Annotated in this window: 53 protein-coding genes and 1 pseudogene (1 of these 54 cut by a window edge); 31 read left to right on the forward strand and 23 right to left on the reverse strand. The window is 74.6% G+C overall.

The genetic code is table 11. The annotated features are described in order from the left end of the window. Positions 1 to 83 precede the first annotated feature (83 nt). Positions 84 to 503, reverse strand: a complete 420-nt coding sequence (locus tag ABZY13_RS23505; protein ID WP_356633832.1) for an ATP-binding protein — start codon at positions 501 to 503, stop codon at positions 84 to 86. A gap of 220 nt (positions 504 to 723) precedes the next feature. Between ABZY13_RS23505 and ABZY13_RS23510 the strand changes: the two genes are divergently transcribed. Further along, positions 724 to 1110 carry an STAS domain-containing protein gene (locus tag ABZY13_RS23510; protein ID WP_356633834.1) on the forward strand — a complete coding sequence of 129 codons (387 nt, stop codon included), beginning with the start codon at positions 724 to 726 and terminating at the stop codon, positions 1108 to 1110. Positions 1111 to 1455: 345 nt separating this feature from the next. On the opposite strand, the gene ABZY13_RS23515 is transcribed toward ABZY13_RS23510, so the two are convergent. Further along, entirely contained in the window at positions 1456 to 2412 is a 957-nt protein-coding gene (locus tag ABZY13_RS23515) for a MerR family transcriptional regulator (RefSeq protein ID WP_356633836.1), read from the reverse strand. 94 nt (positions 2413 to 2506) lie between these two features. Here ABZY13_RS23515 and ABZY13_RS23520 point away from each other — a divergent pair, with 94 nt between their 5' ends. From ABZY13_RS23520 to ABZY13_RS23530, 3 genes are all read left to right on the forward strand, one after another. Continuing rightward, on the forward strand, positions 2507 to 4021 hold the full coding sequence (locus tag ABZY13_RS23520; RefSeq protein ID WP_356633838.1) for an alpha/beta fold hydrolase: 1515 nt from the start codon (positions 2507 to 2509) through the stop codon (positions 4019 to 4021). 344 nt (positions 4022 to 4365) lie between these two features. Continuing rightward, on the forward strand, positions 4366 to 4695 hold the full coding sequence (locus ABZY13_RS23525) for an antibiotic biosynthesis monooxygenase (RefSeq protein WP_356633840.1): 330 nt from the start codon (positions 4366 to 4368) through the stop codon (positions 4693 to 4695). 96 nt (positions 4696 to 4791) lie between these two features. Continuing rightward, entirely contained in the window at positions 4792 to 4980 is a 189-nt protein-coding gene (locus tag ABZY13_RS23530; protein WP_356633996.1) for a hypothetical protein, read from the forward strand. A gap of 3 nt (positions 4981 to 4983) precedes the next feature. Here ABZY13_RS23530 and ABZY13_RS23535 read toward each other — a convergent pair whose 3' ends face one another. Next, on the reverse strand, positions 4984 to 5607 hold the full coding sequence (locus ABZY13_RS23535) for a hypothetical protein (RefSeq protein WP_356633842.1): 624 nt from the start codon (positions 5605 to 5607) through the stop codon (positions 4984 to 4986). Positions 5608 to 5797: 190 nt separating this feature from the next. Here ABZY13_RS23535 and ABZY13_RS23540 point away from each other — a divergent pair, with 190 nt between their 5' ends. From ABZY13_RS23540 to ABZY13_RS23550, 3 genes are all read left to right on the forward strand, one after another. Continuing rightward, positions 5798 to 6118, forward strand: coding sequence for a hypothetical protein (locus ABZY13_RS23540; RefSeq protein ID WP_356633844.1), 321 nt, complete (start codon positions 5798 to 5800; stop codon positions 6116 to 6118). A gap of 126 nt (positions 6119 to 6244) precedes the next feature. Beyond that, positions 6245 to 6643, forward strand: coding sequence for an SRPBCC family protein (locus tag ABZY13_RS23545; protein WP_356633846.1), 399 nt, complete (start codon positions 6245 to 6247; stop codon positions 6641 to 6643). Positions 6644 to 6710: 67 nt separating this feature from the next. Then, a complete protein-coding gene (locus ABZY13_RS23550; protein ID WP_356633848.1) occupies positions 6711 to 7970 on the forward strand; it encodes a cytochrome P450 in 1260 nt (419 codons plus the stop codon). Between the two features lie 32 nt (positions 7971 to 8002). On the opposite strand, the gene ABZY13_RS23555 is transcribed toward ABZY13_RS23550, so the two are convergent. Continuing rightward, entirely contained in the window at positions 8003 to 9082 is a 1080-nt protein-coding gene (locus ABZY13_RS23555; RefSeq protein ID WP_356633850.1) for an ABC transporter substrate-binding protein, read from the reverse strand. 40 nt (positions 9083 to 9122) lie between these two features. Continuing rightward, positions 9123 to 10136 (reverse strand): polyphosphate kinase 2, encoded by a 1014-nt coding sequence (gene ppk2 / locus ABZY13_RS23560; RefSeq protein WP_356633852.1) that lies wholly within the window; start codon positions 10134 to 10136, stop codon positions 9123 to 9125. A 183-nt stretch (positions 10137 to 10319) separates the two neighbouring features. Between ppk2 and ABZY13_RS23565 the strand changes: the two genes are divergently transcribed. After that, entirely contained in the window at positions 10320 to 10742 is a 423-nt protein-coding gene (locus ABZY13_RS23565) for a DUF350 domain-containing protein (protein ID WP_356633854.1), read from the forward strand. 45 nt (positions 10743 to 10787) lie between these two features. On the opposite strand, the gene ABZY13_RS23570 is transcribed toward ABZY13_RS23565, so the two are convergent. From ABZY13_RS23570 to ABZY13_RS23585, 4 genes are all read right to left on the reverse strand, one after another. Beyond that, positions 10788 to 12221 carry a WGR domain-containing protein gene (locus ABZY13_RS23570; RefSeq protein ID WP_356633856.1) on the reverse strand — a complete coding sequence of 478 codons (1434 nt, stop codon included), beginning with the start codon at positions 12219 to 12221 and terminating at the stop codon, positions 10788 to 10790. 165 nt (positions 12222 to 12386) lie between these two features. After that, complete coding sequence (locus ABZY13_RS23575; RefSeq protein WP_356633858.1) at positions 12387 to 13871, reverse strand: FG-GAP repeat protein; 1485 nt, start codon at positions 13869 to 13871, stop codon at positions 12387 to 12389. 166 nt (positions 13872 to 14037) lie between these two features. Then, a complete protein-coding gene (locus tag ABZY13_RS23580) occupies positions 14038 to 16314 on the reverse strand; it encodes a catalase (RefSeq protein WP_356633860.1) in 2277 nt (758 codons plus the stop codon). A 188-nt stretch (positions 16315 to 16502) separates the two neighbouring features. Continuing rightward, complete coding sequence (locus ABZY13_RS23585; RefSeq protein WP_356633862.1) at positions 16503 to 17312, reverse strand: SDR family NAD(P)-dependent oxidoreductase; 810 nt, start codon at positions 17310 to 17312, stop codon at positions 16503 to 16505. 256 nt (positions 17313 to 17568) lie between these two features. Between ABZY13_RS23585 and ABZY13_RS23590 the strand changes: the two genes are divergently transcribed. The 5 genes and pseudogenes from ABZY13_RS23590 (at position 17569) to ABZY13_RS23610 (ending at position 23516) form a co-directional block, all read left to right on the forward strand. After that, positions 17569 to 18276, forward strand: coding sequence for a DUF4328 domain-containing protein (locus ABZY13_RS23590; protein WP_356633864.1), 708 nt, complete (start codon positions 17569 to 17571; stop codon positions 18274 to 18276). A 120-nt stretch (positions 18277 to 18396) separates the two neighbouring features. Continuing rightward, positions 18397 to 18951 (forward strand): 2Fe-2S iron-sulfur cluster-binding protein, encoded by a 555-nt coding sequence (locus ABZY13_RS23595; RefSeq protein ID WP_356633866.1) that lies wholly within the window; start codon positions 18397 to 18399, stop codon positions 18949 to 18951. After that, positions 18948 to 19946 (forward strand): xanthine dehydrogenase family protein subunit M, encoded by a 999-nt coding sequence (locus tag ABZY13_RS23600; RefSeq protein WP_356633868.1) that lies wholly within the window; start codon positions 18948 to 18950, stop codon positions 19944 to 19946. Before ABZY13_RS23595 ends, ABZY13_RS23600 begins: the two co-directional genes overlap by 4 nt. Before the next feature lie 16 nt (positions 19947 to 19962). Then, positions 19963 to 22100: pseudogene (locus ABZY13_RS23605) on the forward strand (xanthine dehydrogenase family protein molybdopterin-binding subunit). Positions 22101 to 22349: 249 nt separating this feature from the next. Beyond that, complete coding sequence (locus tag ABZY13_RS23610; RefSeq protein ID WP_356633870.1) at positions 22350 to 23516, forward strand: S1 family peptidase; 1167 nt, start codon at positions 22350 to 22352, stop codon at positions 23514 to 23516. 161 nt (positions 23517 to 23677) lie between these two features. Here ABZY13_RS23610 and ABZY13_RS23615 read toward each other — a convergent pair whose 3' ends face one another. After that, positions 23678 to 24310, reverse strand: coding sequence for a GNAT family N-acetyltransferase (locus tag ABZY13_RS23615; RefSeq protein WP_356633872.1), 633 nt, complete (start codon positions 24308 to 24310; stop codon positions 23678 to 23680). 99 nt (positions 24311 to 24409) lie between these two features. On the opposite strand from ABZY13_RS23615, the gene ABZY13_RS23620 reads away from it, so the two are divergent. After that, entirely contained in the window at positions 24410 to 25612 is a 1203-nt protein-coding gene (locus ABZY13_RS23620; protein ID WP_356633874.1) for a cysteine desulfurase-like protein, read from the forward strand. Positions 25613 to 25696: 84 nt separating this feature from the next. Here the strand turns inward: ABZY13_RS23620 and ABZY13_RS23625 are convergent, their stop codons facing one another. The 5 genes from ABZY13_RS23625 to ABZY13_RS23645 all read right to left on the reverse strand — a co-directional run bounded on the left by ABZY13_RS23625 (position 25697) and on the right by ABZY13_RS23645 (position 29684). Beyond that, complete coding sequence (locus tag ABZY13_RS23625) at positions 25697 to 26008, reverse strand: alpha-amylase (protein WP_356633876.1); 312 nt, start codon at positions 26006 to 26008, stop codon at positions 25697 to 25699. Between the two features lie 161 nt (positions 26009 to 26169). Beyond that, positions 26170 to 26691 (reverse strand): NlpC/P60 family protein, encoded by a 522-nt coding sequence (locus ABZY13_RS23630; RefSeq protein WP_356633878.1) that lies wholly within the window; start codon positions 26689 to 26691, stop codon positions 26170 to 26172. 73 nt (positions 26692 to 26764) lie between these two features. Continuing rightward, positions 26765 to 27529, reverse strand: a complete 765-nt coding sequence (locus ABZY13_RS23635; RefSeq protein ID WP_356633880.1) for a glucose 1-dehydrogenase — start codon at positions 27527 to 27529, stop codon at positions 26765 to 26767. 102 nt (positions 27530 to 27631) lie between these two features. Next, positions 27632 to 29002, reverse strand: coding sequence for an MFS transporter (locus ABZY13_RS23640; RefSeq protein WP_356633882.1), 1371 nt, complete (start codon positions 29000 to 29002; stop codon positions 27632 to 27634). Positions 29003 to 29099: 97 nt separating this feature from the next. Further along, positions 29100 to 29684 carry a helix-turn-helix domain-containing protein gene (locus ABZY13_RS23645; RefSeq protein WP_356633884.1) on the reverse strand — a complete coding sequence of 195 codons (585 nt, stop codon included), beginning with the start codon at positions 29682 to 29684 and terminating at the stop codon, positions 29100 to 29102. Positions 29685 to 29945: 261 nt separating this feature from the next. Between ABZY13_RS23645 and ABZY13_RS23650 the strand changes: the two genes are divergently transcribed. Continuing rightward, on the forward strand, positions 29946 to 31019 hold the full coding sequence (locus ABZY13_RS23650) for an acyltransferase family protein (protein WP_356633998.1): 1074 nt from the start codon (positions 29946 to 29948) through the stop codon (positions 31017 to 31019). A 68-nt stretch (positions 31020 to 31087) separates the two neighbouring features. Beyond that, positions 31088 to 31375 carry a zinc-ribbon domain-containing protein gene (locus ABZY13_RS23655; protein WP_356633886.1) on the forward strand — a complete coding sequence of 96 codons (288 nt, stop codon included), beginning with the start codon at positions 31088 to 31090 and terminating at the stop codon, positions 31373 to 31375. Between the two features lie 21 nt (positions 31376 to 31396). Here the strand turns inward: ABZY13_RS23655 and ABZY13_RS23660 are convergent, their stop codons facing one another. After that, positions 31397 to 31747 (reverse strand): hypothetical protein, encoded by a 351-nt coding sequence (locus ABZY13_RS23660; RefSeq protein ID WP_356633888.1) that lies wholly within the window; start codon positions 31745 to 31747, stop codon positions 31397 to 31399. Positions 31748 to 32146: 399 nt separating this feature from the next. On the opposite strand from ABZY13_RS23660, the gene ABZY13_RS23665 reads away from it, so the two are divergent. After that, positions 32147 to 32641, forward strand: a complete 495-nt coding sequence (locus tag ABZY13_RS23665; RefSeq protein ID WP_356633890.1) for a lamin tail domain-containing protein — start codon at positions 32147 to 32149, stop codon at positions 32639 to 32641. Positions 32642 to 32684: 43 nt separating this feature from the next. On the opposite strand, the gene ABZY13_RS23670 is transcribed toward ABZY13_RS23665, so the two are convergent. From ABZY13_RS23670 to ABZY13_RS23680, 3 genes are all read right to left on the reverse strand, one after another. Continuing rightward, complete coding sequence (locus ABZY13_RS23670; RefSeq protein WP_356633892.1) at positions 32685 to 36152, reverse strand: substrate-binding domain-containing protein; 3468 nt, start codon at positions 36150 to 36152, stop codon at positions 32685 to 32687. Positions 36153 to 36301: 149 nt separating this feature from the next. Continuing rightward, complete coding sequence (locus ABZY13_RS23675) at positions 36302 to 37267, reverse strand: right-handed parallel beta-helix repeat-containing protein (RefSeq protein WP_356633894.1); 966 nt, start codon at positions 37265 to 37267, stop codon at positions 36302 to 36304. A 383-nt stretch (positions 37268 to 37650) separates the two neighbouring features. Further along, the gene (locus ABZY13_RS23680) at positions 37651 to 38019 is read right to left on the reverse strand and encodes a transglycosylase family protein (RefSeq protein ID WP_356633896.1); all 369 of its coding nucleotides are present in this window, start codon (positions 38017 to 38019) and stop codon (positions 37651 to 37653) included. A gap of 102 nt (positions 38020 to 38121) precedes the next feature. Between ABZY13_RS23680 and ABZY13_RS23685 the strand changes: the two genes are divergently transcribed. The 4 genes from ABZY13_RS23685 to ABZY13_RS23700 all read left to right on the forward strand — a co-directional run bounded on the left by ABZY13_RS23685 (position 38122) and on the right by ABZY13_RS23700 (position 42063). Continuing rightward, positions 38122 to 39021, forward strand: coding sequence for an SDR family oxidoreductase (locus ABZY13_RS23685; protein WP_356633898.1), 900 nt, complete (start codon positions 38122 to 38124; stop codon positions 39019 to 39021). A 10-nt stretch (positions 39022 to 39031) separates the two neighbouring features. After that, on the forward strand, positions 39032 to 39877 hold the full coding sequence (locus tag ABZY13_RS23690) for a class I SAM-dependent methyltransferase (protein ID WP_356633900.1): 846 nt from the start codon (positions 39032 to 39034) through the stop codon (positions 39875 to 39877). Positions 39878 to 39968: 91 nt separating this feature from the next. Continuing rightward, positions 39969 to 40451 carry an SRPBCC family protein gene (locus tag ABZY13_RS23695; RefSeq protein WP_356633902.1) on the forward strand — a complete coding sequence of 161 codons (483 nt, stop codon included), beginning with the start codon at positions 39969 to 39971 and terminating at the stop codon, positions 40449 to 40451. Next, on the forward strand, positions 40444 to 42063 hold the full coding sequence (locus tag ABZY13_RS23700; protein WP_356633904.1) for an NAD(P)/FAD-dependent oxidoreductase: 1620 nt from the start codon (positions 40444 to 40446) through the stop codon (positions 42061 to 42063). The genes ABZY13_RS23695 and ABZY13_RS23700 overlap by 8 nt, the downstream gene beginning before the upstream one ends. A 65-nt stretch (positions 42064 to 42128) precedes the next feature. Here the strand turns inward: ABZY13_RS23700 and ABZY13_RS23705 are convergent, their stop codons facing one another. Continuing rightward, positions 42129 to 42662, reverse strand: coding sequence for a hypothetical protein (locus ABZY13_RS23705; RefSeq protein WP_356633906.1), 534 nt, complete (start codon positions 42660 to 42662; stop codon positions 42129 to 42131). A 207-nt stretch (positions 42663 to 42869) separates the two neighbouring features. On the opposite strand from ABZY13_RS23705, the gene ABZY13_RS23710 reads away from it, so the two are divergent. Further along, a complete protein-coding gene (locus ABZY13_RS23710) occupies positions 42870 to 43298 on the forward strand; it encodes a hypothetical protein (protein WP_356633908.1) in 429 nt (142 codons plus the stop codon). Positions 43299 to 43419: 121 nt separating this feature from the next. On the opposite strand, the gene ABZY13_RS23715 is transcribed toward ABZY13_RS23710, so the two are convergent. Beyond that, entirely contained in the window at positions 43420 to 43830 is a 411-nt protein-coding gene (locus tag ABZY13_RS23715; protein ID WP_356633910.1) for an ATP-binding protein, read from the reverse strand. Positions 43831 to 43993: 163 nt separating this feature from the next. Between ABZY13_RS23715 and ABZY13_RS23720 the strand changes: the two genes are divergently transcribed. The 5 genes from ABZY13_RS23720 (at position 43994) to ABZY13_RS23740 (ending at position 49284) form a co-directional block, all read left to right on the forward strand. Continuing rightward, complete coding sequence (locus ABZY13_RS23720) at positions 43994 to 44878, forward strand: oxygenase MpaB family protein (protein WP_356633912.1); 885 nt, start codon at positions 43994 to 43996, stop codon at positions 44876 to 44878. A 61-nt stretch (positions 44879 to 44939) separates the two neighbouring features. Next, positions 44940 to 46448: a CYTH and CHAD domain-containing protein gene (locus tag ABZY13_RS23725; protein WP_356633914.1), complete on the forward strand. Its 1509-nt coding sequence runs from the start codon at positions 44940 to 44942 to the stop codon at positions 46446 to 46448. 53 nt (positions 46449 to 46501) lie between these two features. Continuing rightward, positions 46502 to 47767 carry a glycosyltransferase gene (locus tag ABZY13_RS23730; protein ID WP_356633916.1) on the forward strand — a complete coding sequence of 422 codons (1266 nt, stop codon included), beginning with the start codon at positions 46502 to 46504 and terminating at the stop codon, positions 47765 to 47767. Then, positions 47764 to 48624: a transferase gene (locus tag ABZY13_RS23735; RefSeq protein ID WP_356633918.1), complete on the forward strand. Its 861-nt coding sequence runs from the start codon at positions 47764 to 47766 to the stop codon at positions 48622 to 48624. Before ABZY13_RS23730 ends, ABZY13_RS23735 begins: the two co-directional genes overlap by 4 nt. 96 nt (positions 48625 to 48720) lie before the next feature. Further along, positions 48721 to 49284, forward strand: a complete 564-nt coding sequence (locus ABZY13_RS23740) for a hypothetical protein (protein ID WP_356633920.1) — start codon at positions 48721 to 48723, stop codon at positions 49282 to 49284. A 16-nt stretch (positions 49285 to 49300) separates the two neighbouring features. Here ABZY13_RS23740 and ABZY13_RS23745 read toward each other — a convergent pair whose 3' ends face one another. After that, entirely contained in the window at positions 49301 to 50974 is a 1674-nt protein-coding gene (locus ABZY13_RS23745) for a hypothetical protein (protein ID WP_356634000.1), read from the reverse strand. A 172-nt stretch (positions 50975 to 51146) separates the two neighbouring features. Here ABZY13_RS23745 and ABZY13_RS23750 point away from each other — a divergent pair, with 172 nt between their 5' ends. From ABZY13_RS23750 to ABZY13_RS23765, 4 genes are all read left to right on the forward strand, one after another. Continuing rightward, positions 51147 to 51827, forward strand: a complete 681-nt coding sequence (locus tag ABZY13_RS23750; protein ID WP_356633922.1) for a nucleotidyltransferase family protein — start codon at positions 51147 to 51149, stop codon at positions 51825 to 51827. Then, a complete protein-coding gene (locus tag ABZY13_RS23755; protein ID WP_356633924.1) occupies positions 51824 to 52114 on the forward strand; it encodes a BON domain-containing protein in 291 nt (96 codons plus the stop codon). Before ABZY13_RS23750 ends, ABZY13_RS23755 begins: the two co-directional genes overlap by 4 nt. Further along, on the forward strand, positions 52111 to 52848 hold the full coding sequence (locus ABZY13_RS23760; RefSeq protein ID WP_356633926.1) for a metallophosphoesterase: 738 nt from the start codon (positions 52111 to 52113) through the stop codon (positions 52846 to 52848). The genes ABZY13_RS23755 and ABZY13_RS23760 overlap by 4 nt, the downstream gene beginning before the upstream one ends. Positions 52849 to 52990: 142 nt before the next feature. After that, a complete protein-coding gene (locus ABZY13_RS23765) occupies positions 52991 to 54385 on the forward strand; it encodes an alpha-lytic protease prodomain-containing protein (protein ID WP_356633928.1) in 1395 nt (464 codons plus the stop codon). Positions 54386 to 54400: 15 nt separating this feature from the next. On the opposite strand, the gene ABZY13_RS23770 is transcribed toward ABZY13_RS23765, so the two are convergent. Beyond that, positions 54401 to 54739, reverse strand: partial view of a serine hydrolase domain-containing protein gene (locus tag ABZY13_RS23770; RefSeq protein ID WP_356633930.1) — the 3' portion only. Its footprint extends 723 nt past the window's final position; 339 of the gene's 1062 nt are visible here — the last part of the coding sequence; the start codon falls outside the window, past its right edge; the stop codon is at positions 54401 to 54403.

The following is a 54739-nucleotide window of genomic DNA, read 5'->3' on the forward strand; positions in this document are numbered from 1 at the left end:
ACGTGAAGGAGACCAAGGGCAAGCGCCTGGAGGAGATGGGCTGACCTCCGCCTCCTCCCCACGGCTCGGGGAGAAGGGGGGTCCTACCCACCGACGCGCTCGGCCTCCGTCCCGTCCTGGAGGGCGATGCGGGCCGTGATGCGTTTGCCGACCGGCTCGCGCTGGGCCTCGAAGCCCTGGGCGACCGCCATCACGATCTCCAGGCCGTGCTGGCCCACCCGGCCGGGATCGGCGGCGCGGGCCACCGGCAGGGCGGGATCGCTGTCCCAGACGGTGATCTCCACGACGGCGCCGTTGACGCGCAGCTCCATGAGCACGGGACCCGGCGCGTACTTGCGGGCGTTGGTGACCAGTTCGCTGACCACCAGCTGGGTCAGGTCCATCGCCCGGTCGGAGACCGGAAGGCCATGGGTCGCCCGGATGCGGGCGAGGAAGGCCGTGGCGCACCGTCTGGCACGGGCGATGCAGCTGCTGTCGCCGTCGAGGGCGACGACGTCCTCCATCGGTGCGGCCCCTCGCGGGGCGCCGTCGTCGTCAGGTCCTGTTTCCGCCGGTTCCATCTTCGTTCCCCCGTTCACGGGCCTGCGTATACCCGGTACCCCGCCTCACAATCCGCCCGCGCCGCAGTTGAGGACCTGCGGGAGGCATCCCGCCGTACGATCGGGGCAGGCTGGCTACGCACGTTCCGATTCGAGTCCGCTACGGCGAACAGTCGAGGATGCTGTGAGAGAGATTCAGGGGGCAGCGCGGCCCGACCGGTTGTCGGTCGACACCCGGGCCGTCGACGGGGTGCGGGTCGTCGTCCTGCGCGGCGAGATCGACCACACCGTGCGCGACCGCTTCCGGCAGGCGCTGCTTCCGCCGCCGGGCACGGCTGGGCCGCGGACCGTGGCCGACTTCGGCGGCGTGACGTTCATGGACTCCAGCGGGATCAACGTGCTCATCGCCGCCCACCACGCCGCCCGGGACGCGGGCGGGTGGCTGCGCGTGGCAGGGGCGCAGGAGTCGGTGCTGCGGGTGATGCGGCTGGTGGGCGTGGACACGCTGGTCCCCTGCTACCCGGACGCGGGCGAGGCCGTGGACGGCTCGGGCGAGGCCCCGGGCGGCTGACGGATCACGGGGGCGGTTCACGGGGCGTGGCGGTCAGGGCCACGCCGTGGGCGGGCGGTTCGACGCGGAGGGCGCGCGGCCCTCGTGGGGCGTGTCCGTTGCGTCCGCGCGTCGGGCACGTCGTGGCCGCCTGCCGTCACACCGGCGGGACGGTGACCTCGCTCGGGCGGCGGGCGACTGACACACGGCGGCGTACCGGGACCGGCCGTCGGTGTCCTCGGCCGCCCGCAGGACCGGGTCGGCGTTCGCGCAGGACCTCGCGGCCGGCGGCGCTCGGGCAGGGGCGGGCGGTCGGGGCCGCGCAGGCCCCCTCCTCGTCGTCGACGGGTGCGCCTCGTGCGGGGTTCACGCCGGGTCCCGCGCCGTCTGCGCGTCGAGCGCGGCGAGCAGCCAGTCGTGCGCCGAACCGGGGGTCGGCTCGGGGCGGCGGCCCGGTGGGGTGGTCATCTCGGACACCAGCTCCCAGTAGCCGTCCAGCCGCGGATCGCCGGCGAGTCGGACGGCGAGCCCGCGGCGGAAGTCCGGGCCGTCGCGCACGCCGTACGCGCGGGCGTACGCGGCGACGAACCCGTCCAGCGCGTCACCGGCGTACGGCGCGCGGTCCCGGCGCATCTGCACGGCCGCCAGTTCGTACGCCTCGGCGAGCCCCTCGTACAGTACGGCCGCCCCGCGCGCGCCCACGGCGCGGTGGGCCTCGGGCTGGGGCTGCCGGGCGCCCTGGCAGGGGGCCGACGTGACGGCGGTCAGCCGGGCGAAGGCGAGGACCTGGGCGGGGCGGGGGTCGTCGGGCGGGTGCGGGACGGCGACGTCGAGGAAGGCGGCGGTGGACCGGGCAGGCATACGGGCCGGAAGCCAGGCGCGCCAGAAGCGGGCGAGGGGGGCGGTGCTCGGCGGGGTGGTCAGGGCGCCGATCAGCCGCAGGCGTTCGGCGCGCTGCGCGGGCGGGCTCTCCTGGACCAGGCGCAGGGCCGCCTCGCGCCAGCGCAGCGCCGTGAGCCGGGATCCGAGGGAGCGCAACTGACCGGCTACGGCGTCCTCCAGCGCACTGCCCGCCGCCTGCGCCGCGTCCTCCTCGTCGAGGATGCGGCGCACCTCGGGCAGGGGCAGGTCGAGGGCGCGCAGGGAGCGGATCAGACGCAGCCGGTCCAGCGCGTCGGGGCCGTAACGGCGGTGCCCGCCGGTGGTGCGGGAGGCTTCGGGCAGCAGGCCGCGGTCGGAGTAGAAGCGAACGGTCTTGACGGTGACGCCGGCGCGCTCGGCGAGTTCCCCGATGCCGCACAGCCCGTCGGGCGACGTGAACACTTGAACCTCCCTCTGGGGGAGTTTCTACCGTACCGGCGAGCGCGGCCGGGTGATCGTCCCGGTTCGCCGACGACGGTGTGCGAAGGAGCGCGTCATGACGGTGTTCGTCCTGGTGGGGGGCGTTTTCACGGGTTCGTGGGTGTGGGCGGAGACCGCTCGGGGACTGACCGCGGCGGGTGCGGGGGCGCTTCCGGTGGCGCTCTCGGGCCTCGACGGACCCGACGGCGGGACGGGGCCCGGCGGGGAGCCGGTGGATCTGGAGACGCACATCGCGGACGTGGTCGCGGCGATCGACGCGGCGGACGGACGGGAGGTCGTCCTCGTCGGCCACGACTACGGCATCCATCCGGTGCTCGGCGCGGCCGACCGGCGGGCGGAGCGCGTCGCCCGGATCGTGTACCTGGACGCGGGGATGCCCCGGAACGGCGTCCCGGCGCTGGCCGCGGTGCCGGACCAGTCGCTGCGGGAACGGCTGGCCGAAGACGGGGGCGGCGCGGATGTGCCGCCGCCCGGACGGGACGAGTGGCAGCGGTGGGGCAGTACCGCGGGTCTGTCCGACGCGGCGCTGGACCGGCTCACGGCCCTCGCCGCACCGCAGCCGCTCGGCACCCTGCTCCAGCCGCTCCGGCTGACGGGCGCGGTGGCGGCGGTGCCCACGACGGGGGTGCTGTGCACCGGGAGCGGCACGAGCATCGACATGCTCCAGACCCTGGTGGGCTTCGGCGACCCCGCCCTGCAGGCGCTCACCGATCCCCGGGTATCCTTCTTCGAACTGGGCACCGGGCACTGGCCGATGCTCTCCCGCCCCGCCGAACTGGCGGACGCCCTGCTGAGGGCGGCGGCGGGCGAGGGGCGCCGGCTGAAGCCGACCGGCGCCGCCGAACCGCCGCCGCACCTGCGGCCGTTCCTGCTGGACGTGCCCGAACTCCCCCGCGAGCGCACCGGGAACGTGGACCTGCATCTGCCGCCCGGCGCCGGGGGCCCGCGGCCGGCGGTCGTGTTCGTGCACGGCGGCCCGGTCCCGGCCGAGGCCCGTCCGACACCGCGGGACTGGCCGACACTGACGGGATACGCCCGGTGCGCGGCCCTCGGCGGCGTGGTGGGCGTGACCCTCGACCACCGGCTGCACGCCGTGACGGACTACGAGCGCGCCGCGGCCGACGTGCGGGCGGCCGTGGACCTGGTGCGCGCCGACGCGCGGGTGGACGCGGACCGGATCGCGCTGTGCTTCTTCTCCGGCGGCGGCCCCCTCAGCGCGGACTGGCTGGCCGCACCCCCGGAGTGGCTGCGCTGTGTGGCGGCCGTCTACCCGGTCCTCGCACCACTGCCGAGCTGGGGTCTGACCGGCAGCAGGTTCGCTCCGGCCCGCGCGGTGGCCGACGCCGGCGAACTGCCTCTCGTCCTGGTCCGGGTGGGCCGCGAGATGCCCGAGATCGCCGCCACCGTCGAGGAGTTCCTGACGGCGGCCGAGGAGTGCGGCGCGAACGTGGAGGTGGTCGACGTACCGAACGGACAGCACGGCTTCGAGACCCTCGACCACACCGAGGAGTCCCGCGAGGCGGTGCGGCGCACGCTGGAGTCGGTGCTGGCACATCTGGCGGCGGGCTGAGACCGGCCCGCGAAGGGGTCACGCAGGCACCGGTGGCGTCCGCGCCGCGCGCCCCGCGCACGGCGGTGGGCAGCCGGCGGTCGGTGGTCGGCGGTGCGCGCGGCCGGGCGGGCACCGCCTTCCCCGACGGCGTGCCCGTCCGGCGGTTCGGGCTGCCCGGCGCTTCCGGCCGCCCGCGCCCGTCGGCCGGGGACCCCGCCGGGTCGGAGCCTCACCGTCGGGCGAGTACCGGCGGCGAATCGTCAGGGCGCCGGTACGGACGCGTGGTCGAGACCTCGGCGAAGCGGGCGCGGACGATCGGGGGCGGATCGGCGCGCGGTCGCCCCGTGCGGCAGGATGAGGGCATGAGCGTAGTCAAGATCAACGTGCTGACCGTGCCCGCCGAGCAGCGGGAGACGCTGGAGAAGCGCTTCGCCTCCCGGGCCCACGCCGTGGAGAGTTCCGACGGCTTCGAGTGGTTCGAGCTGCTCCGTCCCGTCGAGGGCACCGACACCTACCTCGTGTACACACGCTGGCGCGACGAGGCGTCCTTCCAGGCGTGGATGGAGGGCCCCATGAAGGCGGCGCACCAGCAGGGCGGCCCGGGGGACGGCGAGCGCCCGAAGCCGGCGGCGAGCCAGTCCACGCTGTGGTCCTTCGAGGTCGTGCAGCAGGCGGGGCCGAAGGGCGAGTGAGGCGTGCCCGCCCCGGGTACCGCGGACATGTGGCGGACGGAGGCGGCGTACGGGGGCTTGGGCGTGAGTGAGCACGAGGGCTGCGACTGGGCGGAGATGACACCGGGGGACTTCGACCGTGACGCCCCGCTGCGGCTGAACGTGGGCACCGGGCCGATGGCCGTTCCGGCCGAGCCGGACGAGTACGGCACGGTCCCGCTGTTCGGTGAGCAGGCCCCGGCCCGTCCCGCCGGCCGCCGCACCCGGCGCCGGGCCGAAGCAGGACGGCAGGGCGAGCTCTTCTGACGGTCAGTCCGCTTCGCCGGCGGCGTCGAGGTCGATCAGTTCGTCGAGCGGTGCTCCGTCCGCCCAGCGCCGCAGCAGTGTGCCGTCCAGCAGGCGGATGTTCGCCCTGCCGCTCGCCCAGCGCCGGTCGCGGGGACCGAAGTCGCCGCGGTGGACGATCAGCCGGACGGGCGCCCGTGCCCCGGTGCGCGGCACGGGGCGGGGCTCCTCGTCGGGCAGCGGCTCGGCGACGGGACGGAACGCCACCTCCAGTCGGTGTCCTCGGGGGTGGCGGGCCCGGACGCGCGGCCGGACGTGGTCGCCGGGCGGTAATCGCACGGTCCAGCCGTCGCGGCGGAGCATGCGGGCGACGGCGAGCGCGAGGCCCTTCGTGTCGAGGTCGGCGATCTCCCGCTCCGTGTAACGACCCCGGCGTCGGCGGGCGGCCGGGCGGCGCCGTTGGAGCAGGAACGGCACGGTGAGGGCGCACAACAGCGCCGGGGCCGCGAGAGCGGCGGGGCCGAGGGTGCGGTGGGCCACCGTGACGGCGGCGACCGTACCGCAGACGGCGAGGGCGAGGCCGGTGAGTGCGGGCAGGACCTCGCGGAAGCGGGGGCCGTACCGTCCCTGGGCGCGCAGCAGGCGCACCGTTCGCCTGCGCCGGGCCCGCCCGGACTCCCGCCGCCGGGCCCCATGACGCCGACCGTCCGTCACCGCGACCGGCTCCCCCCTGTGCGCCTGTTCGGCGTGCACATGCAAGGCATACCCGGGGCGGGCGGTGCGGCATGCCGGAGCCGTGCGGGCGCATCAGCGGCGCACAGGGGGAAACCCGGGCCGCATGAGCACGTACGGACACGACCGCCGGCCCGCGCCGGCCTCCCCCGACGACCGGCGGGTCGTCGAGCGGCTGGCGCCGGCCTGGCTGGCGGAGACGGAACACGACGACGACGCGGCCGGACGCCGGGCGCGGGAGGCCTGGGAGCGGGGCACGCTGCCACCGGACGTGGGCCAGGACCTCGCGACCTGGGTCACCGCCCGGGTCACGGACACCGGCTTCAACGAGGACGAGGGACCCGATGTGCGGGGGCCCGTCCGGATCACGCCGGCCGACAAGGACGCCGTGCACCGGTGGCTGGCGAGCCAGGGGCACGACGTCTGAGCCACGGCGCACCCGGGCACACCGGCCGGCGCGGCCCCGGGTGTGTCGGGGTGCGCCCGGCGGGGAACTCGGCGGTCCCGGCGAGCCCGCGTCGGGAGCGGGCCTGCCCGATCCCGGGAGTCGTCAGTGACCGAGTACGAGATGTCGAAGACGGTGGCCGCGCCGCCCGAGTCGGTCTTCGCGCAGGCGGGAGACCTGGACAGCAGCGAGGAGTGGATGTCGCCCTCGTTCCGCTTCCGCACCGAGGATCCGCCGGCCACGGTCGTGGAGGAGCCGCCGGAGCACCGCGGCGAGCAGGCGCTCGTGCGGGTCGACGAGGAGCAGATGCGGATCGAGTGGGGGACCCGCGAGTCCGGCAAGTACAGCGGCTGGCTGCAGGTGGAGGGCACGGACGAGGGACCGAGCCAGGTCATCGTGCATCTGTCGTTCTTCTCGCCCGAGGAGGCTCCGCCGCGCGAGTACGTGGAGGGCGCGCTGCACGACAGCCTGGACCGGCTGGGCCGGCTCGTCGAGGAACCGCACTGACCGGCCGTTCCCCGCTCCTCACCCGCCTGCCGCGTGATCGGCCCGTCGACGGGGGCACTCGTGCCCCATGAGCACCTTCCGCCACCCCCTGATCGACCGCACCCTGTCCGTCGCCGCCGAGGGTTACGCCTGGCTGCCGAACCGTGTGCGCGAGAGTTCCTCGGACGTGGTGCGATCGCGCCTGCTGGGGCGGCCCGCGGTGGCGCTGCGCGGGCCGGACGCCATGCGGTTCTTCTACGACGAACGGCACGTCCGCCGGCACGGGGCCATTCCGGAGCCGGTGCTGGGCACGCTCTTCGGGCACGGGGCGGTGCACACGCTCGACGGTCCGGCGCACCGCGCGCGCAAGTCCCTGTTCCTGCCGCTGCTGCACGTCGACAGCGTGGCGGGGCTGGTGGAGGAGGTCGGCCGGGCGTGGGACGAGGCCGTGGCGACCTGGTCCGGGCGGTCCCGGGTGGTGCTGTTCGAGGAGGCCGGCACGGTGCTGACCCGCGGAGTCTGCGACTGGGCCGGGGTTCCGCTGCGCCATGACGAGGCCGCGCCGCTCGCCCGCGACCTGCTGGCCATGGTCGACGGCTTCGCCGGCCTCGGGCCCCGCCATGTGCGCGCCCGGCGCGCCCGCGGACGCCAGGAGGAGCGGATGGCCCGGCTGGTGCGGGAGGTGCGCGCCGGGAACGTGCCGGCGTCCGACGACAGCGTTCTGGGGCGGGTGGCGCGGCACACGGACGCCTCGGGCGAGCCGCTGGACGCGAGGACGGCCGCGGTGGAACTGCTGAACGTCGTCCGTCCCACGGCCGCCGTCGCCTGGTTCGTCGCCTTCTCCGCGCACGCCCTGCACCGGTGGCCCGGCAACCGGGAGCCGCTGGCGTCCGGCGACATCGCCCACGCCGCCGCGTTCGCGCACGAGGTGCGGCGGTTCTACCCGTTCGCGCCGTTCCTCGGCGGCCGGGCCATCACGGACCTGACCTGGCGCGGGGAGCACATTCCGGCCGGCTGCACGGTCCTGCTGGACGTGTACGGGCAGCACCACGACGAGCGGCTGTGGGGTGACCCGTACGCGTTCCGGCCGCGGCGGTTCCTGGACCGGCCGGTGGAACGGGACATGCTGATCCCCCAGGGCGGCGGAACCCCGGACGCGGGCCACCGGTGCCCGGGCGAGCACCTGACCATCGGCCTGCTGGAGGCGCTGGCCGTGCGGCTGGCCCGGCTGGAGTACGAGGTTCCCGAGCAGGATCTGACGATCCCGTTGCGCCGTATCCCGACCCGGCCGCGCAGCGGGTTCGTCGTCTCGGGGGTGCGTGCGCCGGCCGCCGCCGGGGCGCGGTGAGGTGCGCGGCGCCGGGCGCGGGTTCCCTCGGCTCAGCCGGTGTGGAGGATCCGGAAGCGGCCCGGGTCGGCCGGATCGCGGTCGGCGACCTGGACGGGCGGCCGGGCCCACTGCCAAACGCCGGTGCCCGGCGTACGGGAGAACCGGACGGTGCCGCGGGTGCCCTCGACGGCGACGTGCGGCCAGGCCTCGGCGATGCCGGCCCGGTCCGTGCCGTGGGAGCGCAGGACGTCGGCGAGGACGGCGATCGTGTCGTGGCCCTCGAAGGCGACGAAGGAGGGCGGCTCGCCCAGCCGTTCGCGCAGGGCCGCCCCGACGCGGGAGCCGAGGGCGCCGAGCCGCTCGGGCAGGTAGCGCAGGAACGGGACCCCGGCGCCGTCGGCGCCGAGGAGGTCCGCCCATGCCCCGAACTCGGGCTGCCCGGCCGGAGCGCCGATCAGGAGCCCGGCCAGGCGCCGGTCGCCGCGGACGGACCTGACGACGGACACGGCCGGCTCCGGGTGACCGGTCAGGAGCAGCAGAGCCGTGACGCCCAGGCGGACGAGGTCGTCGCACACGCCCTCGGGGGTGAGCGCGTCCACGTCGAGTTCGGCGACCGTGCCGCCGCGGAGCGCGAGGCGCTCCCGCAGGATGCGGGTCCCCGACGCCCAGTAGAGGCTCGGCTGGGCCGCCACGGCGATACGGCTGTGGCCCGCGGCGAGGAGGAAGTCCGCGTAGACCCGCCAGCCGCGGGACTGGGGCGGGGCGAGACGCGCGACCCACTGGGTCGGCTGTTCGGTGAGGGCGTCGAGCACCGCCGACGAGCACAGGAACGGTACGCCGAGGGCGTCGGCGCGGGCGGCCGCGGCGCGCGCGCCGACGCTGTGGTACTCCCCCGCGAGGGCGGCCACCCCGAGGCCGGCCAGTTCGTCCACGGCCGCAGCGGCCCGCAGCGGATCGGCGGCGGTGTCCCGGACGATCAGTTCGAGGGGCGCGCCGCCGATCCCGCCGGCGTCGTTGACCTCGTCGGCCGCCAGTTCCAGCCCGGCGAGCAGATGGCGGCCCGCCTCGGTCCAGCCGGGCCGGGACAGGGGAACGAGGACGCCGATCTGCGGACGCGGCTGCGTGATCATCCGGACAGTGCATGCCGTGACCGTCGTCGCGCGCAACCGGTTATTCGTTCTGCTCGTCCTCCCGGTCCGGGTGCAGGCCCGGACCGTGACCGGGGCCCGCGAGCGGGGTGGGCGACAGGTCGGCGTACTCCTCGCCCGGCTCCAGCAGGGTGTCGGCGGGGCCCACGATCAGCGGGTCGGGCTTGCCGACGGCCTCGTGGTCCTTCGCCGTGTATTCCCAGCGGTTCAGCAGGCTGCGCATCGCCTCCAGCCGGCCGCGGCGCTTGTCGTTGCTCTTGACCACCGTCCACGGGGCGTGGGGGGTGTCGGTGGCGCGGAACATGTCCACCTTGGCGGCCGTGTAGTCGTCCCAGCGGTCCAGCGAGGCGAGGTCCGTGGGAGAGAGCTTCCAGCGGCGCACCGGGTCGACCTGGCGGATGGCGAAGCGGGTGCGCTGCTCCGAGCGGGAGACGGAGAACCAGAACTTCACCAGCAGGACGCCGTCGTCGGTCAGCAGCCGTTCGAACAGGGGCGTCTGTTCCAGGAAGGAGCGGCACTGGTCCTCGGTGCAGAAGCCCATGACGCGTTCGACGCCGGCCCGGTTGTACCAGGAGCGGTCGAAGAAGACGATCTCCCCGCGGGCCGGCAGATGCGGGACGTAGCGCTGGAAGTACCACTGCCCCGCCTCCCGCTCGGTCGGCTTCTCCAGGGCGACGACGCGCGCGCCGCGCGGGTTGAGGCGCTCGGTGAAGCGCTGGATGGTGCCGCCCTTGCCGGCCGCGTCCCGGCCCTCGCAGATGACGACGAGCCGCTGCCCGGTGTCCTTCACCCAGCGCTGCAGCTTCAGCAGTTCGATCTGGAGGATGCGCTTGGTGCGCTCGTACTCGGAGCGCCGCACCTTGTGGTCGTAGGGGTAGTTCTCCCGCCAGGTGTCGACGGGGCTGCCGTCGGCGTCGAGCAGCAGCGGACGCTCGGGTCTGCGCTCGTCGACGGTCAGGCCCTCCAGCAGATCGCGTTCGCCGCCGTCGGCGGCCCCGGCGTCGAGCGTCTCCGGCTGGTCCTGCTGCTCGGACATCACTGCACCTCGGTGGTCGGGATGGTCGGCACCTGCCGAGTCCGCGTACCCGTTCCCGGCGGGGCCACGCGAGAGGCCCGGGGTTGCCGGACCTGCCCGTCCCAGGCCGAACTGGTGCGCTAGATTTTGCCTCTCCTCGAACGCGATCATTCAGATCCCTCACGCTACGGAGCCGGCACACACATGAGCGACATCGTCAACGGACTCGGTCGGGCCACCGCCTACGGCGGGCTTGGGCTGGTCCTGCTCGTCCTCGGCATCGTCCTGGTCGACGTGCTGACGCCGGGAAAGCTCGGCCGGCAGATCTGGGAGCACCGCAACCGCAACGCCGCCCTGCTGCTCAGCTCGGCGCTGCTCGGCATCGGCGGCATCGTGTTCACCTCCATCTGGACCACCTACGACGACTTCGGCAAGGGCCTGGTGTCGACCGCGGCGTTCGGCGTGCTGGGGCTGGTGATGATGGCCGTGGCGTTCTGGATCGTGGACCTGATCACGCCGGGCCGCCTGGGCGCGACGCTGGTCGACCCGGAGCCGCACCCCGCGGTGTGGGTGACGGCGTCCTGCAATCTCGCCGTGTCGGCCATCGTCTCCGCGTCCATCGCCTGACCGCCGGTTCCCCGGCGGCCGGTTCCCCTCGGCGGGCCGCCTCGGTCACACCAGCCTCCTGATGTCGCCGCGGACCCGGTAGAACCCGCCCGACGCGGCGTGCACCGCGTCGACGACGTACCGTGCGCCCGGTTCCCGCATCGCGCGCGGGAACTGCACGTTCCAGGACCGGTCGTATCCCTCCGACACCACGTGGATCCGGGTCCGGCCGGCCTCCTGCACGCACTCCACCACCACCGATCCCGCGGGCGCCGCGGTGACGGTCGCGACGGACTCGGCCGCGGTGGCCGCCGCGTACGTGGGCGTCGCGGCGGCGAGTTTGACGTCGCGGGGGACCGGCACCGAGCCGCGCCGGGCGGCCGTGATCGCGGCCTCGCTCGCGTCCACGCACACCAGGGAGCCGTCCGTGGTGACCAGGTAGAGCCGCTCGTCGCGGTACTGCATCGACAGGGCGGAGCCGCCGCCGGTGGCGAGCTTCCACAGCAGGGCGCCGTCGCGGTCGAAGCAGTACACGGAGGATGCGGAGTCCCCGGCGAAGACGAACCGGCCGCCGGGCGAGGTGGCGCACGAGTACACCGGGCTGTCGCAGTGGTACGTCGCCTCGATCGCGCCGGTCGCCTTCGACAGCCGCTGCACGACCCGGTGGGCCGTCCCCGCGTACACCGCGTCGGCCTCCTGCCAGCCGAAGAGCACGCTGCCCCGGGTGCGCGTGTGCCACAGTTCGGCGCCGCCGTCGGGGGTGTGGGCCGTCACTCCGCGGGTGTGGCCGTGGTAGACGCCCCGGTCGTCGGCGCGGACCATCCAGGCGTGCTCGCCGCGCCCGCCGCGCGCCCACTGGTGCTCGTCCTCGTGGTCGATGACGGTGAGCCGGCCGGCGCGGTCGGCGACGTTGAGCACGCCCTCGTGGATGTCGAGCCAGAAGATGTCGACCTCGGCGGCGATGTCGTAGGCCGCGAAGGGCAGCTTGGACGACAGGTCGTAGACCCGGCCGTCGTCGCAGCCGGCGTAGATCCAGAAGTCGTCGGCGACCAGGCACTTGACGCCGTCCGGCAGCTGGTAGCGGGCGAGGACCTCGCCGCCGTGGGCCAGGGTGTAGACGTCGCCGGCCTGGTTGCCCACCCAGCAGCGCTCGTCGTCGATGTGGATGCCGAAGGCCGAGGAGCCGGTGCCAAAGCGCCACAGCACCGGGGCGACCGCGCGGGCCGTGGACGGCGCGGAGGCGACCTGACGACGGGTCACCGCGCGGGGCGCGCGCCCGCCCTGCACGGCGGGCGCGTATCCCTTGCGCACCTTCTCGGCTATCTTCCGCGCGGCGGCGGCCTCGGCCTTCTCCAGGGTGGGGAACGTCGACGTCTGGGACTGCCCGGCGGCGCCGATGCGTCCGTACCGCACCGACACCTGCCGTCCCTGGACCGTCACTTCATAGAACTTGTGGGCGCCGCCACCGTCCTGCGACAGCTCCAGATACGTCGTCGACATGACAGACCTCTCCCCCGGGCCGTGATCCCGCGGCCGGTGCCGCGGATTCCAGTGAGAGAACCCTAGAAGCGGCCACTGACAGTCGGCCCCGGGGCCGGTCTCCGGGGAAGGAGACCGGCCCCGGGGGAAGGTGGCCCTCGCCTTCGCCGACCCGGAACGTCCGCGTCAGTCGTCGAAACCGCTGCCCAGCTGGGCCTGCGCGGCGACGGTGCCCAGCGAGCGGGCGCCGAACGAGATCGAGCCCGCGCCCTGGATCTGCGTGACGCCTGCCTGCAGCACCCAGACGCAGCCGGCGTACTCGTTCTCGCCGGGGGCGCCGGCGAACAGGTCGGCCCGGCCGTCGCCGTCGGTGTCGGCGAGCCGGACCGCGTGGCCGAACCGGTCGCCGCGCTCTGCGGTGCCGGGCACCGACGCGGTGTTCTGGGTGAACGACTTCGCGCCCGTGCCGGTGAGGCCCGAGGCGGTGCCCAGCAGCACCGTCACCGAGCCCGCGTCGGCGCGCGTGCCGACGTCCTCGCCGCCGGCGCCGACGGCGAGGTCGAGGTGGCCGTCGCGGTTGACGTCGCCCAGGGAGACGCTCTCGCCGAAGCCGTCCATGGACTCGGCGCTGCCCGGCACCCCGGGGCTGTCCTGGTGCAGGAACGGCCGCGGGCCCGCGGTGTCCGGTCCCCCGGCGCCGCCCGGCACGACCTCGATCGCGCCGCCGAGGGCGTTGACCTCCTCGGTGCCGTCCATGTCCGCCTCGCTCGCGCGCCCGAGGACGATGTCGGCGTACCCGTCGCGGTCGAGGTCGCCCACGGCCACCGAGCGCCCGCCGTCCAGGGCCTCGCCCGTGCCGGCGTCGGTCAGCGTCCGGGCCGGCGTGAGCCCCTCCTCGCCGCCCGCCAGGTACTGCACGAGCCGGGGACCGTGGTACGGCAGCTCGCCGGAGCCGTGCGAGACGACGGCCACCACGTCGTCGATGCCGTCGCCGTCGATGTCGCCGGAGGCGAGCGCGGGAGGGTTCCACAGCTCCTCCGCCGAGCCGCCGACCTCCACGTCCATGGCCTCGGTGCGGGCCGCGCCGGAGGTCCGGTCGAAGGGACCGTGGGCGACCGTCGTGCCGGTGGCCAGGTCCGGCCGTCCGTCGCCGTCGAAGTCGCCCGCGGTCAGGGCCTCACCGAGCCGCTGACCGGACCGGGCGCCCTTGACGACGGTGGCGCCGGAGAGGCCGTGGGGCCCGCCCCACAGCACCGTGAGGCTGCCGTTGCCCCACAGCGTCCCGGAGGCCTCGTTCGACGAGCCGACGACGAGGTCGTCGTAGCCGTCGCCGTCGAGGTCGCCGGACGTCAGGGCGGAGCCGAACAGGTCGCCCGCCTCCGCGCTGCCGGGGATGCCGGGGGTGTTCTGGTGGTAGACCTTGCCGTGCACCGCCGTCTGCGGGTCGACGCCGCGGATGCCGTAGTTCACTGAGACGTACCCGGCCTCCCGCTTCCCGCTCACCGTCGCCCGGGGCGCGGCCACGGCCACGTCGGCGACGCCGTCGCCGTTGAAGTCGTCCCCCGCGGCGACGGGGGCGGCCGGCGCGGCCTGTGCGGCGGGCACGGCCACGGCGGTGGCGGCCATGGCCACCGCGACGGCGGCCGACAAACGAAGTGCGCGCTGGGGCACCCGGTTCCTCCTGCTCAGAGTCTGCGTACGGGTGCGGGCCGACGTACGGCCCGCACCCCCACGAAGACCCCCGACGCAACAGGATGGTTGTACGCAGTACACCCGTCGTTCACCCGAAGCGGGCCGCGGGCCGGGCGGAGCGGGATGCGACCGGTGGGCGCGCCGGTCAGCCGACGGCCGTGAACCGCTCCCAGCAGCGGTGGCCGCCCAGCAGCCGGGCGACCTCCTCCAGCGTGCCGGTCCCGCTGTCCCCGGCGACCACTCCGGGAGCGTCGACGGGCACCCCGGCCGCCTCCAGCGCCGAGGCGCCGCCGGCCCAGGCGCCGAGGGCCTTGCCGTGCCGGTAGGCCTCGTACAGCAGCAGGGCGATCCGGGGGTCGACGGGAGCGGGCCGCGCGGGCGAGGGCAGGCCCTTGGCGTCACGGGCGCCGTACGCGTCGCTGCCCGCACCCGGCGCCCCCGCCACCAGCACCGCGTCGAACTCGACGGACCGGGCGGTGGCGTAGGTGCGCTGCACGGTCACGCCCGCCTCGCCGCCCAGGACGCCGCCGGTCGGGGCGACGACGAGGGGCACCATGCCGGCGGCGAGGACCGCCTCGCGCACGCCGCGCAAGTCACCCGGGTCGCCGTTCGCGCCGGCCACGATGCCGACGATCCGGCCGTCCGTCGGCCAGGCCCGCCCGACCTGGGACAGCGCCGGGCTCGGTGCGACGTCGGCGAGCGGCACGGTGGGGCCGGGCGCCGGCAGGCCGAGACCCTCGGCGACGCCCGCGCACAGCTCCGGGTCGATGTTGGCGAGGACCTGCAACGCCCTTTCCTTGACGGCTTGTTCGTAGCACTTGCCGAGTTCGAAGGTGTAGGCGCCGATGATGTGCTCGCGCTCCACCGGGCTCATGCTGAGCCAGAACCGCCGGGGCTGGCTGAAGTGGTCGGCGAACGACTCGGGCGCCTCGCGCACCTTGGCCGCCTCCGGCACGCGTACCGGGGTCTCGACGTAGGCCCCGGTGTCCGCCGTGGCGGTGAACGGGCAGCCTCCGTCGAGGGAGTTGGGCCGGTAGGGGGCGACGCCGCGGTGGACGGCCGTCTGGTGCATGCCGTCGCGCAGCATGTCGTTGACCGGGGTCTGGGGCCGGTTGACGGGCAGCTGGGGGAAGTTGGGACCGCCGAGGCGGGTGATCTGGGTGTCCAGGTAGGAGAACAGCCGTCCGGCGAGCAGCGGGTCGTCGGTGATGTCGATGCCCGGGACGAGGTGGCCGACGTGGAAGGCGACCTGCTCGGTCTCGGCGAAGAAGTTCGACGGGTTCCGGTCGAGCGTGAGCAGCCCGACCGGCTGCACGGGGGCGAGTTCCTCGGGGACGATGTTCGTCGGGTCCAGCAGGTCGATGCCCTCGAAGGTCTGCTCGGGGGTGTCGGGGAAGGTCTGGATGCCGAGTTCCCACTGCGGGTACGCGCCCGCCTCGATGGCGTCGGCGAGATCCCGCCGGTGGAAGTCGGGGTCGACGCCGCCCGCGATCTGCGCCTCCTCCCACACCAGCGAGTGCACGCCCAGCTTCGGCTTCCAGTGGAACTTGACCAGGGTGGTGGAACCGTCCTCGGCGACCAGCCGGAAGGTGTGGACGCCGAAGCCCTCCATCATCCGGTAGGAGCGCGGGATGCCCCGGTCGGACATGTTCCACAGGGTGTGGTGGGTGGCCTCGGTGTGCAGGGTGACGAAGTCCCAGAACGTGTCGTGGGCGCTCTGCGCCTGCGGGATCTCCCGGTCGGGGTGGGGCTTGCCCGCGTGGATGACGTCGGGGAACTTGATCGCGTCCTGGATGAAGAAGACGGGGATGTTGTTGCCGACCAGGTCGAAGACGCCCTCGCTGGTGTAGAACTTCGTGGCGAAGCCGCGGGTGTCGCGCACCGTGTCGGCGGAGCCCCGCGAGCCCAGCACGGTGGAGAAGCGCACGAACACCGGCGTCTCCACGTCGGCGGCGAGGAACGCGGCCCTGGTCACCGACGCGGCCGTGCCGTAGCTCCGGAACACGCCGTGGGCCGCCGCGCCCCGGGCGTGCACCACCCGCTCCGGGATGCGCTCGTGGTCGAAGTGCATGACCTTCTCGCGCAGGTGGTGGTCCTGGAGGAGGACGGGACCCCGGGGCCCCGCCTTGAGCGAGTGGTCGGTGTCGTACAGCCGCGCGCCCTGCGCGGTGGTCAGGTAAGCGCCCGACTGGGCCATCCGGGCCTGGTCGGCGCCGGTCGGCTGCCCGGTCGGCGACACGGTGGCCGGGCCGCTCTGGTCGGGCTTCGGGGGCAGCGGCTCGCGTGGCTCGGTGGGCTCGGCGACGGACGGGGACCGGGACCCGGGCTTGCCCGGGATGCCCTCCTCCGGGCCGCCGAGGGCGCTCTCGACGGTGTCGCTGATCTTCTGGACCACCCGCTTGACGGGATTGGTCTCGCTCATGGATGTCCTTCCTCCGCGCCCCGTCGGCCGGGCCGCGGACAGGTCTGCGTCAACTGCCTCCATCCCGTGCGGGCCGCCACCGGCGGGCCCGCGCACGGGCGTCGTGTGATCGAGCCGTCCGCACGGACACAGCTCTCCACACCCTCCAACGGCCGGGCGCGCGGCGCATGCGGCGAGCGGCGGACGGGTCAGCCGCCGCCGTTCCCGCCGCGCTCCGCCGTCCCCGGCTCGGCGAGCCCGCGGTGCATCCTTGCCTTGACCGCGTCGGGCAGCACCCGGCCGGCCACGCCCTGCGCCTTCGTTCTCAGGGAACCGGTGACGACCTTCTCGCGGCCCTTCGCCACCGCCTCGTACGCCTGCCGGGCCACCTCGGCCGGATCGTCCTTCTCCATGGTTCCGACCCGGGTGTCGTCGGCCATTCCGGCCCGGCGGAAGAAGTCCGTGGCGGTGGGGCCGGGCATGAAGGAGACGACCGTGACGCCGGTGTCCTTCAGCTCCTCCCGCAGTGCCTCGGCGAAGGACTGGACGAAGGACTTGGAGGCGTTGTAGACCGCCTGGTAGGAGCCCGGCATCATGGCGGCGACCGACGAGGTGAAGACCAGGCGGCCCGCGTCGCGCTCCACCATCCGGCGCAGCAGCGGCTTCGCGAGCCGCACCGTGGAGGCGACGTTCAGGTCGATCACGGACCGGTCGTCCTCCGGGTCTCCGTCGACGAACGCGCCGCCCTGTCCGACGCCGGCGTTGAGGACGGCCACGTCCACCGTGAGCCCGGTGGTGGCCGCGATCAGTTCGTCCACGCCCGCCGGGTCCCGCAGGTCTGCCCGTACGGCCCGCACGTCGGCGCCGGTCTCGCGCAACTGCCGGGCCGCGTGTTCGAGCCGGTCGTCCTCGGCGTTGATCAGCAGGTCGTACCCGTGCTCAGCGAACTCCCTGGCCAGTTCCCGTCCGATTCCGCTGGAGGCCCCGGTCACCAGGGCCAGCGGCCGCTTGTCGTCCATGAGGGACGGAGTAACCGCACAGCCCGCGGCCAACCGGATTTCCGCGGACCCCGCCGGGGCGGCTGCCGCCGCTCGCGCTGCGGCCCGCCCGATCAGGAACCGCACGCGCGCGGATCCGGACGCGGCTCGGCCGGGCCCGTCCCGCCTCGGCCGGAACGCCGTGGACGCGGCGCGGACGCACCGCCTATCGTGCGGGAGCCGCGATCTTGACACTTCGCGGGGCCGTTTCCTTTTCCTCGCCCGTGGGGGGTCGTCCATGTCCGCATCCAGTGAGCTGCGTCCGCGTCCGCCGTTGCCCGGCACGGTCCCCCTGGCGTCGCGGGCGCTGCTCGCCGCCGTGCTGGCCCTGCTCGTCGTGAGCGCCGCCACGGACCTGTTCGCCGTGTTCGCCGGGAGCCGCGTCTACGCGCTCGTCGACGGGGACGCCGGCTTCGCCTTCGCCTCCGAGCGGGAGTTCCACGACGCGTACGCGCTGTACGAGAACGCCGGGCGGCTGCAGGTCATGGCGGTGCTGCCGTGCGCGATCGTCTTCGTGGTCTGGTTCTTCCTGATGCGCCGCAGCACCGGACTGCTGGCGCCGGACGCGTTCCGAAGGGGGCCCGGCTGGGCCATATGGGGCTGGCTCATCCCGGTGGCCAACCTCTGGATCCCGTACCGCGTCGCCGTCGGCATGTGGGGAGCCTGCGCCCCGCTGCCCGACGGGGACGACCGGCGCCGTACGCCGATGTGGCCGGTGAACCTGTGGTGGGCGCTGTTCGTCGCGACGACGCTCCTCGGACGGGTCACCGCGGCACGGCTCGACGCGGCGGAGGGTCCCGGGCAGATCCGCGACGCCGTGCTGCAGTACGCGGCGCTCGACCTGCTGTACGTGGCCGCGGCGGGCGCCGCCGCGTTCTTCGCGATCCGGCTGACGGCCATGCAGCGGCGGAAGGTGACCGAGGGTCCGTACTGGAGCGGGGCGTAGGAACACCCGGGCGGCCCGCTTCGGCGTGCCGGAGGGTGTGGGACGGCGCAGCCTGGGGACGCGACTTCCGGCGGGCGCGGCGCCCGCCCCGCCCGTTCGCGCACGAAAGGCCAGGACGCCATGGACGGCCCGCACCACGACGCAGACCACCGCGACGACGTCCACCGGTCCGTCACGACCCTCGAGGTCAACGGCGCCCCGCACACCCTCACGGTCGACAACCGCCGCGTCCTGCTGGACCTGCTGCGCGAGGACCTCGGCCTGACCGGCTCGAAGAAGGGCTGCGACCAGGGGCAGTGCGGCGCCTGCACGGTGCTCGTCGACGGGCGGCGGGTCAACAGCTGTCTGCTGCCCGCGGTCGCCCTGGACGGCTGCTCGGTCACCACCGTCGAGGGGCTCGCCGACGGCGACCGCCTCCATCCGCTCCAGCGGGCCTTCCTCGACCGGGACGCCTTCCAGTGCGGGTACTGCACTCCGGGCCAGCTGTGCTCCGCCGTCGGCGCGATCGCCGAGGCCGCCGCGGGCCACCCCTCGCACGTCACCGGCCCCGGCGCACCGCCGGGGCGGCCGGTGCCGCTGACGCGGGAGGAGATCCGGGAACGGCTCAGTGGCAACCTGTGCCGGTGCGGCGCCTACCCGCACATCGTCGAGGCCGTGGAGGACGTCGCGTCGTGAAGCCCTTCGTCTACGTCCGCGCCGCCGGCGTCGAGGAGGCGGCGCGGGCCTGCGCCGCCCGGCCCGGCGCCCGCTACCTCGCCGGCGGCACCAATCTGGTCGACCTGATGAAGCTCGGCGTGGAGCGGCCCGACGCCCTGGTGGACGTCCGGCGGCTGCCGCTGGACGCCGTGGAGGAACTCCCCGACGGTTCGCTGCGGATCGGCGCCACCGTCCGCAACAGCGACCTCGCGGCGCATCCCGTCGTCCGCGACCGATTCCCGGCGCTGTCGCAGGCGCTGCTGTCGGGGGCGTCCGGTCAGCTGCGCAACGCCGCCACGACCGGTGGCAACCTGCTGCAGCGCACCCGCTGCTCCTACTTCCAGGACGTCTCCAAGCCGTGCAACAAGCGGGCGCCGGGCAGCGGGTGCGGCGCCCGCGACGGCGTCCACCGCGACCACGCCGTCCTCGGCCACTCCACGCACTGCATCGCCACGCATCCCTCGGACATGGCGGTCGCCCTCGCCGCGCTGGACGCCCGGGTCGAGCTGTACGGACCGGACGGCCCCCGGAGCCTGCCCGTGGCCGGATTCCACCGCCTGCCCGGCGACCGTCCGGAGCGGGACACCGAGATCCTGCCCGGCGAACTGGTCACCGCCGTGGTCCTGCCGGCGGCCACGGGCGGGCTGCCCTCGGCCTACCGCAAGGTCCGCGACCGGGCGTCGTACGCCTTCGCACTCGCCTCGGTGGCGGCCGTGCTGGACGTGTCGCACGGCGTGGTTCGCCATGCGGGGATCGCGTTCGGCGGGGTGGCGCACCGGCCGTGGCGGGCGCTGCGGGCCGAGGAGGCCCTGCTGGGGGCCGCGCCGACCCGCGCCGCCTTCGAGCACGCCGTCGGACTGGAACTGGACGCCGCCGAACCGCTGCGCGACAACGCCTACAAGATCTCCCTCACCCGCGACATCGCGGTGGACGTCCTGACCCGTCTGGCGCCGCGCACCCCGGCCCGGGTCTGACGCAGGAGGCTCCCGCATGGCATCCACGCCCACCGCCACCGTCACCGCGCCCCCCGGAGCGGCCGTGGGCGCTCCCGCGGAGCGCCGGGACGGCCCGGCGAAGGTCACCGGCCGGGCCCGTTACGCCGCCGAGCACGCCTTCCCGGACCGCGCCCACGCCTGGCCCGTGACCGCGTCCGTCGCCCGTGGCCGAATCCGTGCCCTCGACGCCTCCGCGGCGCTCGCCCTGCCCGGGGTGATCGCCGTCCTCACCCATGAGAACGCGCCCCGGCTGGACGAGTCCGGCGATCCCGTCCTGCGCGTGCTCCAGGACGACCGCGTGCCGCACCACGGCTGGTTCGTCGCCCTCGTCGTCGGCGACACCCCGGAGGCGGCCCGGGCCGGCGCCGCCGCGGTCCGGGTGACGTACGCGGCCGAGGAGCACGACGTCACGCTCACCGCCGGGCACCCCGGCGGCTACGAGCCCGAGGAGGCCAACGGCGGCCACCCCGCCCGCCGCGAACGGGGCGACGCGGAAGGGGCGTTCACCGCGTCCCCCGTCCGCGTCGACTGCGCCTACCGGGTGCCGCCGCTGCACAACCACCCGATGGAGCCGCACGCCTCCACGGCACGCTGGGACGGCGACCGGCTGCTGGCGCACACTTCCAGCCAGGGCACCGGCGCCGTACGGGCCACGCTCGCCGCGCTGTTCGGGCTGCCCGAGGACCATGTCACCGTCACCGCCGAGCACGTGGGCGGCGGCTTCGGCTCCAAGGGCACGCCCCGCCCCGACGTCGTCCTCGCGGCGATGGCCGCCCGCCGCACCGGACGCGCCGTCACCCTCGCCCTGCACCGCCGGACGCTGCCGTCGGCGGTCGGCCACCGGGCGCCCACGCTGCACCGCGTCCGCCTCGGAGCCGACGCCGGCGGCCGGCTGACCGCAGTCCTGCACGAGGCGACCACGCACTCGTCGCGGATCAAGGAGTTCGTGGAGCAGGCCGCCGTGCCCGCCCGCGTGATGTACGCCGCGCCGAACAGCCTCACCGCGCACCGGGTGGTACGGCTGGACGTGCCCACCCCGTCGTGGATGCGAGCCCCCGGCGAGGCGCCCGGCATGTACGCGCTGGAGTCCGCCATGGACGAACTGGCGTGCGCCCTGGGCATGGACCCGGTCGAGCTGCGGATCCTCAACGAGCCGGACGCCGAGCCCGACAGCGGCAAGCCCTTCAGCAGCCGGCACCTGGTGGAGTGCCTGCGCGAGGGCGCCCGCCGCTTCGGCTGGTCCGGGCGCGACCCGCGCGCCCGCTCCCGCGCCGAGGGGCCGTTGCTGGTCGGCACGGGGGTGGCCGCCGCCACTTATCCCGTCCTGCTCGTGCCGTCCACGGCGAGCGCGCACGCCCTGCCCGGCGGCGGTTTCGTCGTGCGGATCAACGCGACGGACATCGGCACGGGCGCCCGCACCGTCCTCGCCCAGATCGCCGCCGACGCCCTCGGCGTGCCGCTGGACCGGGTGCGGACCGAGGTCGGCAGCACCGAACTGCCCGCCGCGCCGCTGGCCGGCGGCTCGTCGGGCAGTTCCTCCTGGGGGTGGGCGGTGCACGAGGCGTGCACGCGGCTGGCCGAGCGGCTGGCCGGGCACGCGGGGCCGCTGCCCGTCGAGGGCCTGAGCGAGCGCGCCGACACCGCCGGCCGGGCCGACGCCGAAAGCCCTTACGCGCGGCACGCGTTCGGGGCGCACTTCGCCGAGGTCGCCGTGGACGCCGTGAGCGGGGAGACGCGGCTGCGCAGGATGCTGGGCGTGTACGCCGCCGGGCGGATCCTCAACTCCCGCACGGCACGGTCGCAGTTCATCGGCGGCATGACGATGGGGCTGGGCATGGCGCTGACCGAGGGCAGCACGGTGGACCCGGCGTTCGGTGACTTCGCGGAGTGCGACCTGGCCGCCTACCACGTGCCCGCCCACGCCGACGTGCCGGCGATCGAGGCGCACTGGATCGACGAGGACGATCCGCACGTCAATCCGATGGGCAGCAAGGGCATCGGCGAGATCGGCATCGTGGGCTCGGCGCGGCCGTGGCCAACGCGGTCCACCACGCCACGGGTGTCCGCTTCCGGGAGCTGCCGTTGACGCCGGACCGCGTGCGGGCCGGGCTGCGCGGGGCCGCGCGGGCCTGACGCGGGGCGGGCGCCCGCCGTCCCCCTGTCGCTTCCGGGCCGCTCTCTCCCCGGTCGCACCACCGCCGGCGGCATCCCCGCGTGCTTCCCTCCGATCGCCTCCGCCCTTCCGTGCATCCCCCGCATTCCCGCATTGGCATAGACCTGACAGATACAGGCCGCTATGCTCTGCTCCACTCCGTTGAGAGCGCTCTCAGACACGGTTGTTCCTCCCCCACCTTTGCCGGAACGACGAAGGGCAACTCCCCCATGAGACGCACCAGAGTCACGCAGGCCTGCCTCGCCGCCCTCCTCATGGTCGGCGGCTGGGCCGCCGCGGGCACTCTTCCCGCCTCGGCCGACGACTCCCCCGCCGCGGCGGAGACCGCCTCGGCGCCGGCCTCGGCCGGGCTGCTGACGGCCATGCAGCGGGATCTCGGCCTGTCGCGTGCCGAGGCCGAGGACCGGCTCGCCGCCGAGCGCGCCGCCACCGGCCTCGTCCCCAAGGCCCGCAAGGCCGCCGGGGCCGCCTACGGCGGCGCGTGGTTCGACGCAGGCAGCGGCAGGCTCACCGTCGCCGTCACGGCGGACGCCGGCGCGTCGGCAGTGCGGGCCGTCCGCTCGACCGGCGCCACCGTGCGCACCGTCGAGCACAGCGAACGCCGGCTGGATGCGGCGAAGTCCCGCATCGACCGCCTGTCCGCGCCCGAGGGCGTCAGCAGCTGGCACGTCGACCCGGCCGCCAACTCGGTCGTGGTGAACGTGGTCGAGGGCGAGCGCACCGCCGACGACGTCGAGCGCTTCGTCGCCCGCGCCCGCGAGGCCGGACCCGTCACCGTGCGGACGGTTCCGGCGGCCCCGCGGACCTTCGCGGCCGGAACGGTCGGCGGCGACCCGTACTACACCGGCAACGCCCGCTGCTCGATCGGCTTCTCGGTGCACGGCGGCTTCGTCACCGCCGGGCACTGCGGCGGGGTCGGCGCCGGGGTGAGCGGCTGGGACCGCTCGTACATCGGCACCTTCCAGGGCTCTTCGTTCCCCGACAACGACTACGCGTGGGTCAGCGTGGGCAGCGGCTGGTGGACGGTGCCGGTGGTGCTCGGCTGGGGCACGGTCCCCGACCAACTCGTGCGCGGCTCGGCCGAGGCCCCGATCGGCGCCTCGATCTGCCGCTCCGGCTCCACGACGCGCTGGCACTGCGGCAGGGTGCTGGCCAAGAACGAGACGGTCAACTACAGCCAGGGCGCGGTGCACCAGATGACCAAGACCAGCGTCTGCGCCGAACCCGGCGACTCGGGCGGCTCGTTCATCAGCGGCGACCAGGCTCAGGGCGTCACCTCCGGTGGCTGGGGCAACTGCTCCGGCGGCGGTGAGACCTGGTTCCAGCCGGTCAACGAGATCCTCAACCGGTACGGGCTGAGGCTGCACACCGCCTGACCGGGCTGCCGGGCCGGGAGGGTTCCGCCGTGGACACGGGGAACCCTCCTCCGGCGCGTCCAGGCCGGTCACAAGGGCACGGCGGCGTCCGGCGCAGGGGACCCCGCGCAGGGGGACCCCGCGCCGGGTTCACCCCGGTCGCAGCCGGTCGAAGCCGCTCGTCACAGCCGGTCGAAGCCGCTCGTCGGGCGACCGAGGTACGTGACGTCCACGGCGTCCGCGACGGCTATCTCCTCGAAGCCGAGCCGGTCGTAGAAGGCACGGGCGCCGGTGTTGGCCGGCGACATGCCCAGGTGCACGGCCGGTACGTCCCGGTCGTGCAGGGCCTTCAGCAACGTCCGCATCAGCTTCCGGCCCAGGCCGCGGCCCTGCCAGTCGGGCAGCAGGTCGATGTGCAAGTGGGCGGGATGACGGGCGAGTTCGGGCACGATCATCCGCTCGGGGTGATGCAGGAGGACGACGATCCGCTCGTCGGGCGTCGCGGGCGGGCCGCTGGGTTCCGGATAGCGGTCCGCCACCAGGGGCAGCCACCGGTCGCGGAATGCCTCGACGAAGCGGGCGGTGTCCGCGGTGCCGACGATGTAGCCGACCGCCTGCCCCCGCCCGTCGTCCACCACGAACGTCAGTTCGGGCTCCAACTCGGCGTAGGGCAGGGCGAAAGTGGCGGAGAAGACGCTCGGGTCCGTGTAGAAGGGCCGGCTGTCCTGGCCGTTGTGGGCGGTGCGCACGCAGATGTCGTCGAGGGCCGGCCGGTCCCCGGGCGCATACGGGCGGATGAAGGCAGAGGAGGTCACGCCAGCATCGTGCAGAGTTGGAATCGTTCCCACAACCCCCTTTCCGCCTCCGCCTGCGATCATGGGCGGGCAGCGCGTTCCTCCGGCACTGGAGTTCCCATGGTCCTCGACGTCGACGCGATCCGTGCGCGGATCCCCGCCCTGAAGTCCGGCACGGCCCGGTTCGACGGACCGGGCGGGACACAGACCCCGCAGCCGGTGGTCGACGCCATCACGGAGGCGCTGACCCGCCCGCTGGCCAACCGCGGGCAGGGCACCGACGGCGAGCGCAACGCGGAGGCCATCGTCCAGGAGGCCCGCGGCGCCCTGGCCGATCTGCTGGGCGCGCAGGTTCGGGGCATCGTCTTCGGGCGCAGCGCCACCCAGCTCGGGTACGACCTGGCGCGCACGCTCGCCAAGGAGTGGGGGCCCGGGGACGAGGTGGTCGTGTCGCGGCTCGACCACGACGCGAACATCCGGCCCTGGGTCCAGGCGGCGGAGGCGGTCGGCGCCTCCGTCCGCCGGGCGGACTTCGACCCGTCGACGGGCGAGCTGCGTCCCCACCACGTGGAGGACGCCCTGTCGTCGCGGACCCGGCTGGTCGCGGTCACCGCGGCGTCCAACCTGACCGGCACATGCCCGGACGTGCGCGCCGTCGCGGACGTGGCGCACCGGGCCGGGGCCCTGTTCCACGTCGACGCCGTCCACTTCGCCGCGCACCTGCCCGTCGACCTGGCCGCGCTGGGCGCGGACACGCTGGTCTGCTCGCCGTACAAGTTCCTCGGCCCGCATCTGGGCGTGCTGGCGGCCCGCCCCGAGTTCCTGGAGACGCTGCGGCCGGACAAGCTGCTGCCGTCCACGGACGCGGTCCCCGAGCGGTTCGAGCTGGGCACGCTGCCGTACGAACTGCTGGCCGGGGCTCGGGCGGCGGTCGACTTCCTCGCCGGCCTGGCGCCGGGCGCGGACGGGGACCGCCGTTCCCGTCTGCTGTCGTCGTTCGAGGCGCTGGAGGCGCACGAGGTACGGCTGCGCGAGCGGGTCGAGCAGGGGCTGCGGGAACTGGACGGCGTCACGGTGTACTCGCGGGCGGCGCGCCGCACCCCGACCCTGCTGTTCACCGTGGCGGGCCTGGCGCCGGCGGAGGTCTCCCGGCATCTCGCGGAGCACGGCGTCGCCGCCCCGGCGGGCCACTTCTACGCCCTGGAGGCCTCACGCCACCTGGGGCTCGGGGACGCGGGCGGCGTACGGGTGGGGATGGCGCCGTACACCTCGGACGAGGACGTGGACCGGCTCCTGGCCGCCCTGCGCCGGCTGCCGCGCTGAACGGGCCGGCGGGACAGGGCGACAACGGGCGAACCGGCCCCCGCAGCGTGCGGGGGCCGGTTCGCCGATGACGAGTACGGCCGTTCAGGAGGCCGGGGTGCAGGCGCGCAACCCGGTGACGTAGTTGGACGTGGTGCCGTAGCCGGGGAAGGTCGCCCAGGCGCCGGGGGCGACGGTGCGGCAGGGCACCGTCTGGCCGTCGGTGTACTCGACCGTGACGTCGACGGTGACGGCGCAGTCGTTGACGACGGAGGTGTAGCGCCAGTCGCTGTGGTGGTGGACGCACTCCGGGACCGTGGAGTCGCCGTCGGCCATGGCGTGGCCGGCGGACAGGGCGGTCAGGAGGCCGGCCACGGCGGTGGTGGCGAGTACGGCGCGGAGCTGAAGGCTGGGCATGGCGGTTCTCCGAAGTCGGACGGAAGTGTCGGCTGTCGCCGGGTCCGCTCCGTTGCGGCGCGACGTGTTGTGGCGGCGTCATCCTGCGCCGGTGACGACTCTTGCGCAAACCGATGAAGGTATTTTCAGACATCGTTTGCCCGTCAACGAAAAACTGCAGTTCACGCGCCTGATGGCGGCTTGCAAGACCATCGGGCGGCCATCATGCGCCGTGCGGCCTCGGCCGGCTCGCCCTCCGCCGTCCAGTCCTTGGCCCGAGCCCCCTGGAAGACCCGCTCGACCGGGGCCCATCCGGCGCGGGCCGGGGCGTCCCACCCCGGAGGCGACGACAGTCCGGGGATCTCCAGGTGGTGGTCGATCCTGACCCGGTCCCAGGCGTGGACGACCCGGCCGTCGCCGACGCACAGCCCCACATGGCCCCAGTTCTGCCGGATGCCCGCCAGTTCGCCGGTCGTGTCGTAGAAGACGAACGCGCCGGCCGGCGGCGTGCCGGTGCGGTGCCGGGCCCCGTACAGCTCGGCGGACTCGTGCGCGAAGTCGCCGCCGAAGACCTCGACGTCGCCCGAGCGTTCGTAGGCGTCCTCCACGAAGGCCAGGCAGCGCGTGGTGTATTCGGTCGAGCCGAGCCACCCCCGCGCCCAGTCGATGGCTCGGTCGACACGGAGCTGCCAGTCGTGTTCCACGGTCCCCCACTTGATCGGTCGGCGGCTCGGATCGTAGTGCGCCGACCGCACGCGGCCATACCGTTTTACGGGGTCACAGCCCGGCGCCCCCGTCGATCACCAGGTCGGCGCCCACCACCGAGGCCGCCGCGTCCGAGGCCAGGTAGAGCACGGCCGCGGCCACCTCGTCGGTGGTGGAGAGCCGGCCCAGCGGTGACTGGGCCTTCATGCGGACGGCGCGCTCGGCCTCGGTCTCGCCGGGGTGCAGCGACATGGCGGTGTCGGTGGCGCCGGGGCTGACGGCGTTGATCCGCACCCCGTCGCCGACGCACTCCAGGGCCGCCCCGCGCGCCAGCGCGGCGACGGCCGCCTTGGACGCGGCGTAGGCGGTGGTGCCGGGCACCAGCTTGTGCGCCCCCAGGTTGGAGGCGACGTTGACGATCGCTCCGCCGCGGGGCTGGGTGCGCATCTGCCGGATCTCGGCGCGCATCGCGTGGAAGACGCCGGTGACGTTGGTGTCGAGCAGGGCCTGCCAGTCGTCCTCGCCGAGGTCCGCGAGCGGCCCGCCGCGGAAGACGCCCGCGTTGTTCACGGCGACGTCCAGCGAACCGAAGCGTTCGGCGGTCTCGCGCACCAGCGCCTCCAGGTCTGCGGCGCGCGTCACGTCGGCCCGGCGGGCGAGCGCGGTGCCGCCGGCCCGCTGCGCCAGGGAGACGGTCTCGTCGAGCGCGGCCCCGGTCCGTCCGGCCGCCACGACGCGGGCTCCCTCGGCCGCGAAGGCGAGGGCGACGGCCCGGCCGATGCCGGATCCGGCGCCGGTGACGAGGACGGTGCGGTCGGTGAAGCGGTTGTGGGACATGGGGCTCCTCATGGTGTGGGCGGGTTGGTGTGGGCGGTCCGGTTCCGGAGTGTGCGAGCGAGCGGATCGGGGTCCGGCGCGCGGTACGCCGGTGGGGTCGGGTCAGCGGCCGGCGCGGCGCACCGCCGGGGCCGTCGCCGCGAACAGCAGGGCCGCCGCGGCGAGGCTCGCCGCGTCCGAGCCCACGGCGAGCAGTACGGCGAAGCCGACGGTGGGTCCGGCCTCCATCGCGGTGTTGTGCAGTCCCCCGGCGAGCCCCGTGCGTGCGGCGGGCACGCGGTCGGTGGCGAGGACCGCGGCTCCCGCGAAGGAGGCGGCGGCCCCGGCGGGCAGCAGGAGGAAGCCGGGCAGGATGCCGTGGGCGTAGGGGACGTCCGGATCGAGGCCCCGGCTTGCGAGCAGCGCGAGCCCCGCGGCGCCGGCGGCCAGTCCGGCGGCGGTGACGGCCGCCGGGCCGTGGCGTGCGACGAGCCGCCCGGCGCCGCTCGCGCCGACGAGCAGCACGGCGGCGAACGGCAGGAAGGCCGCCGAGGTCTCCAGTGCCGACCAGCCGCGCCCGTTCTGCAGGTGCAGTGAGAACAGCACGAACACGGTGCTGGTCCCGGCCGCGGTCAGCCCGGTGGCGGTCAGCCCGAACGCCCGCCGTCCGTCACGCAGGAACCCGGGCGGCAGCAGAGGGTCGCGCGCCCGGCGTTCGGCCCGGACGAAGAGGACGAGCAGTACGGCGCCGGCGGCCGTCGGGACGAGGACCGGGGCCGAGGCCCATGGCCGGGCGTCGGTCATGACCAGGCCGTAGCTGGTGGCCGCGATGCCCGCGGTGGCGAGCACGGCGCCCGGCACGTCCAGACCGGCGGGCCGGCCGGTCCCGGCGGGCGCGGGCGGCAGGACGCGGGGCGCGAGGGCGAGGGCGGCGGCGGTCACGGGCAGCGGTGCGGCGAGCGCCCAGCGCCAGGACAGCAGCGCCGAGACGATCCCCGCCAGCAGGTTGCCCGCCGTGGCGCCGAGCATCGACAGGCCGCCCCAGGTGGCCGTCGCACGCCGGTACGCGGACCGCTCGGCGAAGAGGACCCGGAGCACCGCCATCGCGGCGGGCGCCACGACGGCCGCACCCGCGCCCTGGGCGAACCGGGCCGCGAGCAGCGGGCCGTGCCCCGGGGCGAACGGCGCCAGGGCGGAGGCGGCGCCGAAGAGGGCGAGCCCGGCGATCAGCGCGCGCCGGCCGCCGTAGCGGTCGGCGAGGCGTCCCCCGAGCAGCAGCAGTCCGGCGAAGGCGAGCCCGTAGGCGGCGCTGAGCAGTACCAGTTCCTCGCGGTCGAGCCCGAACCGGCAGCCGATCGCGGGCAGCGGCACGGCGATCGAGGCGAGCGTGAACACGAGCGTGACCTGGATCGCGCCCAGGAGGGCGAACGGCAGGTGCGTCGCCCGCCCGGGACGGGCGAGCGGCGGTTCCTCGGCCGGACGGGTCGCGGTCACATCTCCCCCAATTTTTGACCGTTCGGTTCAGAATAAGGACATGGGTGAAAAGCGGAGGCCCTGTGGAGCGTTCCGGAGGCCGGCCGGGCGGCCGGGCTCAGTCCAGCAGCACGAGCGCCTGCTCGGCGGCGTCGCGGACGCGGGCGGGGTCGTCGGAGGCCTTGCCGACCACGCGCAGTCCCTGCATGAGGACCAGCAGCATGCGGGCCAGCGCCCGGGGATCGCGGTCGCCGGGGAGTTCGCCCCGGGCCCGGGCGCGCACGAGGGCCGAGTGCAGCAGGGTTTCGAGGTGCTCCCAGCTCAGCGCCACCCGGCGGGCCGCCGCCGGGTCGTGCGGGGCGAGTTCGGCGGCCGTGTTGGTGACGAAGCAGCCCGCGCGGCGCCGGGCGTCGTCGGCGGCCTCGGCGGCGAACCGCCGCACCACCGCGCGCACGGCGGGCAGCGCCGGCCCCGGCTGGGACAACAGGTCCAGCAGGTCGGGGTCGCGCGACTCGGCGTACCGGTCGAGCGCCTTGAGATACAGCTCCCGCTTGTTGCCGTAGGTCGCGTAGATGCTGGCGCGGCCGATGCCGAGGTGCTCGACGAGGTCCGCCATGGACGTCGCCTCGTAGCCGCGCCGCCAGAACAGCTCCAAAGCGGACTGCAGCACGGCGTCGGGGTCGAACTCCTTGGTCCTTGCCATGCCGTGACCCTAGGGCGATCTGGAACGATCGGTCAAGTACGACTCGGTGAATACCTGGTTTGAGCCGACGCGAAGTGGTCAGGAGCCTGGGATGCCTCACTTCCACGCCTCGTTTTGGACCCCTGCGAGACGCGTATTGTTCTGCGCGAGTTCCACCGGTGTTGGGCAGGGGAAGTGATGAGCGACACAACGAAGGCCGCGAACGACGAACTCGCGGCGGTACCGACGCCCCGCGGCGCCACGCCCGAGGGCGACAGGACCATGGCCAGCACGGCCGACGGCACGACCGGGGACAAGGCCGCGCCCGCGCGGGGCGACCGGCCCGGGCGGCAGCGCGACGCGTTCTTCGACAACGCGAAGTACCTGGCGATCGTGCTGGTGGCGATGGGGCACGCCTGGGAGCCGCTGCGGTCCGAGAGCCGTACCGTCACCGCCGTCTACATGTTCGTGTACGCCTTCCACATGCCGGCGTTCATCGTCATATCCGGCTACTTCTCGCGCGGCTTCGACGCGAGCCCGGGCAGGATCAAGCGCCTGGTCACCGGGCTCGTCGTGCCCTACGTCGTCTTCGAGACGGCGTACACCCTGTTCACCAGGTGGGCCGACGGCGAGCCGGACCGCTCCGTCACGCTGCTGGACCCGCTGTATCTGACGTGGTTCCTGGCGGCGCTGTTCATCTGGCGGCTGACCACCCCCGTGTGGAAGGCGATCCGGTATCCGCTGCCGGTCGCGCTGGCCGTCGCGGCGCTGGCGACGCTGTCGCCGTCCATCGGCAAGGACCTCGATCTGCAGCGCGCCCTGCAGTTCCTGCCCTACTTCGTACTGGGCCTGTGCCTGAAGCCCGAGCACTTCCGGCTGCTGCGCCGCCGCGAAGTGCGGCTGGCCGCCGCGCCGGTCCTGCTGTGCGGGCTCGTCGTGGCCTACTGGGCGGTCCCGCGCATGGACTACGCCTGGTTCTTCCACCGCTCCAGCGCCGAGGCCTTCGGCGTGCCGTCCTGGTACGGGCCGCTGATGACCCTGGCCCTCTTCGCCTGCTCGGCGGTCCTGGCCGCCTGCTTCCTCGCCCTGGTCCCCGGCCGGCACACCTGGTTCACCGCGCTGGGCGCGGGCACCCTGTACGGCTATCTGCTGCACGGCTTCTTCCTCCAGGCCGCCAACCACTGGCACTGGTCCGACCATGCCTGGCCGCACAGCCCGCTCGGTTCGATCGCCGTCAGCGTCGTGGCCGCCGTGCTCGTGACCGCCCTGTGCACCGCGCCGGTCCGCCGGGTCTTCCGTTTCGCGATGGAACCGCGGATGGACTGGGCGTTCCGCCGCGTCCCGGAGCGCGGGTGACGCGACGCCCCGGAGGGCAGGCGTGAGACTGTTGCCATGAGCCCGCTCGCCCTGAAAGGACCGACAGCATGATCATATTTGGCACCAAGGGGTACCTCTACCAGCTCGCCATGGTGACCCTGGTCTGCGGGCGGTGCGGCAATCCCTCCGCCCACGCGCTCAGGAAGCACGTCTCGAAGTTCACCCTGTTCTTCGTGCCGCTGTTCCCGTTCTCCACGAAGTACGCGACGCAGTGCACGTTCTGCGGCGCGGAGCAGCGGATCACCCAGGAGCAGGCGGAGCAGCTCCAGACACAGGCCGCGGGCGGCCCCGGCCAGTCCTACGGGCAGCCGCAGCAGCAGCCCTACCAGAACTGACGCCGCGGGGCCGGCCCCCGGTCAGGCCGCGCGGCGCCGCGGCGGCGCCACGGCGCGCACGGACGGCGCGGCCGGGACCCGCACGGCGCGGACCCGGTAGACGGTCCTGGTCGGATCGACGACGGGCTCCCCGAGCGTGATCCGGCCGGCGGCGTGCAGCTCGTCGCAGACGGCGGTGGGCAGCGCCACGTAGCAGCTCCCCCGCCCCGTGGCGGGGTCGAGCGGCTGCCAGTAGCTGTATCTGCGGCGTCCGCCGACGTGCACGGTGACGAACACGGGGGTGGCCGGGTCGGAGACGATGCGCAGGACGTCGGCGCCGGCCCGGCTCACCGGTGCCTGGGAACCGGTCCTGGACAGTGCGGTGGGCGGCATCAGCGGTGGCCTTTCCGAGAAGCGGGTGAGAGACCGCCTACCCGGTCCCAGCCGATGTTGATCTGACTATCGGTCATTCTTCCCCACGGCACTGACAATGCGGGCATGTTTACGGGCCGGCGGCGTGTACCGCCGGCCCGCGTCCCGCCCCCGGGTTACTTCCGGTACGGTCCGGCGCATCCGATCCTTCCCAGGACGGTCGCGCCGCTCTCCACCGCCGCGACCGGGGCGGCGGCCGGCCGGGCGGGTCGGCAGAGGTCGGACAGCAGACAGGGGCACGAGTCCGGCCAAACCTCCGGAACATGATCTTCACGATTTTCACACCACACCGTCATCGGCCGATCACATTTTCGGTATGCTCCAGGCGCTTCATCCGCACCACTGAGGGGGGATTTCCTCATGCGCATACGTCATGCCCTGGCCGTCGCCGCCGCGGCCTGCGCCGTCGCGGGCGTCACCGCCGCCCCGGCGCAGGCCGCCGAGTACTCGTCGTCCCTGAAGATCAAGGGCATCCAGTACGACGCCCCGGGCTCGGACTCCAACAGCTGCACCACCGGCAACACCAGGGCCGAGTACCTGACGATCAAGAACTACTCGTCGAGGACGACCGTCGACCTCAAGGGCTACGTCGTCAAGGACGCCGCAGGCAACCGGTACACGTTCTCCTCGAGCCACAAGCTCCAGCCCGGCGACTACGTCAAGCTGCGCGGCGGACGCGGCACCAACTCCGACGCGGACAACGTCGTCTACCGCCAGAACTGCAACTTCATGTGGAACAACGACAAGGACACCATCTACTTTTACAAGCCGTCCGGGGCACGCGCCGACGTGCACTCCTACACCCGGACCGCCGACGACCCGGACCGCAACGGGTACATCAACTACCACGGCTGAGATCCGCCGGTCCGCGCGGGCCGCTGAGCCGGGACGTCCCGGTTCAGCGGCCCGCCGCCGTCGGCCCCGAGGCGCGGTCCTCGCGGTAGAAGTGCGGGGCGACCCCGGTTATCCGGCGGAACACCCGGCTGAAATAGGCGCGGTCGCCGAAGCCCACCGAGCGGGCCACGCTCTGCACGCTGTCCTCGCTGGAGCGCAGCCGCTCCGCCGCGCGGCGGACCCGCAGCCGGGTGAGGTACTCCCACACCGTCAGGCCGTAGCGCTGGTGGAACAGCCGGCCCAGATGATCGGGGCTGACACCGGCGGCCTGGGCCACCTGCCAGCGGGAGATCCGCCGGCGGTAGTGCTCGTACAGATACACCAGGGCGTCGTCCACGACCGCCCGCACCCGCGCCGGCCGGCTGCCGTCCCGGCCCGCCAGATTCCGTACCAGGGCCGCCGCCTCGTGCGGCGCGAACACGTCCAGGTCCAGCAGGAGCAGCGCCGGATGGGGCCGGGCCCGTCGCGCGTCGGCGGCCGTGATCCCCTCGTGGCCGGCGACGACCGCGGGACACAGCGCCCGCCCCGCGCCGTCGTGCAGCCGGTCCACCACGTCCAGCGCGTGCATGTCGGGCAGCGAGGGCTCCAGCAGCACCAGTCGGGGCGTTTCCTCGGCGACCAGCGCCAGCACGGTCGCCGCGTCGGCCACCACGCGGGCCGGGTGACCGGGCAGCGCGGCCTCGGCGAGCCGGCGCAGCGCCTCCCGGGACTCCCGCGACCGGCCGGCGACCACGACCGGCTCGGCCAGACCGTCGGGCCGCAGCGCCCGCAGGGCGTCCCGCAGATCCGCGCCGGCCGCGCCGAACAGCGCGAACGGCGTGTGCCGCAGCGCCGGATGGTCGTGCAGGCGCTGCACGGTGCGCCACTCCCGCGGCCGGCCGGGCCGCGCCTGCCACACGACGGCGGCGGGCGGCCGGTGCTCCACCAGGGACACGGGATCGCGGGCGTCCTCCAGCCGCTCCGCCGCGGCCCGCTCGCCGTCGCCGGGGGCGGGTTCGTCCGGGGATACGACCAGCAGGGGCCCGTCCCCCGTGGCGGACGGGTGGGCGTGCCCGTCCGGCGAGGGCAGGGGCAGTTCCAGCACGTACTCGGCGCGGTCCGGCGAGCCGGCGCCGGTCAGGGAGCCGCCGTGCAGCATCGCCAGCCGTCGGGCGGCGCCCAGGCCGACGTCGAACCGGTGTCCGGCGCCCGGCGCGGCCCCCGCGCCCGGTACGGCGACCGTGACCCGTACGCCGGACGGCGACCAGTCGGCCGACACCTCCACGCCCGCCGGGGACGCGCGGTCCGCCGCGGCCGTCAGCATGTTCACGAGGATCTGCCGCAGCCGCACCGGGTCGGCCGGGACCGACGGCAGCCGGGCGGGCAAAGCGGCCGACCACGCGGCGGACGGCGGCAGGGAGCCGGCCGCCTCGGCGCAGGCCCGCTCCAGCACCGGCAGCGGGTCCAGGAGCCGGCGGGCCAGCACGAGGTCGCCGGCCTCCGAGCGGGCGAGGTCGAGAAGGTTGTCGGTGAGGTGCAGCAGCCGGGCGGCGTCCCGGCGTACGGCCGCGAGGACGGTCCGCGGGTCGTCGCCGTCGCGCGCGAGCATGGCCTCCACCGGCTCCCGCAGTTCCCCGGTGACATGGGCGAGGAGCCGGGTCTGGAACCGGCTGGCCTGCTCGGCCGCGTCACGGGCCCGGCGCACCTCGTCGAACAGGCCGATGCCCTTGAGCGCCGCGCTGATCTGGTCGCCCAGCTCCCGGTACAGGGCGCCGTCGTGGTCGGCGGCCTCGCTGGAGGTGGCGTCGAAGACGGCGAGGCCGAGCTGTTCCTCGCCGATGTGGAGGGGTTCGAGGACCAGCCGGAACCGCCGGCCAGTCGGCAGCAAATCGTCGGGCAGGAGCAGGGCGGCGGAGAAGGGCGGGCTGTCGAGCACCCCGGAGTGTCCGAGCACCTGCCCTTCGGCGCGGGTCAGCAGGGGCCGGGCCATGCCGCGCACCGGCGGCGCCGAGCCGGGCGCGGCCTGCTCGTGCAGGACGATCCGGCAGTGCGGGACGCCCGGCTGGGCGAGGTGCCGCTCCAGGACGCCGGAGAGCTGGTCGAGGTCCACCACCGTCGTCAGGGCCGTGCCGAACTCCCTTAATCGGCGGGCGCGCTGGGCCTGTGTCCAGCGCTCGTACTCGAGCAGGGCGCGCGAGCGCTCGGCGGCGATGAGCCGCGCTCGCCCGAACAGGGCCTCTGCGTCGCGGCGTTGCCCGGTGGGCAGGGCGTCGACGACGCCGAGGCGGGCGCGTTCCAGCGCCTGGTGCCAGCGGTCGACCTCGGCCTGGGTGCGGGCCCGGCCGCGCAGCAACCGTTCGATCAGGGGCAGGAAGTCGCCCGTGGAGTCGTCCGGTTCGGCCGCCGCTCCCCCGCCGGCGCCGGGACCGGGGACCGGTGCGAGGTCGGCGTGGAAGGCCGCGGCGAGCCGGGACCCGGCCGAGGGCAGTACGGCGTCCAGCGCGGCCCAGCCGAGCGCCGGACGGGCGGTCAGGTCGTTGCGGTCGGACCGGTCGAGCGGTGCGGCGACGTGTGGGCCGGGCGGGTAGCGGCAGCCGCAGGACCGGCGCGGCACGAGGGTGGCCGGGATGGTCGTGCGGTCCGGCGGTCGGGTGCCGCGCAGCCGGGCCACCAGGGTGTCGACGGCCAGGGCGCCCAGTTCGGCGAACGGCAGCGCCACCGAGGTGAGCGGAGGGTCGCAGAGCCGGGCCTCGGGCGAGTCGTTGAATCCGACGACCGCCACGTCCTCGGGCACCCGCACCCCGCGTTCGGTCAGCAGGCGCAGCGCGTCGGCGGCGAGGACGTCGCTGCACGCGACCACCGCGTCGAAGTCCACCCCGGGCTTGAGCCCTCGGGCGTCCAGCAGCACCCGCATCGCCGAGGCGCCGCCCGGCGCGGCGAAGTCGACGGCGGCGACGACGTGCGTGGCCTCCCGCTCGATGCCGTGGTGGCGCAGGGCGTCGGCGTAGGCGCGGTAGCGCTCCTCGGAGACCGGGTTGGCGAGCGGGCCGCGGATGCAGGCGGGGCGGCGGCATCCGTGGCGGGCGACGAGATGGCCGACCAGTTTGCGCATCCCGGCGTGCGAGTCGATGGACAGCACGTCCGCCTGTTCGCTCAGCGGCTGGTTGAGGCTGATCACCGGCATGTGCGCGAGCCGCCGCATCAGTGCGCGCGCCCGCGCCCCCGAGGACGGCAGACCGATGGTCGAGCTCCAGCAGACCACGCCGTCGAGACGGGCGGGGCCGACGAGGTCGTACAGGGCGCTGCGCGGCAGGTCGCCCCGGCGCAGGTCGCCGCCGGGGAAGCAGACGAGGTTGACGTCGCCGCGTTCGGCCGCGGCGCGGACGCCGGACCACAAGGTGGCGCCGACGCCGAGGTGGATGTTCGCGGTGAGCAGCCCGATCGTCAGCGACCGCCGTGGTCCGCCGGCCGCCCCGTGCGGTTCGGCAGGCATCGGCGCTCCCTCGGTCGGCCTCGGCCAGGCAGTCGCCGGCGACGGCGCCGGCGGGCCGGGTGGGGAAACCTAGACGAGGCGGTCGGATGCGGCAAGGCATACGGCGGGACCGGCGGCCGTCGCGCCGCCGGTCCCGCCTTTGGAGCGGCTCAGATCTTGCCGGCGCCGGCCCCGGCGGTCACCGTGGCCTTGACGGTGGACGCCGACTGGGCGGTGTAGCTGTACGGGATGGCGGCGACGCTGCCGCCGGCCTGCCCGGACCCGGAGTTGACGAAGTGGTTGTTCCGCGCCACGAGAGAGCCCGGGCCGGAGTCGCCCTCGCCGAGGTGGTACGGGTCGTCGGTGTTCTCGAAGTAGTTGCCCTCCACCAGGACGCCCGCGTTCTCGGTGGACGCCACGCCGTAGTCGCCGATGTCGCTGAAGTAGTTGTTCAGGACGTGCACCGGGTTGCCGAAACGGACGCGCGGGTTGCGCTGGTTGGTGCCGTCGAACCAGTTGTTGACGTAGGTCACCTTCAGCTTGCCGGTGTCCTCGGAGCCGTTGCTGTCGGAGTGGCCGAGCAGCATGTTCTTGTTCTGGTTGTGGGTGCGGTTCCAGGACACGGTGATGTTGTTGGAGGCGCGCTTGATGTCGACGGCCCCGTCGTAGGCGCCCGAGATGGTGTTGTGGTCGATCCAGACGTTGGTCGAGTACTCGACGTTGATGGCGTCGTCGTTGGACCCCGTGAACGTCAGGTTCTGGATGATCACGTTGTTGACCCGGGACAGGTTGAGCCCGCTCCCGGTGATCCGGCCGGCGGTGCCGACGCCGACGATGGTCTTGTTGGAGGCGACCTTCGTCATCGACGACAGCGAGATCGTGCCGTTGACCTGGACGATCTGCTTGGTGCTGCTCTGCACCGCGGCCGTGAAGGCGGAGGCGGTGGAGACGGTGACCGTGCTGCCGCCGGCGCCACCGGTGGTGGCGGCTCCGAAGCCGATGGGACCGGCGGCAGCGGCCGTCACCGGTTCCGCGGGGGTGACACCGGTGGCGGTGCCGGAACCGATGACGCTCATGGCGACGGCGGTCGCCAGGGCGGTTCCGGCCAGGGTGAACCGTGCGCTCGTCCTGCGCATGTGGATCTCCATCCGTGGGGTTTCCGGAGAGGTGACGTGCTGTGGGGGGGTGCACCACCGGGGCCGCGCGGTCGGCTCTTGCTGAGGCTCGCTGTGAGCGTAGGACGCCGGGCGTGGACTATGCCGTGCCGTGTGTGGACTATTGCGTTCCGTTCGACGCCGGGGCGGCATCCGCCCGTTCACCGTCGTTCACGCACGTTCGCCGGCGTTCACCCCGGCTCGCCGGCCCCCGCCCGGCCACGCTTCGCCGACGGCGGCCGCGGCCCGTGCCGCACGGGACGGGACGCACGGCCGCAAGCGCCTCTCGCCACCCCTGGAACGAGCGAGCGGCCGGGACCGCCCCGACCCGGGCCCCCGGCCGCTCGCTCACCCCTGCGACGCGCTCAGGCGCATCCCCAGGCCGACATCCCCTGCATCCTGGCCAGCCGCTCCGCCACGGCGATCTGCTCGGCGCGCGTGGCGAGATCCGCACGGGGCGCGTACCGCAGCCCGCCGGCCGCGATCCAGCTGGACTGCGCGAACTGCAGCCCGCCGTAGTACCCGTTGCCGGTGTTGGCCCGCCAGTTCCCGCTGGACTCGCACCGCGCGATGGCGTCCCAGTCGGCCCCGGCCGGCGCGGCCTGCGCGCTCAGCGGCACGCCGAGCACGGCCGCCGCCGCGAGCGTCACCACCGCGGCGCGCACGGCCTGCTTGTCGCGCACTGTCTGCCTGTCATGTCGCCATGACCGCTTGTCGTTTCGCCATGTGATCATACGCAGACTGTTACACGACGTCACGAACCGTTGCACGTAGTGACGTCGGGGCGTACTCCGGTCGGAGGTACGCACCCGCGCCGCCGTTTGACCTCCCGATCCGTGGCTACCGGGAACTTCGTGGCCAACCAGCCGAACAGTCCCCTGCGGGACCGCACCGTCGTGGTGACGGGGGCGGCCCGGGGAATCGGGGCCGCGCTGGCGCGGGAGGTGGCGGGGCGAGGGGCCCGGGTGGCGTTGCTCGGACCTGAGCGGCGGGGGCTGGAGGCGGTGGCGGCCTCGTTGCCCACGGCCTCGGTGTGCGTGGCCGTCGACGTCACCGACGTGGCAGCCCTGGAGCGGGCGGCGGGCGAGGTGCGGGAGCTGCTGGGGCCGCCGTCGGCCGTCGTGGCCAACGCCGGGATCGCGCAGGGCGGACCGTTCGGGCAGAGCGACCCGGCCGCCTGGCGGCGGGTGATCGACGTGAACCTGACCGGGAGCGCGTTCACCGCCCACGCGTTCCTGCCGGACCTGGTGGCCGGCTCCGGCTACTTCCTCCAGGTCGCGAGCCTCGCGTCGATCGGCGCGGTCCCCATGATGAGTGCGTACTGCGCCTCGAAGGCGGGCGTCGAGGCCTTCGCGCACGCCTTGCGGGCCGAAGTGGCGCACCAAGGGGTGGCCGTCGGGATCGCCTACCTCAACTGGACCGACACCGACATGATCCGCGACGCCGACCGCCGGCCGGTGATGCGGGAGCTGCGGGGCCACATGCCGCCGCCGCTGCGCCGGGTGCTCCCCGTGGAGCCGGTCGCCGCCCGGCTGGCGCGCGCCGTCGAACGCCGCCGTACCGCCGTCTACGTGCCCTCGTGGCTGCGTCTGGCCCAGACGGCTCGGGGCGCGCTGCCGCCGGTGGTGCTGCGGGTCGCGCGCCATGAGCTGCCACGCGTCGAGGAGCGCGGGGCCCTGCGGCCGACGGGGCGGCTCGGCGCCGGAGGGCGGGCGGACGGCGAGGGCCGTCGGTAGGCTCCCCCGTATGGCCGACGGTACCCCCCGCCCGCGACGTGACGACCGGCCCGCCGAGGACCGGCGGGCGCTGCTCGGCCGGACCTTCGACCAGGACGCGGAGCTGTACGACCGGGCGCGGCCCGGGTACCCGCCGCAGCTGTACGACGACCTCGCCGAACTCGCGGGCGTCCGCCCCGGCAGCCGGGTGCTGGAGATCGGGTGCGGGACCGGGCAGGCGACGGTGCCGCTGGCCGAGCGGGGGTACCGGATCACGGCCGTCGAGGCGGGCGCGAACCTCGCCGCGGTCGCCCGGCGCAATCTGGCCGGGGCCGGGGCGGGAGCGGCGGAGGTGGTGACCGCTCGGTTCGAGAGCTGGCCGCTGCCCCGGGAGCCGTTCGACGCGGTCGTCTCGGCGACCGCGTTCCACTGGATCGACCCGGCGGTGCGGGTGGCCAGGGCCGCCGACGCGCTGCGTCCCGGCGGGGCGCTCGCCGTGGTGCGGACCCAGCATGTGCGGGGCGGAACCGAGGCGTTCTTCGTGGAGGTCCAGCGCTGCTACGAGCGCTTCGACCCCGCCACACCGCCCGGGCTCGTGCCGCCGGACGCCGCCGACGTCGACGCCTCGGACCACACGGCGGAGGTGGCCCGCAGCGGCAGGTTCGGGCCGACGGTCCTGCGCCGCTACGAGCAGGACCTCACCTACGGCACCTCCGCCTATCTGGACCTGCTGCGCACCTACTCCGGCCACCGGGCCCTTCCCCACGCCGCCCGCGAAGGGCTGCTCGCCTGTGTCGCGGGCCTGATCGACGGGCGACACGGCGGCCGGGTGACCCGGCGTCACCTGGTCGAACTGGCGGTCTCGCACCGACGGTGACGCCGGCCCGTGCGGCGTGCTCCGGTTGGCATCGCCGTGCGGGGGGCACTCGGCGTGGCACGAGACCTCGGGTGTGCTTCGGGAGGACCGGGTGGCTGTTCGTCATCGACTCATCAAGGCCGACCCGCGGACGGTGTGGAACGTCCTCGCGGACGGCGACCGTTACGCGGAATGGGTGGTCGGCACGTCGGAGACCCGGCCGCGGCGCGGCCGGTGGCCGGAGGTGGACTCCGCCATCGGCTACACGGTGCGGCTCGGTCCCGTCCAGGTCGCCAACGAGACCGTGGTGCGGCACTGCGAGCCCGGGTCCGTGCTGGAGCTGGAGGCACGGGCCGGGATCCTGGGGACCGCGCGGATCGCCATCGAACTGCGGCCCTGGGGCCGGCACTGCCTGGTCGTGGTGGACGAGCATCCCCTCCAGGGAGTGGGCGGCACCCTGCACAACGTGGGAGTCGAGGCGCTGATCCAGCTGCGGCACCGCGCCATGCTCGCCCGGCTCGCCGCCGTGTGCGAGGAGGAGGAACGGGAGGAGGACGCGGCGGTCTCCGGGCAGCCGGGGGGCGCGCATGCCTGACGCCGTCGTCGTCGGCGCCGGGCCCAACGGGCTGGTCGCCGCGAACCTGCTGGTCGACGCCGGCTGGAGCGTGGAGGTCCTGGAGGAACAGCCCGAACCCGGCGGCGCGGTCCGGCACGACCGGGGCGTCGACCCCGCCTTCGTCAGCGACCTGTGCAGCGCCTTCTACCCCCTCGCCGCCGCTTCGCCGGTCGTGGCGGGCCTGCGCCTGGAGGAGCACGGCCTGCGGTGGAGCCACGCCCCGCACGTGCTGGCCCACCCGCTGACCGACGGTAGTTGCGCGGTGCTCGACCGGACGCTGGACGTCACCGCCGCCTCGCTGGACGCCTTCGCGCCCGGCGACGGGGACGCCTGGCGCCGGCTGCACGCGGTGTGGGAACGGCTGCGGCCGGATCTGCTGGAGGCCCTGTTCACCCCGTTCCCGCCGGTCCGCTCGGGGCTCCGGCTGGCGGCCCGGCTGCGCGGCGCGGGCGGGCTGCGGATGGCCCGCACCATGGTGCTGCCGGTGCGCAGGCTCGGGGAGGAGGAGTTCCGGGGCGAGGGCGGAAGGCTCCTGCTCGCGGGAAACGCCCTGCACGCGGATCTCGCCCCGGAGGCCGCGGGCAGCGGCGGCTACGGCTGGCTGATGTCGATGCTGGGACAGACCTACGGCTTCCCCGCCCCGGCCGGGGGCGCCGGTGCGCTCACCGAGGCGCTCGTGCGCCGGCTGCGCTCCCGTGGCGGCTCCCTGCGCTGCGGGGAGCGCGTCGACCGGATCGTCGTGCGCCAGGGCCGGGCGGTGGGTGTGCGCACGGCCGGCGGGGAGACGGTCGCCGCCCGGCGCGCCGTGCTCGCCGACGTGGCGGTGCCCGCACTGTACGGCGAACTCCTCGCGCCGTCGGAACTTCCGCCCCAGTTGCCGGACGACCTGCGGCGCTTCCAGTGGGACTTCGCCACGTTCAAGGTCGACTGGGCGCTGGACGGGCCGGTGCCGTGGCGCGCCGAGCGGGCGGCGGGCGCCGGGACGGTCCATCTCGCGGACGGAGTCGCCGAGTTGACCCGGTTCGCGGCCCAGCTCGCGACGGGTGAGGTGCCCGACCGGCCGTTCGCCCTGTTCGGCCAGATGACGACCGCGGACGCCACCCGTTCACCGCAGGGCACCGAGTCCGCGTGGGCCTACACCCATGTCCCGCACGAGGTCACCGGGGACGCCGGGGAGGAGGGGCTGACCGGGGCGTGGGACGCCGCCGAGCAGGAGCGGATGGCCGACCGCGTGGAGCGCCAGGTCGAGCGCTTCGCCCCCGGCTTCCGTTCCCGCGTCCGGGCCCGCCGCATCCTCGCCCCGCCGGCCCTGGAGGCCCTCGACCGCAACCTCAAGGGCGGCGCGATCAACGGCGGCACCACCGCGATGCACCAGCAGCTGTTCTTCCGCCCGGTCCCCGGCACCGGCCGCCCCGAGACCCCGGTGCGCGGCCTGTTCCTCGCCTCCGCCGGGGCGCATCCGGGCGGCGGCGTGCACGGCGCCCCCGGCGCCAACGCGGCCCGCGCCGCCCTGCGCCGCCATCGGCCGCCCGGCCTGTCGGCGGCACAGCGCCTGCTGTCCCGCCGGGACCGGACGGGAACGCGTGCCTGAGCAGTCCCGTCGGCGCACGCGCCCGTGGACACCGGGGCGGCCGGCGTCCACGGGCCGGGGCGACCTCAGCAGCCGCCGCAGTTGTAGTACAGGACGTCCCAGTGGTTGCCCTCGTCCGCGTAGATGTTGCCGGAGCCGGAGCGCCACTGCGGGGCGCCGTCGCCGCGCACGCCGATGTAGGTGAAGGTGTTCTTGATGTAGTTCCCGATGCAGGTGTACTTGCTGTAGTCGAGCTTGTAGCCGTTCCAGTGCGAGTACGTGCCGGAGGCGTGCCCCGTCTCGGTGCCGCCGGTGATGTTCAGCGCGCAGCCGCTGGCCCGCTTGAGGGTCTGGGCGCCCTGGGCGCTGGCGAGGTTGAGCTGCTCGAACGACGTGCAGGTGGGGTTGTTGCGGTCGGAGCATCCGCCCGAGGACGACCAGGTGATGCCGACCTCACGGAACATCGAGGTGGCGGTGGCGTGGCTGATCTTGGTGACGGCGAACGCCTCGCCGGCGCCACCGACGACCATGGCCCCGGGGGCGACGACGAGCGCGAGAGCGGTGAGGATCGACCGGATCCGCAATCGCTTGGGGTTTTTGAGCGCGTTGAGGGTGTGCATGGTGACCCTTCCTGCGTCAGGTACATGTCAGAGATCGTGCAGGAAGCATGGTGCCCGAAATCTACGCGCGTCCGCCAGACCGCGAACGGCCCCCTTCCGAACGTTCGCAGAAACTCGTCCCGTTCCCGTGCCCCGGGAGCCGGACGGCCGACGGAAGCCGCCCGCCGCGACGCGTTTGGCGTCGCGGCGCGCGGCAAGGCGTTGTCCATGAGTGAACCGAACGAAGGTACGCATCAGAAGGCCGGGGCCAAGCCGGCAGGCGGTTCCGGCGCCCGACGCACCGCGGAGAAGGCGACCGCACCCGCCGCGAAGGCGGCGAAGACCGCCACCGCCAAGGCGGACGACGCCGCGTCGGCGGCGAAGTCCGGCGCGGAGCGCTCCGCCGACACCGCCTCGGCCGCCGTGCAGACGGCGGCGAAGGGCGTCGAGGCCGGGCGCAAGGCGGTGGTCACGGCGTCCGGACAGGTCGCCGCGACGGCGAGGACGGCCTGGACGGTCATCGCCAACCGCCGACTGGTCGCGGCCGGCGTCGGCGCGGGACTGACGGCGCTGAGCGCGGCGTCGTACGCGGTGGGCCGCCGGGCGGGACGGCACACGCACGGCCCCCTGACCCGCCTCACCGGCGGCCGGATCTGACGATTGGTCACTTCCGCGCCGCCGGGCGTGGTTTCCGCTCCGGCGGAGACCCGGTACGGCACAGGGCGGTGAACCGAGTGGGACCTCGGTTCACCGCCCTGTGCCGTGTCCCGACAGGGTGTCAACTCCCGTCGGGCAGCCGGAAGCAGGCCGTGACCGTCTTGCCGTGCGGGCAGGGGCGCGCCTCCCAGCTGTCGGCCAGCGCGTCGACGAGGAACATGCCCCGTCCGCCCAGCCCCTCGGTGCTCGGCGGACGGGGTGCCGGGATCTCCTTGGACCTGTCGTGCACCGAGATGTGCAGACAGGGGTTGTCCCAGGTCATCACCAGCTGAGCGGTGCTGTGGGCGTGGGCGTGGGCGTTGGTGACCAGCTCGGAGACGGTCAGCAGCACCGCGTCCGCCGTCTCCGGGGCCCGGGTGGTCCAGCCCAGCTGGTCCAGGTGACGGCGCGCCCAGTCGCGGGCGGCCTTCACCTCGCTGTTCAGCGGCAGCGAGCGCGCCCAGCCCACTGCGCGCAGCGACGAGTCCTCCACGATGCTCCCTTCCCGGCGCCCCTCGGGTACGACGCGCGTACGGCGCGTGTACCCCCTGGGCCCGCGGCCAGGCAGGCGCGGGACGGTCCGCCGGGGCCCATTGGCCGGGCGCGTCCGACGGCGTACTGTCGCCTTCAGGCCCTCGACGCGGGAGGAACCTCCCATGGCACAGCTGTCCACGCTCGCCCTGCGGGAGCGGCTCGGCGCGGGGATCTTCACCCGCGTCGCCGGTCCCGACGGCCCGGCGAACCGGGCCCGCATCCACGGCACGCCGGGACCGCGCTGGTTCGGCCCCGAGCGGCCCGTGCGCCGGGTGCACGGCGACGCCTCGATGTTCATCGGCGGCCTGTCGGCCCTGCTGCTGCAGTCGCTGCACCCGCTGGCCATGGCGGCCGTGAGCGCGCACTCCGGCTTCCGCGGCGACCCGTGGGGCCGGCTCCAGCGGACCAGCACCTTCCTGGCGACCACCACCTACGGAACGGCCGAGAGCGCCGAGGAGATCTGCGCGCGGGTGCGGGCGGTGCACGAGAAGGTGCGCGGCACGACGCCCGACGGGCAGGAGTACCGCGCGGCGGACCCGCACCTGCTGTGCTGGGTGCACATCGCGGAGGTCGACAGCTTTCTGCGCGCCCACCAGCGCTACGGCGAGCGCCCGCTGGACGCGGAGGGCTGCGACGGTTACGTGGCCGACATGGCGCGCGTGGCCGAGGAGTTGGGCGTCGAGGACCCGCCGAGGGACCTCGCGGGTCTCCGGGAGCGGCTGGCCGCCTACCGCCCCGAGCTGCGCGCCACCGGCCAGGCGCTGAGCGCCGCACGCTTCCTGCTGCTGAACCCGCCGGTTCCGCTGGCCGCCCGGCTCCCGTACGGGGTGATCGCCGCGAACGCGGTGTCGCTGCTGCCCGTATGGGCGTCGCGGGAGCTGCGGCTGCCCCGGATACCGCCGGCCGAGGGTCTGTGCGTACGCCCGCTCGGCAGCGCCCTCACCGCGGGCATCCGCTGGGCGCTCGCTCCGGCGCGCCGCGAGCTGCCGCCGTACTCCACCATGTGACGAAACGGGCTGTTCCCGGCGTTCGGGGTTTGATCCGGCCCATCGGGATCAGGGGCTTGTCATGACGTCGAAACGCGAGACAGAGCGAAAGTACGACATCTCCGCACCGGACGGCGCCGCCTGGCTGCCCGACCTGGCCGGAGCCGGGCCGGTCCACTCGGTGTCCGACCCCCGCACCGAGGAACTGGACGCCGTCTACTACGACACCGACGACCTGCGGCTGGCGCGCGCCTCGGTCACCCTGCGCCGCCGGACGGGCGGGTCCGACGCCGGCTGGCACCTCAAGCTGCCGCTCGGCGGCGACAGCCGTGAGGAGGTCGGCGCGCCCCTCTCGGACGCGGTTCCGGACGCGCTGCGCGAGCTGGTCCTGTCCCGCACCCGGGGGGCCGGGCTGCGGCCGGTGGCGCGGATCCGCTCGTCCCGCGCGGTGCGGCGGCTCCTGGACCGGGACGGCGGCCCGCTGGCCGAGCTGAGCCTGGACCGGGTGCGGGCGCACGCCCTGCCGGGCGAGGACGAGCCCATGGAGTGGGCCGAGCTGGAGGTGGAGCTGGCCGAGGGGGCGGACCCGGCGTTGCTGGACGCCGTGGACAAGAAGCTGCGCAAGAGCGGCGTCGCCCGCGCGGCCGGACCGTCCAAGCTCGCCCGGGCCCTGCGCGTCGCGGACCGGGCGTCCGGAAAGCACCCGGCGGCCGGCGACTCCCCCGGCGGGCACGTCGTCGCCTATCTGAGGGAGCACACGGCCGCCCTGGTGGCCGCCGACCCGGCCGTCCGGCGCGATCTGCCCGACTCGGTGCACTCACTGCGCGTCGCCTGCCGGCGGCTGCGCAGCTGTCTGCGCTCCTACCGCTCCGTGCTCGACCGCCGCGTCACCGACCCGGTCCGCGCCGAACTGCGGTGGCTGGCTGGCGAGCTGGGCGCGCAGCGCGACCAGGAGGTGCTGGGCGAGCGGATCCGCGCCGATCTGGCCGCGCTGCCCGACGAACTCGTCCTCGGGCCGGTGGCCGCGCGACTGAAGGCGTGGGAGGTGGCGCGCGGCGCCGGGACGCGGGCGAGGACCCTGGAGGCGCTGTCCTCGCCCCGGTACCTGCGGCTGCTGGACGCGCTGGCCGACCTCACCGAGAATCCGCCGCTGCGCCGCAAGGCCGGCCGCGGGACCCGGAAGGTGCTGGGCCGGGCGGTCCTGAAGGAGTACGACCGTCTGGCCGGCCGCGTCGAGCGGGCGCTGGAGCTGCCGCCGGGCCGCGACCGCGACGCCGCCCTGCACCAGGCGCGCAAGTCCGCCAAGAAGGTCCGGTACGCCGCCGACGTCGCCGGCCCCGCGCTCGGCAGGCCGGCGGGGCGGCTCGGCAAGGGGGCGAAGGCCCTGCAGAAGCGGCTCGGCGCGCACCAGGACGGCGTGGTGGCCCGCGACGCCCTGCGGGACCTGGCGGTGGCGGCGCAGGTCTCGGGAGAGCCCGGCTTCACCTGGGGGCTGCTGCACGGCCAGGAGCGCGAGCGGGCCCGCGCGGCACAGGAGGAGCTGCCGCGCCTCTACGCACGCCTGGCGGACCGGGCGGCGGCTTTGCGGTGAACGAACCGATAACGGAGCACAACCTTGGGGGACTTGCGGCTGTCTAGTCTCCTGTGAAGATCTCATTCCTTATCCACAACGCCTACGGCATCGGAGGGACGATCACCACGACCTTCAACCTCGCCCAGGCGCTGGCGGAGCGGCACACCGTGGAGATCGTGTCCGTGCTGCGGCACCGGGAGCGGCCCGACCTCGCCCTGGACCCCAGGGTTTCGCTGCGCCCGTTGGTGGACCTGAGACACGAGAAGGACCACCCGAAGCACCGCAGACCGGCGCGGGTGTTCCCCTCCGCCGAGTACCGCCACGGGCAGTACAGCGCGCTCACCGACGAGCGCATCGGCGCGTGCCTGGAGTCGATCGACGCGGACGTGGTCGTCGGCACGCGCCCCGGTCTGAACGTGCATCTCGCGCTCCAGGCGCCGCCGCTGGTCGCGCGCGTCGGCCAGGAACACCTCACGCTGGACAACCATCCGGCCCGGCTGCGCCGCGCGCTGCGCTCCGCCTATCGGGGACTGGACGCGCTCACGACGGTCACACAGGCCGATGCCGCGGCCTACCGGCGCAAGATGGTGCTGCCCGGGGTGCGGGTGGAGGCACTGCCCAACAGCGTTCCCGATCCGGTTCTGCCCCTTGCCGACGGCAGGTCGAAGGTGGTCGTCGCGGCGGGCAGGCTGGTCCCGGTGAAACGTTACGACCTGCTCGTCGAGGCGTTCGCCGCGGTCGCGGCCGAGCGTCCCGACTGGCAGCTGCGGATCTACGGCAAGGGCGAGGAGCACGACCGGCTGCGCCGGCTGATCGACGGCCTGGGGCTGCACGGGAACGTCTTCCTCATGGGCGCGGCGGCCCCCATGGAGGCGGAGTGGGTCAAGGGCTCGATCGGCGCCGCCGCGTCCAGTTTCGAGCCGTTCGGCATGACCATCGTCGAGGCGATGCGGTGCGGACTTCCGGTGGTGAGCACCGACTGCCCCTACGGCCCGGGCGAGATCATCCAGGACGGGGTCGACGGCCGGCTGGTCCCGGTGGGCGACCGGGAGGCGCTGGCCGCCGCCCTGCTGGAGCTGGTCCGCGACGACGACCGCCGGCGCCGGATGGGCAGGGCCGCCGCGCGCAACGCCGAGCGGTTCGCGCCGGCTCCCGTCGTCAACCAGGCGGAGCGGCTCTTCGAGGACGCGATCGCCGCGCGGAGGGCCGGGCGGCCCCTGGTCCCCGACCGCGAACCGCTGCGCCGGGTCCTCACCGGTCACGGCTTCGCCGCCCGTGACGCCGTCCACGCCACCGGCAGCAGTGCGCTGCGCCTCGTACGGATGGGACGGCGATGAGCACCGACCACGGCACGCGGCCCCGCGTCGACTGCACGGTGGACGCGGACGGCGAGATCTCCTTCGGACTGCGCCCGCCGCCGGCGGACGGGCCCGCGCACCTGCTGCTGCGTCTGCGGCCCAGGAAGGGCCAACCGGAGAAGACCCTGCACCGTCTCCCCCTGGAACCGGCCGGGGGCGACCGCCTCGCGGCCGTCCTCGGCGACCGCCCGGCGCTCGACGAGGGCCGATGGGACGTGTACCTCGTGCGGGACGCCGACGGCTCCCGGCAGCGGCTGCGCCCCGGACTGCGGGACCTGCGGGCCCTGGTCGACGGGCAGACGCGGGACCGCCGGTCGCCGGTGCGGGTCCGGATCCCGTACGTCACCCTGGACGGGTTCCTGGCGATCCGGGCCTGGGCGCGCGAGGCTCACGCGGAAGCCGCCGGCGTTCACATGGGCGACGGGGCGATGACCGTCACGGCCCGGCTGCACGGGGCGGTGTTCGGCCAGGGCGCGGCCGTACGGCTGCGGCGGCGCGGCGGCGGACCGGACCGGGTGGTGGAGCCGCGGATCGAGGAGGACCAACGCGGCTTCTCCTTCACCGCCGACTTCACGGGGCCGACGGCCGGGGCGTCGGACGGCGGCTGCGTGTGGGACGTGTTCGTCGAGCCCGCCGCCGGGACGCCGCCCGTCCGGGTCGGCCGGCTGCTGGACGACGTCGCGGACCGCAAGAACGTCTTCGTCCTCCCGTCGGCGCCCGCCGGGGACGTCGTGGTACGCCCCTACTACACGGTCGACAACGACCTCGCGGTGGAGGCGGCACCTGCCGTCCGAGACGTATCGCCCGACAGGCCGGGCATGGCTGGAATCTTATGAAAAAGTGCAACCTTTCGGCCATCCACGCTGTCCTAGTCAGTAATCAGCAACATGCACTCCTTGGGGGACGCAATGGCACGCATGAGGAAAACGTGGATGACGCTCGCACTGGTGGGCGTCACATCGGCCGTGGCACTCGCCCCGGCCCAGGTCCAGGCCGCTCCGGCGGCCGCCGCACGGGTCACTGCGTGTCCGACGGGCTGGGGCAGTGGGCAGGAGACCCGGCTCGCCGCCACGACGCAGTCGGTGACCAACGCCCGGACCGGCCGGCAGGCCTGCTTCGACCGGTTCGTCGTCGACGTGCCGGGCGCGGGGACCAAGGGCCTCGGCTACTCGGTGCGGTACGTGAGCCGCCTCCACCAGGACGGCTCCGGTGACCCGATCACCGTCGGCGGCGGCGCCGTCCTGGAGATCCGGGTGGCCGCCCCCGCCTACGACGTCGACACCGGCGCGCCCACCTACCCGGCACGGCCGGGCGCCCGGCTGCCCGGCGTCGACCTCACCGGTTACCGCACCTTCCGGGACGCCCGGTTCGGCGGCAGCTTCGAGGGCGAGACCCAGTTCGGCCTCGGCCTGCGGGCGCGGCTGCCCTTCCGGGTGACCGTCCTGGCCGACCGGGTCGTGGTGGACGTCGCCCACAACTGGACCGGCGCCCGCTGACGGGAGGCTGCGCCGCTCAGCCGGCGCAGCAGCCCGCCGTCGTGAGGCGGCAGTAGCAGGACGCCTCCACCGGTACGTCCGCCAGCGCGGCGGCCAGCTTCAGCTGCTGGGCGACGATCCGGGCCTCGCCCGTCCGGCCGCGGCGGACCAGGCACTCGTGGAAGCCGTGCAGCGCCCAGACGTTGCCGGGATGCTGGAGGGGACGGGGCAGGGCGTCGTCGAGGCCCAGGTCGGCGCGGTAGACCGCCTCTGCCTCGGCGACGCGGCCCTGCTCCAGGAGCAGCGCGCCGTAGGCGTGGCGGACCGGCTGCATCCAGCCCCAGGGCTCGTCGTAGGGCAGGCCGTCGGCGAGGTCGACGGCCCGCTCCAGTGCGGCGAAGGCGGTGTCGTGGGCGCCCTTGCGGTACTCCAGTTCGCCGTCGAGCATCGCCGAGGCGACGGCGAGGATGTCGGCGCAGGTGTTGTTGAACAGCGTGCGCGACGCCGGGACCCGGGTGAGCGCGTCGCGGAACAGCAGGCGCTCGGTCTCGGCGTCGGCGATCCGGCCGGTCGCGGCGAGGGCCACGCCGCGGGCGTAGTGCAGCATCGCCGTCGTCACGCAGTACAGCACCGGGTCCGCGGGCTTCGGCAGGTCAAGGATCTCCGCCCAGCGGCCGAAGCGGATCAGCACGTGGACCCGCATCGCGAGGAAGCCCTCCAGCCAGTCCGCCATGGGCGGGCTCTGCACGCGCAGCAGTTCCTCGGAGATCGACGCCTCCAGTTCGGCGGCGGTCTCCAGCGCGGTCCGGTACTGGCCGAGGAACATCGCGCCGTAGATCTTGAAGTGGTGGTTGTGCGCCCGGTACAGGGTGTAGAAGTTCATCGCCCCGGCCCGCGCGCGGTACTTCTCGTCGGCGGCGATCGCGGCGCTGTTGCCGGACACCACGCGCCGGTAGTCGCCGCACAGCACGTCCAGGTGCGTGGGCATGTGCTCCAGGTGCCCGGCGTCGGGCACCAGGCCCCGCAGCCGGTCGGCGAGTGGCAGCGCCGTCTCGGGGACCGGGGACATCTCCATCAGGTGGATGTACAGGTGCAGGACGCCGGGGTGCCGGGCCCCGGCGTCGGTGGCGACGGCGCGGTCGAGGACCGCCCTGGCCTGCGTGGTGCGGGCGCCCGGCGCGGGTTCGCCGGTGCGGATGTCCCACAGCTGCCAGGGGGTGAGGTTCATCAGCGCGTCGGCGTACAGGGCGGCGACGTCGAGGTCGTCGGGGGCCAGCTCGTACACGGCGCGCATGCGGTCGGCGTAGGGCTCGTTCCACACCGAGCAGTCCTCGGCGGCCCGCGGCTGCGGGTAGCGGGCGCGCAGCGCCTCGATCAGGGCGCGTTCGACGGGGGTGGCGCCGGCGGAGGCCCGGTGGGCGCGTTCCACGGCGGCGTGCGTGCGGTCGACGGTGCGGTCCAGTTCGGCGGGGTCGAAGGCCTCCCAGGGTTTGTTGTAGTTGGGGCCGAGCGCGTAGGCGACGCCCCAGTGGGCCATGGCGCAGCCGGGGTCCGCGGCGGCGGCCGCCTCGAAGCAGGCGACGGCCTCCTCGTGGTGGAAGGCGTACGTCCAGACCAGCCCGCGGTCGAACCACAGCTGCGCGGCCGGGGAGACGGTGGTCACGGGTCTGCGGTGGGCGCCGAGGTCGTAGCCGTAGGCGTGGGGATCCATGTCGTAGTCCACGCCTTGAGCAACGCGACGAGGCGCGGGCGGGACACGAGCGCCCCGGACGGGCCGCGCGGGAGCAACTCCGGGCGGGATGCGGCCCGTGTCGAACGGCGCACACCGGGTACCCAGGACTGGCGCAACCGCGATGCCGGGAGGGCCCGGTGAAGGAGTGGTCATGACGTGGAACGGTGACGAGGCGACGCTCGGCCCGCAGACCGCGGTCCCGGATCTCCGGGGGGCGACGCAGGCCCCGGAGCGGCCGGGCGAGGACGCCGAGCCGGAGCTGCCGCTCGATCGCAATCAGGCGATCCTGGAGGCCGCCAAGCAGGTGGGCGCCCTGCTGAAGCGGGGCGGTCACCGCTTCGCCCTGGCGGGCAGCGTGGCCGCGTACGCCCACGGGCACGCGGGCAATCTGCAGCACGACGCCGACTTCTGCGTGCGGCCCGAGGACGCCGAGCCGGTGGCGGCCACCCTGCGGGACGCGGGGCTGGAGGTGTACACGCCGCCGGAGGACTGGCTGATCAAGGCGACCTGCTTCGGGCAGGACATCGACATCATCTTCGAGCTGGCGCACCGGCCCGTCACCACGGACATGCTGGACCGCGCCGTGGAGATCCCGGTGGACTCGGTGCGCATGCCGGTGCTGGCGCCGACCGATCTGGTGTCCAGCCTGCTCGCCGCCTTCTCGGAGCACCACTGCGATTTCGGCGCGGTGCTGCCGATCGCCCGCGCGCTGCGCGAGAAGGTCGACTGGGCGCGCATCCGGCGCGACCGGGCGGACGAACCGATGGCCGCCGCCTTCCTGTTCCTGCTGGAGCGGCTCGGCGTGATCACCGCGGACGAGGAGCAGACATGACCGACACCGGTGCCGGGCCCGTGCCCGGCGCACAGGAGAACCAGGAGAACGCCGACTACCGCATCGCCCGTGTGCGCGACCGCCTGGCCGCGGGCGACCTGGGCGAGCTGGGCGTGCGCGTGGAGGTGCACGGCGCGTCCGTGCTGGTCACCGGCACGGTGCCGACCGCCGAGTGCCGTGACGACGTCCGGCGCCTCGTCGAGGAGGAACTGGCCGGGTTCTCGGTGCACTGCGACATCGCCGTCACCTCGGCCGCCTCACCCGACCACGCGGAGGAACTCGCATGATCCGGATCGCAGCCGTCGGCGACATCCACATGGGTCCCGACAGCCAGGGCCTGCTGCGTCCCGCGTTCGACACCCTGTCCGAGTGCGCGGACGTCCTGCTGCTGGCCGGTGACCTCACCCGGCACGGCACCCCCGAGGAGGCCCGGGTCGTGGCCCGCGAGGTGACCGGCCTCCCGGTGCCGGTGGTCGCCGTGCTCGGCAACCACGACCATCACGACGACCGGCCCGAGGAGGTCACCGCCGTGCTGGAGGACGCGGACGTCCGGGTGCTGGAAGGAAGCTCCACGGTGATCGCCGCCGGGGACAGGCGCATCGGCGTGGCCGGCACCAAGGGGTTCGGCGGGGGGTTCGTCGGGCGCAGCGCCGGGGAGTTCGGGGAGCCGGTGATGAAGGAGTTCGTCCGGCACTCGCGGGACTGCGCCGACGGTCTGCGTGCCGCGCTGGAGGAGATCCGCGACTGCGACGCGCGGATCGCCCTCACCCACTTCTCCCCCGTGGCCGACACGCTGGCCGGCGAGCCGCTGGAGATCTACCCGTTCCTCGGCAGCTATCTGCTGGCCGAGGCGATCGACACCGCGGGCGCCGACCTCGCGGTGCACGGGCACGCGCACGCCGGCACCGAGCACGGCATGACGAGCGGCGGGGTGCGGGTGCGCAACGTCGCCCAGCCGGTCATCGGCCGCGCCTTCCACGTCTACCACCTCCAGGCGCCCGACCGGGTGACCGCGGGCTGAGCCGGCGCCCTACTGCACTTGGCGCGGCCACGCGTCTCCATCGTGCGAAACCATGCCGCGCGCGGCATTTCCGCTCTTCTTCCAGGCAAGCCCTATGGCTTCCCGGCGACTCCCCGACGCCGGGCTGGAAGGAGAACTGCGCATGGTCCACGGAGTTGTCCCGGCGAAAGGCCGCACGGCCCTGATCGCGGCGGGCGCCCTGATGCTCACGGGCCTGTGCCCGGTGGCGGCGGCCGATCCGCCGCCCGCGGGCGGGTCGCTGCCCGGCGCGGCGCACACCCTCGGCGCGGACCGGCCGCCGGCGCAGCTCGTCGCCGCGCTGGGCCGCGATCTCGGCCTCACCCCGGAGCAGGCGGCGGCCCGGCTGGTCAACGAGGCGGAGGCGGGCGCCCGGGCCGGGCGGCTGCGCAACGCGCTGGGCGAGCGATTCGCCGGCGCGTGGGTGTCCGGGGCGACGTCGGCGGTGCTGACCGTGGCGACGACGGCCGCCGACGACGTTTCCGCCATCCGGGCGCAGGGTGCGATGGCCGCGGTGGCGAAGAGGTCGCTGGCCGATCTGACGGCCGTGAAGCACCGGCTGGACGCTGCCGCCGCCGGGGCCGAGGCCCTGAAGGCGCCGGTCTGGTACGTGGACGTGCCGGCGAACCGGGTCGTGGTGGAGGCGCCGGCCCGCTCCGACGCCCGGGCGTTCATCGAGGCCGCCGGCGTCTCGGGCGTGGCCGTCCGGGTGTCGGCGGGCCGGCCCAGCCCGCTGGCGGACGTCGTCGGCGGCGACGCCTTCCACATCGAGGACAGGGCTCTGTGCTCGGTCGGGTTCTCGGTCACCAGGGAACGGGAGCCGGGCTTCGTCACCGCCGGGCACTGCGGCGAGGCGGGAGAGACGACGACCGGCCACGACAGGACGGCCCAGGGCGTCTTCCGGGCGTCGACGTTCCCCGGCCGGGACATGGCCTGGGTGGGCGTCAACGACGACTGGACCACGACCGCCGACGTCCGGGCGGAGGGCGGGCGCAGGATGGGGGTGGCCGGATCGGTCGAGGCCCTGGTGGGGGCGTCGGTGTGCCGGTCGGGCGCCACCACCGGCTGGCGCTGCGGGATCATCCAGCAGCACGACGCCAGTGTGCGGTACGCGCGGGGCGCGGTCGACGGCCTGACCCGTACGACGGCGTGCGCCGAGCCGGGCGACTCCGGCGGCCCGTTCGTCGCGGGCGCGCAGGCGCAGGGTGTCACCTCGGGCGGCTCGGGCGACTGCGAGTCGGGCGGCACGACGTTCTATCAACCGGTCAACGTCATCCTCGCCGAGTACGGCCTGACCTTGCGGACGACCGCGGCGGCCACGGCCCCGGCGCCCGCGCCGAACCCCGATCCGGTGCCGCCGCCGCAGGACGGCACCGCCGACGTCTGGTCCGCCGGCCGGGTCTACGCGGCCGGGGCCACGGTCACCCACGACGGCATCCGCTACCGGTGCCTGGGCACGCACCAGGCCCAGACCGCCTGGCCGCCGGCGGCCACTCCGGCGCTGTGGGAGACGGCCTGACGCACCATGGCGACATCAGTCCTCGGCCAGCAGGGCGTACGCGGTGGCGACGAACGGGTCCCGCAGGCGGAAGCGCCGGGTGCACAGCGCGGCCAGGGCGGTGCCGGTGTCCGGCCGGAAGCCGAGGAACGCCTGCTGGCCGAAGGTGGCGCCGCCGTGGAAGTACATCGCCCGACCCTCGCCGAGGGGGTGGCGGAACCAGGCGAGGGTGTGGACGTGCCGGTGGTCGAGCCCGCGCCGCAGCACGGGGGTCCGTACGGCGTCGAGCGCGCCGGCCAGGGGGGTGCCCGGCGGCGGGTCGAGGTGGGCCTCCAGGTACGTCAGCAGGTCGTGCGGGGCGGCACGGAGGGCGGC

It is taken from the genome of Streptomyces sp. NPDC006610, from assembly GCF_040611575.1.
In the GTDB taxonomy this organism is placed as follows: domain Bacteria; phylum Actinomycetota; class Actinomycetes; order Streptomycetales; family Streptomycetaceae; genus Streptomyces.

What these genes read in the sequence shown, in the direction of transcription:
- ABZY13_RS23505 (WP_356633832.1), bottom strand. Translation starts at nt 503, where the DNA reads ATGGAGGACGTCGTCGCCCTCGACGGCGACAGCAGCTGCATCGCCCGT.
- ABZY13_RS23520 (WP_356633838.1), top strand. Translation starts at nt 2,507, where the DNA reads ATGACGGTGTTCGTCCTGGTGGGGGGCGTTTTCACGGGTTCGTGGGTG.
- ABZY13_RS23525 (WP_356633840.1), top strand. Translation starts at nt 4,366, where the DNA reads ATGAGCGTAGTCAAGATCAACGTGCTGACCGTGCCCGCCGAGCAGCGG.
- ABZY13_RS23530 (WP_356633996.1), top strand. Translation starts at nt 4,792, where the DNA reads ATGACACCGGGGGACTTCGACCGTGACGCCCCGCTGCGGCTGAACGTG.
- ABZY13_RS23540 (WP_356633844.1), top strand. Translation starts at nt 5,798, where the DNA reads ATGAGCACGTACGGACACGACCGCCGGCCCGCGCCGGCCTCCCCCGAC.
- ABZY13_RS23550 (WP_356633848.1), top strand. Translation starts at nt 6,711, where the DNA reads ATGAGCACCTTCCGCCACCCCCTGATCGACCGCACCCTGTCCGTCGCC.
- ABZY13_RS23555 (WP_356633850.1), bottom strand. Translation starts at nt 9,082, where the DNA reads ATGATCACGCAGCCGCGTCCGCAGATCGGCGTCCTCGTTCCCCTGTCC.
- ppk2 (WP_356633852.1), bottom strand. Translation starts at nt 10,136, where the DNA reads ATGTCCGAGCAGCAGGACCAGCCGGAGACGCTCGACGCCGGGGCCGCC.
- ABZY13_RS23565 (WP_356633854.1), top strand. Translation starts at nt 10,320, where the DNA reads ATGAGCGACATCGTCAACGGACTCGGTCGGGCCACCGCCTACGGCGGG.
- ABZY13_RS23570 (WP_356633856.1), bottom strand. Translation starts at nt 12,221, where the DNA reads ATGTCGACGACGTATCTGGAGCTGTCGCAGGACGGTGGCGGCGCCCAC.
- ABZY13_RS23580 (WP_356633860.1), bottom strand. Translation starts at nt 16,314, where the DNA reads ATGAGCGAGACCAATCCCGTCAAGCGGGTGGTCCAGAAGATCAGCGAC.
- ABZY13_RS23585 (WP_356633862.1), bottom strand. Translation starts at nt 17,312, where the DNA reads ATGGACGACAAGCGGCCGCTGGCCCTGGTGACCGGGGCCTCCAGCGGA.
- ABZY13_RS23590 (WP_356633864.1), top strand. Translation starts at nt 17,569, where the DNA reads ATGTCCGCATCCAGTGAGCTGCGTCCGCGTCCGCCGTTGCCCGGCACG.
- ABZY13_RS23595 (WP_356633866.1), top strand. Translation starts at nt 18,397, where the DNA reads ATGGACGGCCCGCACCACGACGCAGACCACCGCGACGACGTCCACCGG.
- ABZY13_RS23610 (WP_356633870.1), top strand. Translation starts at nt 22,350, where the DNA reads ATGAGACGCACCAGAGTCACGCAGGCCTGCCTCGCCGCCCTCCTCATG.
- ABZY13_RS23620 (WP_356633874.1), top strand. Translation starts at nt 24,410, where the DNA reads ATGGTCCTCGACGTCGACGCGATCCGTGCGCGGATCCCCGCCCTGAAG.
- ABZY13_RS23625 (WP_356633876.1), bottom strand. Translation starts at nt 26,008, where the DNA reads ATGCCCAGCCTTCAGCTCCGCGCCGTACTCGCCACCACCGCCGTGGCC.
- ABZY13_RS23635 (WP_356633880.1), bottom strand. Translation starts at nt 27,529, where the DNA reads ATGTCCCACAACCGCTTCACCGACCGCACCGTCCTCGTCACCGGCGCC.
- ABZY13_RS23645 (WP_356633884.1), bottom strand. Translation starts at nt 29,684, where the DNA reads ATGGCAAGGACCAAGGAGTTCGACCCCGACGCCGTGCTGCAGTCCGCT.
- ABZY13_RS23650 (WP_356633998.1), top strand. Translation starts at nt 29,946, where the DNA reads ATGGCCAGCACGGCCGACGGCACGACCGGGGACAAGGCCGCGCCCGCG.
- ABZY13_RS23655 (WP_356633886.1), top strand. Translation starts at nt 31,088, where the DNA reads ATGATCATATTTGGCACCAAGGGGTACCTCTACCAGCTCGCCATGGTG.
- ABZY13_RS23660 (WP_356633888.1), bottom strand. Translation starts at nt 31,747, where the DNA reads ATGCCGCCCACCGCACTGTCCAGGACCGGTTCCCAGGCACCGGTGAGC.
- ABZY13_RS23665 (WP_356633890.1), top strand. Translation starts at nt 32,147, where the DNA reads ATGCGCATACGTCATGCCCTGGCCGTCGCCGCCGCGGCCTGCGCCGTC.
- ABZY13_RS23670 (WP_356633892.1), bottom strand. Translation starts at nt 36,152, where the DNA reads ATGCCTGCCGAACCGCACGGGGCGGCCGGCGGACCACGGCGGTCGCTG.
- ABZY13_RS23675 (WP_356633894.1), bottom strand. Translation starts at nt 37,267, where the DNA reads ATGCGCAGGACGAGCGCACGGTTCACCCTGGCCGGAACCGCCCTGGCG.
- ABZY13_RS23680 (WP_356633896.1), bottom strand. Translation starts at nt 38,019, where the DNA reads ATGATCACATGGCGAAACGACAAGCGGTCATGGCGACATGACAGGCAG.
- ABZY13_RS23690 (WP_356633900.1), top strand. Translation starts at nt 39,032, where the DNA reads ATGGCCGACGGTACCCCCCGCCCGCGACGTGACGACCGGCCCGCCGAG.
- ABZY13_RS23700 (WP_356633904.1), top strand. Translation starts at nt 40,444, where the DNA reads ATGCCTGACGCCGTCGTCGTCGGCGCCGGGCCCAACGGGCTGGTCGCC.
- ABZY13_RS23705 (WP_356633906.1), bottom strand. Translation starts at nt 42,662, where the DNA reads ATGCACACCCTCAACGCGCTCAAAAACCCCAAGCGATTGCGGATCCGG.
- ABZY13_RS23710 (WP_356633908.1), top strand. Translation starts at nt 42,870, where the DNA reads ATGAGTGAACCGAACGAAGGTACGCATCAGAAGGCCGGGGCCAAGCCG.
- ABZY13_RS23720 (WP_356633912.1), top strand. Translation starts at nt 43,994, where the DNA reads ATGGCACAGCTGTCCACGCTCGCCCTGCGGGAGCGGCTCGGCGCGGGG.
- ABZY13_RS23725 (WP_356633914.1), top strand. Translation starts at nt 44,940, where the DNA reads ATGACGTCGAAACGCGAGACAGAGCGAAAGTACGACATCTCCGCACCG.
- ABZY13_RS23735 (WP_356633918.1), top strand. Translation starts at nt 47,764, where the DNA reads ATGAGCACCGACCACGGCACGCGGCCCCGCGTCGACTGCACGGTGGAC.
- ABZY13_RS23740 (WP_356633920.1), top strand. Translation starts at nt 48,721, where the DNA reads ATGACGCTCGCACTGGTGGGCGTCACATCGGCCGTGGCACTCGCCCCG.
- ABZY13_RS23745 (WP_356634000.1), bottom strand. Translation starts at nt 50,974, where the DNA reads ATGGATCCCCACGCCTACGGCTACGACCTCGGCGCCCACCGCAGACCC.
- ABZY13_RS23750 (WP_356633922.1), top strand. Translation starts at nt 51,147, where the DNA reads ATGACGTGGAACGGTGACGAGGCGACGCTCGGCCCGCAGACCGCGGTC.
- ABZY13_RS23755 (WP_356633924.1), top strand. Translation starts at nt 51,824, where the DNA reads ATGACCGACACCGGTGCCGGGCCCGTGCCCGGCGCACAGGAGAACCAG.
- ABZY13_RS23760 (WP_356633926.1), top strand. Translation starts at nt 52,111, where the DNA reads ATGATCCGGATCGCAGCCGTCGGCGACATCCACATGGGTCCCGACAGC.
- ABZY13_RS23765 (WP_356633928.1), top strand. Translation starts at nt 52,991, where the DNA reads ATGGTCCACGGAGTTGTCCCGGCGAAAGGCCGCACGGCCCTGATCGCG.